Source organism: Pseudobutyrivibrio xylanivorans DSM 14809, from assembly GCF_900141825.1.
Lineage (GTDB): Bacteria > Bacillota > Clostridia > Lachnospirales > Lachnospiraceae > Pseudobutyrivibrio > Pseudobutyrivibrio xylanivorans.
In genome coordinates this window covers 1-57,671 of the sequence record NZ_FQYQ01000009.1, presented here as the reverse complement: position 1 = coordinate 57,671, position 57,671 = coordinate 1, and the positions used below count along the sequence as shown (strand labels likewise).

The 57,671-nt window shown below is 40.5% G+C and carries 43 protein-coding genes; 3 read left to right on the top strand and 40 right to left on the bottom strand.

All coding sequences use genetic code 11. The annotated features are described in order from the left end of the window. Positions 1-126: 126 nt before the first annotated feature. The 6 genes from BUA88_RS08480 to abc-f all read right to left on the bottom strand — a co-directional run bounded on the left by BUA88_RS08480 (position 127) and on the right by abc-f (position 4,983). The gene (locus BUA88_RS08480) at positions 127-543 is read right to left on the bottom strand and encodes a GNAT family N-acetyltransferase (protein WP_072916019.1); all 417 of its coding nucleotides are present in this window, start codon (positions 541-543) and stop codon (positions 127-129) included. 10 nt (positions 544-553) lie between these two features. Continuing rightward, entirely contained in the window at positions 554-1,066 is a 513-nt protein-coding gene (locus tag BUA88_RS08475; protein ID WP_242939600.1) for a GNAT family N-acetyltransferase, read from the bottom strand. Positions 1,067-1,079: 13 nt separating this feature from the next. Next, complete coding sequence (locus tag BUA88_RS08470) at positions 1,080-1,532, bottom strand: GNAT family N-acetyltransferase (RefSeq protein ID WP_072916015.1); 453 nt, start codon at positions 1,530-1,532, stop codon at positions 1,080-1,082. A gap of 12 nt (positions 1,533-1,544) precedes the next feature. Then, on the bottom strand, positions 1,545-2,606 hold the full coding sequence (locus BUA88_RS08465) for an alpha/beta fold hydrolase (protein ID WP_242939599.1): 1,062 nt from the start codon (positions 2,604-2,606) through the stop codon (positions 1,545-1,547). Between the two features lie 41 nt (positions 2,607-2,647). After that, positions 2,648-3,340, bottom strand: coding sequence for a flavodoxin family protein (locus BUA88_RS08460; RefSeq protein ID WP_072916005.1), 693 nt, complete (start codon positions 3,338-3,340; stop codon positions 2,648-2,650). 119 nt (positions 3,341-3,459) lie between these two features. Further along, positions 3,460-4,983: a ribosomal protection-like ABC-F family protein gene (gene abc-f, locus BUA88_RS08455; protein ID WP_072916000.1), complete on the bottom strand. Its 1,524-nt coding sequence runs from the start codon at positions 4,981-4,983 to the stop codon at positions 3,460-3,462. A 487-nt stretch (positions 4,984-5,470) separates the two neighbouring features. Between abc-f and BUA88_RS08450 the strand changes: the two genes are divergently transcribed. Next, positions 5,471-6,895 carry a class I adenylate-forming enzyme family protein gene (locus BUA88_RS08450; protein WP_072915995.1) on the top strand — a complete coding sequence of 475 codons (1,425 nt, stop codon included), beginning with the start codon at positions 5,471-5,473 and terminating at the stop codon, positions 6,893-6,895. Positions 6,896-7,081: 186 nt separating this feature from the next. Here the strand turns inward: BUA88_RS08450 and BUA88_RS08445 are convergent, their stop codons facing one another. From BUA88_RS08445 to BUA88_RS08355, 19 genes are all read right to left on the bottom strand, one after another. Next, positions 7,082-7,675, bottom strand: coding sequence for an LURP-one-related/scramblase family protein (locus tag BUA88_RS08445; RefSeq protein WP_072915991.1), 594 nt, complete (start codon positions 7,673-7,675; stop codon positions 7,082-7,084). Positions 7,676-8,300: 625 nt separating this feature from the next. Further along, positions 8,301-9,482, bottom strand: a complete 1,182-nt coding sequence (locus tag BUA88_RS08440) for an ABC transporter permease subunit (protein WP_278335520.1) — start codon at positions 9,480-9,482, stop codon at positions 8,301-8,303. 17 nt (positions 9,483-9,499) lie between these two features. Next, positions 9,500-10,669, bottom strand: coding sequence for a multiple monosaccharide ABC transporter permease (gene mmsB / locus BUA88_RS08435; protein ID WP_072916230.1), 1,170 nt, complete (start codon positions 10,667-10,669; stop codon positions 9,500-9,502). Between the two features lie 14 nt (positions 10,670-10,683). Then, on the bottom strand, positions 10,684-12,189 hold the full coding sequence (mmsA, locus tag BUA88_RS08430) for a multiple monosaccharide ABC transporter ATP-binding protein (protein ID WP_408633810.1): 1,506 nt from the start codon (positions 12,187-12,189) through the stop codon (positions 10,684-10,686). Positions 12,190-12,361: 172 nt separating this feature from the next. Next, positions 12,362-13,483 (bottom strand): substrate-binding domain-containing protein, encoded by a 1,122-nt coding sequence (locus BUA88_RS08425; RefSeq protein ID WP_072915981.1) that lies wholly within the window; start codon positions 13,481-13,483, stop codon positions 12,362-12,364. A 198-nt stretch (positions 13,484-13,681) separates the two neighbouring features. Further along, positions 13,682-14,725, bottom strand: a complete 1,044-nt coding sequence (locus BUA88_RS08420; RefSeq protein ID WP_072915976.1) for a substrate-binding domain-containing protein — start codon at positions 14,723-14,725, stop codon at positions 13,682-13,684. Positions 14,726-14,757: 32 nt separating this feature from the next. Next, positions 14,758-16,347: a response regulator gene (locus tag BUA88_RS08415; RefSeq protein ID WP_072915972.1), complete on the bottom strand. Its 1,590-nt coding sequence runs from the start codon at positions 16,345-16,347 to the stop codon at positions 14,758-14,760. Continuing rightward, positions 16,340-17,818 (bottom strand): histidine kinase, encoded by a 1,479-nt coding sequence (locus BUA88_RS08410; RefSeq protein WP_072915967.1) that lies wholly within the window; start codon positions 17,816-17,818, stop codon positions 16,340-16,342. The genes BUA88_RS08415 and BUA88_RS08410 overlap by 8 nt, the downstream gene beginning before the upstream one ends. Then, positions 17,805-18,857 carry a sugar ABC transporter substrate-binding protein gene (locus BUA88_RS08405; protein ID WP_159430883.1) on the bottom strand — a complete coding sequence of 351 codons (1,053 nt, stop codon included), beginning with the start codon at positions 18,855-18,857 and terminating at the stop codon, positions 17,805-17,807. Before BUA88_RS08405 ends, BUA88_RS08410 begins: the two co-directional genes overlap by 14 nt. A 181-nt stretch (positions 18,858-19,038) precedes the next feature. Then, positions 19,039-20,067 carry a hypothetical protein gene (locus tag BUA88_RS08400; RefSeq protein ID WP_072915959.1) on the bottom strand — a complete coding sequence of 343 codons (1,029 nt, stop codon included), beginning with the start codon at positions 20,065-20,067 and terminating at the stop codon, positions 19,039-19,041. Between the two features lie 162 nt (positions 20,068-20,229). Next, complete coding sequence (locus BUA88_RS08395; RefSeq protein WP_072915954.1) at positions 20,230-21,114, bottom strand: CPBP family intramembrane glutamic endopeptidase; 885 nt, start codon at positions 21,112-21,114, stop codon at positions 20,230-20,232. Positions 21,115-21,129: 15 nt separating this feature from the next. Further along, a complete protein-coding gene (locus tag BUA88_RS08390; protein WP_072915950.1) occupies positions 21,130-23,586 on the bottom strand; it encodes a glycogen/starch/alpha-glucan phosphorylase in 2,457 nt (818 codons plus the stop codon). A gap of 16 nt (positions 23,587-23,602) precedes the next feature. Next, on the bottom strand, positions 23,603-26,761 hold the full coding sequence (ileS, locus tag BUA88_RS08385) for an isoleucine--tRNA ligase (protein WP_072915946.1): 3,159 nt from the start codon (positions 26,759-26,761) through the stop codon (positions 23,603-23,605). A 104-nt stretch (positions 26,762-26,865) separates the two neighbouring features. Continuing rightward, positions 26,866-27,360, bottom strand: a complete 495-nt coding sequence (locus tag BUA88_RS08380) for a DUF4190 domain-containing protein (protein WP_072915943.1) — start codon at positions 27,358-27,360, stop codon at positions 26,866-26,868. Between the two features lie 124 nt (positions 27,361-27,484). Continuing rightward, positions 27,485-28,288 carry an enoyl-CoA hydratase-related protein gene (locus BUA88_RS08375; protein ID WP_028248017.1) on the bottom strand — a complete coding sequence of 268 codons (804 nt, stop codon included), beginning with the start codon at positions 28,286-28,288 and terminating at the stop codon, positions 27,485-27,487. A gap of 85 nt (positions 28,289-28,373) precedes the next feature. Beyond that, positions 28,374-30,950 (bottom strand): bifunctional diguanylate cyclase/phosphodiesterase, encoded by a 2,577-nt coding sequence (locus BUA88_RS08370; protein WP_072915939.1) that lies wholly within the window; start codon positions 30,948-30,950, stop codon positions 28,374-28,376. 45 nt (positions 30,951-30,995) lie between these two features. Beyond that, positions 30,996-31,664, bottom strand: coding sequence for a DUF6320 domain-containing protein (locus tag BUA88_RS08365; RefSeq protein WP_072915934.1), 669 nt, complete (start codon positions 31,662-31,664; stop codon positions 30,996-30,998). Then, positions 31,664-32,911 carry a hypothetical protein gene (locus tag BUA88_RS08360; RefSeq protein ID WP_072915929.1) on the bottom strand — a complete coding sequence of 416 codons (1,248 nt, stop codon included), beginning with the start codon at positions 32,909-32,911 and terminating at the stop codon, positions 31,664-31,666. Before BUA88_RS08360 ends, BUA88_RS08365 begins: the two co-directional genes overlap by 1 nt. A gap of 1 nt (position 32,912) precedes the next feature. Next, the gene (locus BUA88_RS08355) at positions 32,913-33,851 is read right to left on the bottom strand and encodes an alpha/beta hydrolase (RefSeq protein WP_072915925.1); all 939 of its coding nucleotides are present in this window, start codon (positions 33,849-33,851) and stop codon (positions 32,913-32,915) included. Positions 33,852-34,157: 306 nt separating this feature from the next. On the opposite strand from BUA88_RS08355, the gene BUA88_RS08350 reads away from it, so the two are divergent. Beyond that, complete coding sequence (locus BUA88_RS08350) at positions 34,158-34,355, top strand: YjfB family protein (RefSeq protein ID WP_072915921.1); 198 nt, start codon at positions 34,158-34,160, stop codon at positions 34,353-34,355. A 1,270-nt stretch (positions 34,356-35,625) separates the two neighbouring features. On the opposite strand, the gene BUA88_RS08345 is transcribed toward BUA88_RS08350, so the two are convergent. The 11 genes from BUA88_RS08345 to BUA88_RS08295 form a co-directional block, all read right to left on the bottom strand. Further along, on the bottom strand, positions 35,626-36,324 hold the full coding sequence (locus BUA88_RS08345) for an adaptor protein MecA (RefSeq protein WP_072915917.1): 699 nt from the start codon (positions 36,322-36,324) through the stop codon (positions 35,626-35,628). A gap of 270 nt (positions 36,325-36,594) precedes the next feature. Beyond that, complete coding sequence (locus BUA88_RS08340) at positions 36,595-37,503, bottom strand: dihydroorotate dehydrogenase (RefSeq protein ID WP_200798856.1); 909 nt, start codon at positions 37,501-37,503, stop codon at positions 36,595-36,597. After that, positions 37,503-38,267 carry a dihydroorotate dehydrogenase electron transfer subunit gene (locus BUA88_RS08335; RefSeq protein ID WP_072915911.1) on the bottom strand — a complete coding sequence of 255 codons (765 nt, stop codon included), beginning with the start codon at positions 38,265-38,267 and terminating at the stop codon, positions 37,503-37,505. Before BUA88_RS08335 ends, BUA88_RS08340 begins: the two co-directional genes overlap by 1 nt. Further along, the gene (pyrF, locus tag BUA88_RS08330; protein ID WP_072915908.1) at positions 38,267-39,187 is read right to left on the bottom strand and encodes an orotidine-5'-phosphate decarboxylase; all 921 of its coding nucleotides are present in this window, start codon (positions 39,185-39,187) and stop codon (positions 38,267-38,269) included. The genes BUA88_RS08335 and pyrF overlap by 1 nt, the downstream gene beginning before the upstream one ends. Continuing rightward, positions 39,168-40,454, bottom strand: a complete 1,287-nt coding sequence (locus tag BUA88_RS08325) for a dihydroorotase (RefSeq protein WP_072915905.1) — start codon at positions 40,452-40,454, stop codon at positions 39,168-39,170. The genes pyrF and BUA88_RS08325 overlap by 20 nt, the downstream gene beginning before the upstream one ends. An 86-nt stretch (positions 40,455-40,540) precedes the next feature. Further along, on the bottom strand, positions 40,541-41,425 hold the full coding sequence (locus BUA88_RS08320) for a hypothetical protein (RefSeq protein WP_072915901.1): 885 nt from the start codon (positions 41,423-41,425) through the stop codon (positions 40,541-40,543). 208 nt (positions 41,426-41,633) lie between these two features. Further along, positions 41,634-44,162, bottom strand: coding sequence for a hypothetical protein (locus tag BUA88_RS08315; protein ID WP_072915896.1), 2,529 nt, complete (start codon positions 44,160-44,162; stop codon positions 41,634-41,636). 376 nt (positions 44,163-44,538) lie between these two features. Further along, complete coding sequence (locus BUA88_RS08310) at positions 44,539-45,861, bottom strand: aspartate kinase (RefSeq protein WP_072915892.1); 1,323 nt, start codon at positions 45,859-45,861, stop codon at positions 44,539-44,541. 100 nt (positions 45,862-45,961) lie between these two features. Continuing rightward, positions 45,962-46,762 carry an ABC transporter ATP-binding protein gene (locus BUA88_RS08305; protein ID WP_072915887.1) on the bottom strand — a complete coding sequence of 267 codons (801 nt, stop codon included), beginning with the start codon at positions 46,760-46,762 and terminating at the stop codon, positions 45,962-45,964. Beyond that, positions 46,755-47,702 carry an ABC transporter permease gene (locus BUA88_RS08300; RefSeq protein WP_072915880.1) on the bottom strand — a complete coding sequence of 316 codons (948 nt, stop codon included), beginning with the start codon at positions 47,700-47,702 and terminating at the stop codon, positions 46,755-46,757. The genes BUA88_RS08305 and BUA88_RS08300 overlap by 8 nt, the downstream gene beginning before the upstream one ends. 20 nt (positions 47,703-47,722) lie before the next feature. Further along, entirely contained in the window at positions 47,723-48,775 is a 1,053-nt protein-coding gene (locus tag BUA88_RS08295; protein ID WP_072915874.1) for an ABC transporter substrate-binding protein, read from the bottom strand. A 290-nt stretch (positions 48,776-49,065) separates the two neighbouring features. Between BUA88_RS08295 and BUA88_RS16495 the strand changes: the two genes are divergently transcribed. Next, positions 49,066-51,405 carry a glycoside hydrolase family 11 protein gene (locus tag BUA88_RS16495; RefSeq protein WP_083572440.1) on the top strand — a complete coding sequence of 780 codons (2,340 nt, stop codon included), beginning with the start codon at positions 49,066-49,068 and terminating at the stop codon, positions 51,403-51,405. A gap of 75 nt (positions 51,406-51,480) precedes the next feature. Here BUA88_RS16495 and BUA88_RS08270 read toward each other — a convergent pair whose 3' ends face one another. From BUA88_RS08270 to BUA88_RS08255, 4 genes are all read right to left on the bottom strand, one after another. Further along, positions 51,481-51,726 carry a hypothetical protein gene (locus BUA88_RS08270; RefSeq protein ID WP_072915871.1) on the bottom strand — a complete coding sequence of 82 codons (246 nt, stop codon included), beginning with the start codon at positions 51,724-51,726 and terminating at the stop codon, positions 51,481-51,483. 11 nt (positions 51,727-51,737) lie between these two features. After that, the gene (gene essC, locus BUA88_RS08265) at positions 51,738-55,646 is read right to left on the bottom strand and encodes a type VII secretion protein EssC (RefSeq protein WP_072915862.1); all 3,909 of its coding nucleotides are present in this window, start codon (positions 55,644-55,646) and stop codon (positions 51,738-51,740) included. Between the two features lie 343 nt (positions 55,647-55,989). Next, the gene (locus BUA88_RS08260) at positions 55,990-56,514 is read right to left on the bottom strand and encodes an EbsA family protein (RefSeq protein ID WP_072915850.1); all 525 of its coding nucleotides are present in this window, start codon (positions 56,512-56,514) and stop codon (positions 55,990-55,992) included. Continuing rightward, positions 56,507-56,968 carry a hypothetical protein gene (locus BUA88_RS08255; protein WP_072915845.1) on the bottom strand — a complete coding sequence of 154 codons (462 nt, stop codon included), beginning with the start codon at positions 56,966-56,968 and terminating at the stop codon, positions 56,507-56,509. The genes BUA88_RS08260 and BUA88_RS08255 overlap by 8 nt, the downstream gene beginning before the upstream one ends. Positions 56,969-57,671: the final 703 nt, after the last annotated feature.

Sequence of the window (57,671 nt, the reverse complement as noted above, 5' to 3'; positions counted from 1 at the left end):
AACATGCAAAAAATCCTACGGAAAACAAGGACATAAACTCTTAATCTTCCGTAAAAGCAATGTTAACTACAAAAATGACTACGGTAAAAAAGGCTATAAACCATGTTTATTCCGTAAACTAGAGTTTCATGAAAAATTCTTGCGAACCATAGCTGAGTAGTTGTCATATTGTCTAAATCCATATTTCTCATAGAATGGAATTGTTTTAGGATCAGATGGAATGATTTTCACATACAAGAGATTCTCATAAAAGCTCATAATCTGTTTCATTAAATTATCTCCAATGTGATAGCCCTGATATGCTGGGTCTACCAAAAGATAATGGAGAAATGCTACAGTCTCTCCATCATCTAATGCACGAACCAACCCAATTAACTTATCTCCATCCCATGCAGATATAACTCTAGAAGAATTGAGCATTGCTCTGACTAATTTCTCTGGGTATTTTCCTGATTCCCAGTTGACCGAAAGAAATAATCTCTGCAATTGATCAGCTGTAAATTCTGTAGTCTGCTTATACTCAATCTTTTTCTTGAAAAACATGAGCCATCTCCTAGCGAAATAATACTGATACATGTGTAATCTTGTTTTCGGGATCTGTGTATTCCTTCTCAAAATGCATACCTATTGATTCCGCTGTCTTATATGAACCAACATTTGTGTATTTGCAATATGAATAGAGTGCTGGGTAATTCGTGCTAGAAAAAGCCCAATCTCTGACAGCTGCTGCCGCTTCCTTTGCATAGCCTTTGCGCTGATGATCTGCACGAATGTGATAACCAATCTCAGGTAACATCTCCCCATCAATATTCTGAAGTGTCAATCCACAGTCCCCAATCATCTCTCCAGTATCTTTCAAGCATACAGCCCAAAGACCAAAACCATCCTTATGGTAGCGATTCATATTTCTTTCAATCCAATCTCTGACTCTTTTCTCGTCAAAAGTATATGGATAATGCTGCATGATGTCTCTATCAGCGAGAACTTTGTATAATGCATCAAAGTCATCCATATTCATTTCACGAAGAAAAAGTCTTTCTGTTTGCAAAATAATTGTCTGTTCCATTTATGTCGCTCCTTTATTTTGCCAAAACCATACATTCTTCTGAATCTGTAAATCCTATTTTTTCATAGAGTGGTCTTCCCAATGTGGTTGCATCAAGACTGATTTCTGTGGCACCTTTTTCCCATGCTTTCTCAATTAACAACTCAACCATCTTTTGAGCTATCCCCTGTCGGCGATATTCTTCTCTTGTGTAGACATTCATAAGATGGGCTCTTTTGCCTGTTGGGTGATTAAATGTTGGCATTATCCTAATAAAACTCATGGATGCACAGCCAATAACCGTCTCCCCATCGATGGCAAAAACCGTCATCTGGTCTCCATTCAAAAAGTAATCGCGACTTTCATTTTTCAAGTCATCTGAATACACATAATCTTCTGGTAGATTATTCACGACCTTAAGCATCTCAAGTCGAATGCTCATCAAACTCTCAATATCATCTTTTGTAGCAATTCTTATATCAACCATTTTACTCACTTCCTACTTCTGTCTCTCTGCTATCTTATGTACTATCTCCGAGAATTCTTCTGAGCGTGATTCCAAAAGACCGTGAGTTGCATTTTTCATCACAAACATTTCTTTATATGGAGCGTTCACATTATCAAAGTATTCACAGGCAATCTGGTAGTTTGTCTGATAATCCATATCTCCATTTATATTGTAGTAGGCTACTTTGTATTCGTATTTACGAAGTAGAGATAGCTTTGACATTTCATCATTAGCCCAAAAAGCCAAATACGGTTCGAACTCCTTACTACCATTTGTCAGATATCTAACATAATCCTTTATCGAATAGTTTGGATTGAAAATCACTGTGGTATAGAGATTATAGTCAGAACCATCTTTCATCATGCCATAGCCATATCTTTCCAGAGTAGCGTTTCTTGCCTGTATAGCCTCTAAGGAATCTTCTTTGTCAGGAGACCATTTTGCAAGTATTGCCTTCCCTTCTTCGTCGCCCTCACTCCATTCCTGTGCAGCATCGTAAAGCCTTTGCTCATTCTCTTTAGGATCGATAAATTGTCCTGTGCCAATAAATGCTTCATAGTATTCAGGGTACTCCAGAGCTAAGTTGGCACCATACAAGGAACCCCACGAATGTCCTAGAAGAGTAATCTTATCTTTACCCATATAGTCAAGTAGGAACTCAGTAATCTCCTTGCCGTCCTGCATCAAAATATCTACTGTTATAGTTTCTGTTTTAGAAGTGTTGTAGCTTTTTCCACAGCCACGCTGATCCCAAGTGACTACCGTGTAAACATCACTCCATTTTCTTGTGAACACATAATCAAAAATACTCGTTGATGAACCTGGACCGCCGTGAAGATAAAGTAAAACTGGATTATCCTTATCCTGTCCATAGATATTTATCCATTGCTTTGTTCCATTAATATCTACATACATTGATTCATTTATCCCACCCTCAGGTGTTCTGTTATTAATTATTCTGCCTATGAAATGTGCCACTAGAATAATTGCTATGAAGGAAATGATAGCAATTATTATCACTTTAAAAATCTTTTTTATTCTTCGTATCATCATTAATTTCTACTACACGTTCTTGAACTGGTTTTTCACATTACTCATGCCTTCCAAGGACGATTTTCCTCTGTCCATCCTTTATACTTCCAATACTCCATGTCCTTAGGATTGTATCCATTCTTTTGTATGAAGCGACATAACATAAACCAAGCCTTTAATTTTATTCCTGGCTTCACGTTCCCATGACTGCTTTTGATATCAGCCGCAAGTCTATCCATGTCCTTATGTATCTTAGCCATTTTCTTTTCAGAAACGTCCTCCCAGCTTGTAGCTGCCACAGCCATTCCATATTTATAAATCTTTGCAATTCCCCAATTAAATAGACTGTCTGCCATATCCTTGTTAGTAGACTTCATTCCAGCCCCTGCTGCAGTACTTATGCAAACACCTTGCTTTTTAAACATCTTTTCCTCTGGCCTGTGCACCATCCAGCGATAGCCAAGATGATCCAAAAATGCTTTCATAGAACCGGTTGAATGCATAACATAAACAGGACTTGTAAGTATTACTACGTCAGCCTCATCAAGAGCATCTACAATAGGCTTCAGCTTTTCATAATGTAGGCAAGTTTCTTCGCCCTTTAAAAAGCAGTTTGTACATCCCAGGCAAAACTCTCCAAAATCTTTTGGAAGAAAAAACTCCTTTGTTTCGCCGCCAATTTTATCTGCCAACTCCTTGCCAATATGGTAAGTCGACCCTTGATGATTCTGCCCATTAATTATTATTGTTTTCATAACTTTGCCTCCACTCCTAAATTACGCTGAATTATATCTGATTGCAAGGTTTAAATCAACAAACCCTATAACATGGTAATCATTTAAATATCTAAAAATTAAAGCTCAACCCCATCCACCTATAGTGCTATCTCTTTTGTGGCAAGCTTTTCTCTAAATCTCACATCATGCTCCACCAAAAGCATAGTAGGCTGATACTCCTCTATCAGCTTTTCTATCTGCATACGTGAGAACACGTCGATGTAATTTAGTGGCTCATCCCAAATATACAAATGGGCTGAAGTAAGCAAACTTCCAGCTATAAGAACCTTCTTCTTTTGCCCCTCAGAATAGTCCTCTATATTCTTTTCAAACTGAACTCTGCTCATATCCAACTGGCTCAGAATAGAAAGAAAAAGGCTATAATCCAATCCATTTTTCAGGGCATAGTCTTTCAAGCTACCTTTAAGCCAGGAGGTATCCTGATTGATATATGAGATAACAAGATTTGGTGCCACATTCAGAGTTCCTTCAATGGCAAGGTTTGAGACATCGCCAGCACTGGCTTCCGCCAAAATCGCCTTAATTAATGTGGATTTTCCACATCCGTTCTCTCCACTTAAAAATACTCTCTCCCCTTGAAGCAAATCAAAGGACAAATTGCTAATAACAGGCTCTGTGCCATCCTGATATTTCAAAGTCAAATCCTTGCAATCAACCAGCACCTTCTTATAGTGCTCCATCGGCATTACCTTCAGGTCGATTGGTTCCTCCAAATCCTGAAGTAAGCCCTCTTTCTCAGCTATCTCACGGTCAATTCGCTTTTCGTAGGATTTCACTCTTGCCTGCATTTTCTTAGTCTTGGCTCCAATGTAGGATCTGGTTGCTATACTTCTATCATTTTCCTTAACTGGGTCAAAGCCAATCTTTCTTGCCTCACCTTTGTCTGCCCATCTAGAAGATCTGTCTGCTGTAGCTTTCAGCTTTCCAATTTCCTTTAAATGCTTTTCATTCTCATGCTTAGAAAATGCATCTGCTTTTGCTTTATTTTCCCACCAGCTTGAAAAGTTTCCTGCCTGAACCTCTATTGTTGCTCTGTTTAAAACCAATACATGGTCAATACAAGCATCAAGCAAATCTCTGTCATGAGAAACAAGGATAAATCCCTTCTTTGCTGCCAGGTAATTCTTTATAATTTCACGAGCCTCCATATCCAAATGATTCGTTGGCTCATCAATCAACAGAAAGTCATTTTCCCCAGAAAACAATACGGCAAGCATAACCTTAGTACGCTCTCCGAAGCTCAATGTCTTAAAAGGTCTGTAAAGCAGGTCAGCATCTATTGATAGCTGAGGCAGTTCACACATAACTCTCCAGCTTTCCACAGATGGCTTCCATTTTTCCATAAGCTCGTCTGCTGTCTTTTCCATATCCGTCCCACTGACCTTATATGGAAAATAATCGAAAACGACATTTGTAGAAATGCTTCCCTCATATTCATATCTTCCCAGAAGTAAATTTAAAAAGGTTGTCTTACCTTTACCATTTCTGCCGATAAATCCTAGCTTCCAATTAGTATCTATAGAAAAGGAAACATTCTCAAAAATATCGTCAAAGCTTCCCTCATAAGCAAAAGTTAAATTTGTAACATTAATTTGTGCCATAAAAACCTCCAGTGCAAAAAAAGAGTCTGTATTTGCATACGCAAAACAGACTCGCTAAAAAATCCTCTATAATCACCTATCAGTGCAAATAAGGATAAATAAAGCGATAATCTAATTTAAGCGTACACAAACTAGCCTGATTCTCAGGCCATAAAATCATATGTGCTTACTCAAATTAAACTATCTTGTTCTCATTTCCTCACCTACACACAAACGTGTACTTTCTTTCAATTTGCTTCAGTATAATACCTATAAGAACAAAATGCAACACATCAATGTTACCATTAATTAACTAATATTACTGTGAATAGTAACTAATTAATTACACTCTTCTTTTTAAAAGTTTTCACATATATCATCAATAGTTAGTATCCCCTAAAGCCTGTCACGAAAAGCACCAAATTGGCAACTTCTTCAAAAATCCCGACACCTATTCATGCTATAATTTTTAACGTTCGCAATAATTTTTGAACAAGGAGGTAGAATAATGTTCAAATATTTGGAAACATTGGAACAGGAAAAGCATGTTAATGCTTTCAGATTCTTGGACGGCGAAAATTCATACAACATTACATTTGAGACATACATACGCGACATAAAAGAATGCGCTACAAGACTTGAAAATCTTATGGGTCCATTAGAGGGCAAGCACATAGCCCTTATCGGCGGAAACAGCTATGAATACGTAATTATCGCAATTGCGCTCATGTTCAGCCGAGCAGTTTTCATCCCACTTAACTTCCGTGAGATGGAAGAAAATCTTAAGTTCGCAGTAAAGAATTCTGATGCAGAATATCTTATTGCTGACGATCTTGAAAAATTCAGCTTCTTATCAGATGTAAAGACTTACAGCTTTGACATCGCACTTAAAGGTGATGTAGAAGCAAAAGATCTTAAGGACTTCACAGAAGAAGAAGCTAACAACCTTATGATGATTGTCTACACATCAGGCACAACTAGCCTTTCAAAGGGTGTAATGCTTTCTGTTGGCAATATCTTCGGCGGTGAGAAGATTGCACTTCCAAAGGGATACTCAAACGGATTTGAGCCATATCCTGGAATGCCAATCTACACAAATTTCCCATTCTATCACATAGGTGGTCTGCTTGCTCTTATCACATGGTCAGAGCACGCTTGCACATTCTATCAGAGTGTTCATCCAGAAAACATTCTCGATGACCTTGTAGGTGAAGAGATTGATTATGCTTGTGTTCTTCCTGGCACTTTAAAGCTTTGGCTTAAGGCTATCAGAAGAGGTCACGTCGACAGACTTGGTAATGTTAAGATTCTTTGCACAGCAGGTGCTCCTGTAAGTGTCGAGGATGTTAAAGAAATCACTTCACACGGCATCGCTTTCGGGCAGTACTATGGTATGACTGAAACAGGCGGAAATGCTACATTCAACTTCGATATGGAACATCACATGGCTTCTGTAGGTCGCCCATATGATGATGCAGAGATTAAGATTATCGATGGCGAAATCGGTATCAACTACTGGGGTAACATGATGGGTTACTACAAAAATGATGAGGCTACCGAAGAAATCCTACGCGACGGTATGATTTTCACAGGTGATCTTGGTCATCTTGACGAGGATGGATACCTTTACATCACTGGTCGTAAGAAGAATCTTATCATCCTCTCAGGTGGTGAGAACGTCAGCCCTGAGGAGCTTGAGAACTACATGTACGCCAATTCCAACGTAAAGGAATGTATCGCCTTCGAAAAAAATGACAGAATTCATGTTTCCGTCTTCAGCGAAGAAGGTACTCAAGATGAAATCAAAGCACACGTAGAGGAGCTCAATAAAAAGCTTCCACTTTACAAAAGAATCTACGGTGTAGAATTCAGAGATACAGAATTCGAAAAGACTGGAACAGGTAAGATTAAAAGAACAGCTATTGCTATCTAATAATAATTTGTTTGTCTACACTATGAGCCATGGTCGTTAAAAATACCATAGATGGCACGCATTATAAATAACAAAAATATTAGGGCCTATAACTTCTAGGCCCTTTTATATTGTATTAAGAACAGACATGTTTTTTCTAATACTTATTCCATTTTCGTTATAAGTATTTTGTTATAATAATCAGCTTTATGAAGATGATGAAGCTGAAGCTGAAGCCGCCTCGGAATTTCTTCTGTCTGCCATCATGTGCTGTAGAGCTATAAGAATAGCCACTATTGTTTTCTCATGCTCAGACTTGTAAATGTCGATGCAGTACTTATCATGAAGAGAGATCATCTTTTGTGATATAACTGCAAGTATTTCATCATTAGCATCATATAACTCAAAATTAAGACCCACAAAATTTCCCTTAAGCCGCCAGCCTAATCCCTCGATATTTGTAACATCTTTGATTATATGGAAAATCTCATTTGATAACTGGAATTCAGTACCATCAGCCATAGTAACAAAACGTCTTTCATGAAAAGAAAAAATCTGCTTTTCAAGATGAGCTACCAGCTGTTCATTTGAATCCCAAATATCAGTCTTATCTTTTATTGTTGGAAATTGGGTACGGGCCACATAAACTACATTCTCATTATCATCTGTTATTGTAATTTCATGACGAAGTGTAATCACCTTAGTACTTGTAAACAATGAGCGCACTGGCGCACCAAATCGCTCTACATTATCATAGTTTACAGATTCCCCTGCTTCCCTATACTTTGAAAATAAACCCATCTCACTTACCTCCTATAATTTATATGGATTTTACCCTAATTCTCCATATATTACAATTTTTGTGGTTTAGTCTTTTCTTTTCAATCCAGCTTTAGACACTATATCTTTATCTGAGTTCCATCTCAACACCTTCCTACAGTTTTTTCTCAATTTTTCTTAAAAACACTGTATAAGTGTGAATTAACTACTCTTAGACCACTCCTCTTTACGGAATAATTCCCATTAACACCTTCCTTTTACGTAGTATAAAAAGGGCTTTCTATCAGCAAGTCCTCCATACTCCACAGTTAGTACTCTATCTCTAATTTATTGTTGCCTAAATAATACACACTGTCACATTGGGCTACGTAACAACCCTACAATTTCAAGCTTTTTTCCGTAATTGCCCCCAATACTATATTTATAACCCACCTAACTTCTAAATGGAACTTGTGGCTTCGCCACTGTCCCATTATCAAGCTGGCTTGATTACCTATTATCCACCTGATTTCCTGCTGTCAAGAGTGCGAAGCACCGCAGGCTTGCTCTTGACTGCAAGAAATGGTGGATATCATAGGTAAAGCCAGCTGATAAAAAAGCCCCAGGCTATACGCCTGAGGCAAGAGAATATAATGAAGAAAATAGACTACTTGGTAGCTGTTTTCTTATTATTGAGGATTTCGAATACTACAGCGCCGAGAAGAACGACACCCTTAACAACCTTCTGCCAGTTAGCATCAATACCCATAAGGGACATACCAAGGTTGATAACACCGATAAGTGTAGCACCGATAATCATACCAAATACAGAACCTGAACCACCGTAAGCAGATACACCACCTACTACGCAGGCAGAAATTGCATCCATTTCGTAGTTTGTACCAGCTGTAGAGTTTGCAGCCTGGAAACGAGCCATTGTAAGGAATGCAGATACAACAGTAAGAACTGCCATGTTAAGGTATGCGATGAACATGATACGCTTTGTATCAATACCTGAAAGTCTTGTAGCTTCCTTGTTACCACCGATTGTATAGAAGTAACGTCCAATATCTGTCTTAGATGTGATGAAGCTGTAGATTATAACGATTACAGCTACCCAGATAAGTGAATAAGGAACACCACCTGCAAGTGCAAACTTGTAACCAAAGAGCATAATTACAAAGCAGATAAGCACTGACTTTACAACAACCTTTACAAAGCTATCAGCAACATATCCCTTCTTAATTTTTGTCGCGCGTTCTCTAAAGAGAAGGAATACTACGATTACTGATGCGATAAGTGCGATTACAATACTTGTCATATTGTATTGTACGCCACCGATTCTTGGGCCTCCGAAAAGATCGTTCATCTTTCCTGAGAAGAGGCTACAGAAGGCTGGTGGAAGTGGGCTGATGTTTGAATTACCGTTAAGTAATGCAACACCCCATCCACGAAGTGCAAGGAAACCTGCAAGTGTAGCAATCCATGGTGGAATATTGATATACGCAATTACGTATCCAAGAATTGCTCCGTAAATAACACCTACAAGAAGCATTACAAGGATTCCAACGATAGTTGGAGCTCCCATATTTACCATAACCTTTGCGCCGATAACACCTACTAAACAAACGAATGAACCGCAGGAAAGATCGATGTTACCACCTGTTAACATACACATCAACATACCAGTTGCAAGAACATAAACGTATGCGTTCTGTGTGATAAGTGCATTGAACTGACTTGGCATTAACATAGTGCCGTGTGTTGTAGTGTTAAAGAAGAGAACAACCAGGACCAGTACAATGAGCATAGTGTTTTCTTTAACTATCTTTAAAATTTTGTCTTTCACTTTTCGCTCCTCCCTTCCTATTTCTTCTCTCTCTTAGACATAACATCAAAGATTACCGCTGCGAGAAGTACAAGGCCTTTTACAACCTTCTGATAGTTGGCATCAACACCCATGATTAACATACCCTGGTTGATAACACCCATTAAAAGAGCACCGACAATAGCTCCGAATACTGAACCTGTTCCGCCATATGCTGAAGCACCACCGATGAAGCAAGCACCGATAGCATCCATCTCGTAGAACTGACCGTATGTAGGCTGAGCTGATGCTGCACGAGCAACTGTAAGGATACCAGCAAATGCTGCCAAGAATCCCATATTCGTATATGCGAAGAAGTAAACCTTCTTAGTGTTGATACCAGAAAGCTGTGTAGCCTTCTCGTTACCACCTACTGCATATAAGTAACGACCGATTGTAGTCTTTGTTGTAACGTAGTTGTAAACAAGTACTATAAGGATGATCCAAAGAAGTGATGTAGGAATACCCTTATATCCTGCAAGCTTATAAGCAAGGAATATAATCACTGCTGAAATGATAGCAAGCTTAGCATAAAATCCTAATGCACTTGTTGTGTCATAGCCCTTCTTAGAAGCAAGCGCTCTCTTTCTGATTGAGAGGAATGCATATATAACAACTGTAATCACACCAGCTACTATACATGTGATATTAAGCTTAGGACCATGGAAGAAATCTGGAATGTAGCAATCAGCACCACCACCAAAAACATTAAGGAATGTCTTGTTTGAAATTGATACTGCATATCCGTTAAGAACTACATTTGAAAGTCCTCTAAAAGCATACATACCAGCAAGTGTTGCGATGAATGGTGGAACATTTACATATGCAACCCAGAAGGCTTGCCATGCACCAACAAGAATACCTACAAGTAACATAACGATTACTGCTACCCATACGTTTACTTTCTTGTCCATAAGCATTGCTCCGATACCGCCTACGAAGCAGACTACTGAACCAACAGAAAGATCGATGTTACCACCAGTTAAAATACAAAGTAACATACCAGTTCCAAGAACGAATACATAAGCGTTCTGTGAAAGAAGGTTGTTTACGTTCTGAGACAGAAGGATTGTTCCGCCTGTTCCAACGTAGAAAATTCCAATAACTATCACCAGGGCGATAACCATGGTGTACTTTTTTAATGTATTTCCAATATTATTTGAAACCATGTTTTCTCTCCCTTCTAATTCTTTAAGATGCAAGACATGATGCTCTCCTGAGATGCCTCAGAACCAGCCATTTCTCCAACTATCTTGCCCTCGTTCATAACATAAATTCTATCTGACATACCAAGTACCTCTGGAAGCTCTGAAGAAATCATGATAACTGACTTTCCAGCTGCTACAAGGTCATTGATGATGCAGTAAATTTCGTACTTAGCACCAACATCGATACCTCTTGTTGGCTCATCGAGGATAAGTACATCTGGATTTGCAAACATCCACTTAGCGAGAAGAACCTTCTGCTGGTTACCACCTGAAAGGTTACCAACGTTCTGCTCAACTGTAGGACACTTTGTCTTAAGCTTATCTCTGTAATCCTCTGCTACCTGATATTCCTTATCCTGATCGATTACACGCTTTGAGCAAATCTCTGAAAGATTTGAAAGTGTTGTGTTAATCTTGATTGGATTTGTAAGAACAAGTCCATTGCCCTTTCTATCCTCAGTAACGTATGCAATCTTGTGCTTGATAGCATCCTTAATATTCTTAAGGTGAACCTCTTCTCCGTTTAAGAAGAGCTGTCCTGAGATGTTTGTTCCATAAGCCTTACCAAAGATACTCATGGCAAGCTCTGTACGGCCAGCACCCATAAGTCCGGCAATACCAACAACCTCACCCTTACGAACGTTCATTGATACACCGTCAACAACCTTACGCTCTGCAAACTGTGGATGGAATACTGTCCAATCCTTAACTTCCATAGCGATGTCGCCGATTTTTACATCATGACGCTTTGGGAAACGGTCTGTCATTTCACGACCTACCATGCCCTTGATAATTCTGTCTTCAGAAATATCATCTGTTGTCTTATCAAGTGTTTCAATTGTAGAACCATCACGGATAACTGTGATTTTATCTGCTACGTAAGAAACCTCATTAAGCTTGTGGGAAATAATGATTGAAGTCATTCCCTGCTTTTTGAATTCAAGAAGTAAATCAAGAAGTGCCCTTGAGTCAGTCTCGTTAAGAGATGAAGTAGGCTCATCAAGAATAAGTAACTTTGCGTGCTTAGCAAGTGCCTTTGCAATTTCTACAAGCTGCTGCTTACCAACACCGATATCTTTTATAAGTACACGGCTGCTTTCTGAAAGACCTACCATCTTCAGATATTTATCAGCCTCTGCATATGTTTTGTCCCAATCAATAGCTGCTTTCTTTCCCTGCTCATTACCAAGGAACATGTTCTCACCAATTGACATGTAAGGAATAAGGGCTAATTCCTGATGGATAATTACGATTCCCTTTTCCTCTGAGTCCTTAATCTTCTGGAACTTACAAACCTCTCCATTGTATACAATGTCGCCTGTGTAAGAACCGAATGGGTAAATTCCACTTAATACATTCATCAGAGTAGACTTACCAGCACCATTCTCGCCTACAAGAGCGTGAATCTCACCTTCTTCTACCTTAAGATTAACGTTATCAAGGGCCTTTACGCCTGGGAACTCTTTGGTGATGTTGACCATCTCAAGTATTGTTTTTCCCACTTGTATTACCTCCCTATAAATAAAACTTCTATAAAAGAATAACCTTAGTGTATTCTCTTCAAAATATTCTCTGTGTTCAAACCTTTAAATAAGGGCGAGCTAAGCTCGCCCTATAAAACTGTTTTGGATTTTAGATGTGAAAGGCACCTAATTAATCAGCTAACTGATCCTCTGTGTAGTATCCAGAATCGATAAGGAGCTCCTTGTAGTTGTTAGCATCTGCGAATACTGGCTCGCAAAGGTAAGAAGGAATGATACCTGTTCCGTTGTCATATGTCTTCTCATCGTTAACATCTACTGTCTCACCATTAAGGATCTGACCTACCATCTTAACAACCTGTGAAGCAAGTGTACGTGTATCCTTGAATACTGACATAGACTGCTTTCCAGCGATCATGTTCTTTGTGTTCTCGATATCGCAATCCTGACCTGTGATGATTGGATATTTACCCTTGTAGTTTGCTGCAAGTGCGTTCTCAACACCAAGTGCTGTAGAATCGTTTGAGCAGAGGCAGATATCAAGGTCATCGCTAGCATAGTTAGAAGAAAGGATTGTCTCCATACGTGACTGAGCTGTCTCTGTAGCCCATGCTGGAGTTGCAACTTCTGCAAACTCTACCTGACCAGACTTAACTTCAAGTGTTCCTTTTTCAATGTATGGCTTAAGAAGGTCCATAGCACCGTTGTAGAAGAAACCAGCGTTGTTATCACCTGGATCACCAGCTGTGATTTCAAGTGTGAATGTATCAGATGTGTTCTCAAGGTCGAGCTGATCGATGATGTACTGACCCTGAACCTGACCTACCTTGTAGTTATCAAATGTAGCATAGTAAGAAACTGCATCTGAGTTCATGATAAGACGGTCATAAGCGATAACTGGGATGTTCTTCTCAGCTGCCATATCCATAGCCTCACCAAGTGAAGAGCCCTCGATAGCTGCAACTACGAGTACGTTACATCCTGAGTTAATCATGTTCTCAATCTGAGAAACCTGTGTCTGAACATCGTTTGAAGCGTACTGAAGGTCAACATCAAATCCAGCTGCCTTAAGCTCCTTCTCCATGTTAGCACCATCCTGGTTCCATCTCTGAAGGTCCTTTGTAGGCATTGCTACACCAACCTTTGTGCCACCAGCTGTTGTAGTAGACTCTGTAGCCTCACCTGCATCTGCTGCTGGAGCTGAATCTGTTGTCTCTGTGCTTGTTCCACAGCCTACTAACATAGAAGCTGCCATAGCGCCTGTTAAGAGTACACTTAATAATTTCTTTTTCATTTCCTAAAAAACCTCCCTTTCATTTTAGGTTTGATATTTTTGAAAACCTTAGCAGTTTTCCGTTCTGAAAATACTTTAACATTTACCTGTCTTTAAATGGTTGTCACTTTCTTCACATTTTTGTCTAATCCGTATTTACGTTAAAAAAAGGACTAGCACATTTTTGTGCTAGTCCCTATCTTAGATTACAATTTTATGCTACTGGCTATTTTCACTATCTAATGTATTTAAATACACGTCCTCACGGCTGTGGAAGCCTCCGTCGATGATTACTTCATCCAAATTATCCTTATTTACAGCCACTGGTTCGATGGCTACGTATGGAATAGTATTTTCACCATCGCTAATGCTATTCATTACAGAAAGATCCTGCCCCTGTGCCAGCTGTACTGAAAGCTTTGCAGCTTCCTCGGCAAGCTTACCTACAGGCTTATAAACTGTCATAAGCTGTGTACCCTGCACTATGTGCTGGCATGCTGGAAGATCTGCATCCTGCCCAACTACTGGGATTTCTCCTGCAAGCTGTGCAACAGCAAGAGCTTTGATTACAGAAGCTGCCACATCATCATTTCCGCACATGATAGCATCGGCAGTACGTACTAAATCCATGTGATCATATACATATGCTCCACCAAGCTCAGCTTTCCAACCCTCACAATTATATGTATCAAGGATATCTATGCTGTTTGCGTTCATTAATTTGATGAAGCCCTGATTTACCATAGGAACATTCATATCTGTATATGGTCCGCAAATCATAATAACTTTTTTAGCACCTGAACTAACTATGGCACTACCAAGCATACTTCCAACTTTTTCATTATCAAAGGAAATATATAAATCCGCATTTACGTTAGGAATAAGTCTGTCGTAACATACCACTGGAATCCCAGCTTTTTTAGCATCCTTTACCACACCAGTAAGAGCCTCTGCGTCTATGGCGATAATAACAATGCAATCTACCTTCTTATCTATTAAATACTGAATCTGTTCAATCTGCTTTTCAACATCCCCATTGGCATTTTGAACGTTTACTGTAGCTCCCATAGAAGAAGCTGTATCCACAAAAATGTCTCTGTCCTTTTCCCATCGCTCGATAACAAATGAGTCAAAGCACATACCTATTTCCAGCTCATCCTCCTCCGGCTGAGCAGTAGAATTCTCCTGAGCCCGGCTGCTGCATCCGCAAAGTAGACAGCCCGCCAACAGACAGACCGTCATCTTTTTCAAAAAACCCTTCATACCTATTATTCTCCTTACATCCTAAGTGGCAATTAACCGCGGGCATAGTCCGTAGGTGTCTTGCCTGTATACTTTTTGAAATTTCGTGAGAAGTAATTTGGATCTGAATAACCAACCTCTGCAGAAATCTCTTTCATAGACTTATTTGTAGTCTTAAGCAGTTTTTTGGCCGCCTCAATTCTAAGCTTTGTCAGGTAGTCAATGAAGTTTTCTCCCGTTTCTTCCTTGAACACCTTTGAGAAATAATATGAGCTGATGTTAACCACTCTCGAAACATCATCCAGAGTAAGCTCCTTCATATAATTCTCATCTATATACTGCTTTGCCTGATTTACAGCACTCATGGACTGTTCTTCATGCTTATTTGAAACCCAGAAGGCAGCATCCTTAATCTTTTCTGTGAACCAGATTTTCTCATCTGCGAGACCACTAAGACTCATAAGCTCTGAAAGATAGTTTGCCCTACTCTTAAATTCGTACATACGACCTGTCTTTTCATATGCAAGATGCTCTGCCCAAAGTACAAATTCCAAGCATTTCAAACGAACGCTATCATTGTCACTGGCATAGGTGCTTTCCATCCAGTCAAAGAAGGTCTGTGCTACTGATACTGACTCGCTGACATTTCCAAGAGTAATCTCGTCAAAAAGGCGTTTCTCCAAATCCATTGGATAGTTTTCCTCGTACTGGCAAGCAACAGGCATGTCATCCACATGAGCTACGTGACTAGTGTTACTTATCAACACTGAGTTAGCTTCTTCGTAAGATTCACACATTCTTTCAAGTGGCTTAACAGAACCAAATCCCACTCTAAAGTCCATGTCAAAGCGGTCTGCCAACTTTCTGCATAGGGCGCGAGCACTTTCCACAATCTCATTTCTCTCATTATATGAAAGTGTATCGTTTTGGCATGGAATGAGAATAGGAATCTTGTTGGACATAACATTTCCCATAATTCCCTTAATATAATCCTCTGTGATGGTGTGGATTTCCTTATAGGATTTCTGCGCCTGAATAGATGCAGCAACAGCGCTTGTCATGTAATTTCCTACAAGCTCTCGACCAAAGGTCATACATGCCATATATCCATAATCGCAATCGATGCCAAGAAGAGTCTTGTAGTTATCAATATCCTCCTGAAAGTACTCCTTAAATAACAAATCCTGAATAAGTCCATTTTCGATAATTGGTACTACAATTTCTAGCTTTTCTCGTACCTTTAAATCGTTGCTTCTTTTAGTACGCTCTCCATCGATTCTCCCCATGGCTTTTTGGAGAATATCGAGAATAGCCTCTCGGCTGACAGGCTTATTCAAATAGTCCAAAACCCCAAGAGAAATAGCTTCCTTGGCATAATCAAATTTATCGTAGGCTGTCATTACAATAAAAACCACATGCTTATTTGTACGACGAATCTCACGCATAGCCTCGATACCGTTTATGCCCGGCATCTGAATATCCATAAAAGCAATATCCGGCTGGAATTCCTCTGTAAGCTCGATAACCTGACGGCCTGTTTTGGCAACTCGGATATCACACTGGCTACCATACTCTTTTTCAATTATAAATTTGAGGGAGTCGATTACGATTCCTTCATCATCTGCTAACATTACCTTATACATTTTCTAACCCTGGCAGATACAGAATTGTCTCTGTACCTTTATTTTCTCCTTCTGAAATAATATCCAGTACATCATCACGCTCGTAAAAAATATTTAGGCGCTCGATGCAATTTGCAAGACCAACTCCGTTTGAATCAGACTTTTGAGAATTTTCCTCGTAGCTTCCCTCTAGAATCTTGGTGATGGTCTCATTTGTCATTCCAATTCCATTGTCCTTGATGCTAACACAGATATAATCACCTAATTCGTAGACAGAAAGGCGGATTTTCTTGGTCCATTCTATGTTTCTTACACCATAGTTGATACTGTTTTCAACAATAGGCTGAAGTATCATACTAGGTATTTTCACCCCTAGAAGTCTCTCATCTATGTCCTTGGCAAACTGAATCTCCCCTGCGAAACGAACATTGATGATGTAAATATATATATCTACCAGCTCAATCTCCTCTTTAAGAGTTACAGCATCTTTATTCTTTTTGATGTTGTATCGGAAGAAATTGGCTACATTATGCATGTATTCGCTGGTGCGGTCTGCACCCTCCATCATGGCAAGCTGGGCGCCAGCATTTAATGTGTTAAAAAGGAAATGAGGATTAATCTGAGACTGAAGATATTTCAGCTCCGCATCCTTAATATGATTTGCCATAATCAGCTCATTTTCCTTTAGCTTTCGCTCTGTCTCCATAGACTCGGTAAGCTTGGTGATATAGGCCTTCAGTGAAACTACCATCTTGTTGAAGGCACGAGTCACAACACCTACCTCATCGTTATTGATTACCGCTGGAAGTGCCACATCAAAATCACCATCGGACACTCTGTTTGCAGCCTGAGCCAGCTTTACAAGTGGACTGGTGATTGTTGATGCAATCAAAACTACGAAAGAAAGATTGGCAACTCCGATAATAATCAGTGTCAAAATATTCAGCTCTTCAAGTGTCTGTAATGCAGACATCATGGTACTGTAGGATTTTGAGTTGTTGATGAACTGCTGATTATTTAGGCTTGTAATATTTGAATCGATATATCCGTAGGTTCTGCTGGCTTCCTCATAGTAGCTCTTGTACTTCTCAACATTACCTCCACGCTTACTTTCAACCGCATGATTTGTAAGCTCCAGGTAATTAGCTGACATCTTAAGAATATTTCTCTCCAGCACTCTGCTGTCATTTACATCATTATTATCATCAAGATTTTTGAGAAGATCTCTGTAGTTCTGCTCTGCGATGTAGTATTCCTCAAGTGCGTTACTAGTCTTTGTTCCAAGATACACAGTAGTGGCTGTCTGAAGTCCATCCAACGCGCCTGTCAGTTCATTAAGAGAATTATTGCTGGCATATACCTCGTCTAAGGAAGTAAGCATTCTGTCGGTTCCCATGTACAAAACGATATTTACCATGAAGAGCAGAATGATTGGTAGACAGAATACGATAATCATCTTTTTTCTCAAGGAGAGTGATTTAATGGTTTGCATCTTCCACCTCCTTCAGATATGACTCAATGTTATCGCCGTCAATAATCTCCGGCTCAACATTGATATAATCGGAAACATGACCTGTCTGGTGATACTCAATAAACGCCTTTGCTGCGGCCTGTCCCATGCTTGAAGCGTTCATGGTAACTGTGCTTTTGATAACCCCCTGCTTAATTCCTGTATAAATAGACTGGGATTCATAGTTTCCGAAAAGAAGTATCTGACCAACCTTGTTGTAATCAATCATAGCCTGATAGAAGCCCGCTGTGGACAGCTCATCAAGGCAGATTACCACTGGCTGAATCTCATTCTTCTGGAACAGATTCTGAATGTATTCTTCTGTAGCGAAGGCATCATTACTTTCAATTCTTCTGACTTCAAACTCAAGAGGTCCATTTGGAAGTTCCTCTTCCGAAAAAGCCCCCTGAATGTTATTTACGAATGTATTAAGTGTGGCATCAGCATAGGTATTGTTGGCTATAACCATGACATGCTTTTGCTTAACAAGATTCTTCTTTATAGCATCAGCATAAAGATTGGCAATGGTGTAGTTATTTACACCTACAAAGCTGACGCGGCTTTCTGAAGCAATATCTGTTTCTAGTGTAATCACTGGGATGTGGGCAGAATATGCCTTTGTGAGAAGCTCCTGTGTCTCTGGTTGGTCATCCCCCTCAAGCATTATTCCATCGCAACCAGATTCGATGGCCATCTCCAAAAGCTCTGTCTTACTGTAATTAACATCCACGTTGTCGGATATCATATCCACATAGACGCCGTGCTCTTTTCCGTACTCGAAGGCTGACTGATAAACATTCTGCCAGAAATCACTTTTATCATTAGAGGCGATAAGTACCACATAGGAATCGTACTGGGTGTACTTTGCTTCCTTCAGAAGATTATTGGCTTCATGCATGCGCTGATTGTATAAAACGAAGCTAATAATTGTGGTTAAAAACATAAAAGCAACAGTGCAACCTGCCGCAATGACAAGTGCACTGTTGCTTTTGAATTTAATTTTCTTCCCGCCTAATTTCATAAACATTACTTCTCCCGCAAATAGCAATCTACTGCATCAAGCTCCCGCAAGGCATCCCCCATATCAGCACACGGGTCCCCCCGCCGGCGTAGGCCCCATCCCATGTGCTGTATGGTGCCCCCTTGCTTGCGCTTTCCAAGTCTTTCTAGCTATTTGCTAACTGAATGATATTATAATTAAATTAAGTCATAAAATCAACGTGTTGCACACCACTTGCATGTCCATCACTTTCGTGTAAAAACATGCCTGATTTGCGAGTGACCGCGTTTGCATCGTAGTTATCACTTCGATGGATGAACTGTGTGTCAAGCCTGCCAAGATATATCGCTCCCACATCAGATTCCTTCAGTCCAAACAGCTCCTGCTCCCCTTTCTCATTGATGGTCATGATTCTTAGCTTTGTAAATACTGGGTCGTTCTCGTCAATCCAGCCATTCTTGTCTGAATCATACTCCTCAAGCTCTCCAAAGCCATCTCCAGTTCTTGCACCAAACAGCTCCAGCCCATTTTTAATAAAACCATCATCATCCTTATCAAGTGCCAAAAAGCCTGAGCCTTTACCAAGATTGTGAATTTCATCCTCCTCTCCATCCCCGTCTAAATCGAAGAAGAAGGTCTGATCAGCAATTGATGTTGGGCAATCATCCAGATTGATTACCAGTGGATCCACACAGTTTCTCACTGCTGCATATACATTTTCATACTTCTCAGTGAAGGACTCCGACAAGGCGAAACTGTAATTAAAGCTTAGCTTTCGTCCGTCGGCTGTGATAGCTGTGCCTGTAGAAGAGTATTCCACACTCTGACTCTCCCAGTGCTCATAGGATACAGTGGTTGTCTGAAAGAACAATGCTCCATTATCAGTGGAGGACATATCTCCAAGCTCATCCATAGAACCAAAGGTTTCTCTCAGCATCTGCCCAAAGGCACTGTCCTCATCAAAGTATCTTCCAAGCATAAACATTTTAAGGAGATACTCAATGGTTCTCAAGCGCAGGGTATACTCGCTGGAAGGCTTGAGCTCTATAGCATTATCCACAGCTTCTGTCTTTTCCTCCTTTTCAGTTTCTTCTGCCTGAAGTCCATCCCCCAAAAGGGTAATCTCCTTCAGATCAAAAACGGGTTTTGTCTCTGACTGAACAGTCAGACGCATTCCACTAGTGTAGCTAGTGGTTGAGGCCATAGAAACCTCAGCATTGTTAATTACCATTCGCTTTCCTCCTTTGTGAAAACCAAATATCGTTAAAAGAAGAAAGTCCTTTTTCAGCCCTCATAGAAATCCTTATTTGAGGTGGCACTATTACCTCAAATAAAAGAAAAAACCAGGAAAACCTTAAGGCCTTCCTGGTCTCTATGATACTCGTCCGTGTAATTATATATCGGTTGATTCGCTGTTATTATTAACCACTGCTGATGCATTTTTCAGTACAAGGATGGCTCCGTAGGAAACCACAAGTGCCGCAAGACAGCAAAGGAAGAATGATACAACTGAATCTCCTCCCATCGGCAAATATTCTGAACCGATAGTACCGATAAAATTAAACAAAACATGAATAATAATTGTAATAACAAGGCTGTCGTAAAGATACATTATGTAGCCTAAACCTAAACCTAAAACAAAGGCATATACTCCCTGAAGCTTGTTCATATGGAAGGCGCCAAACATTATAGCCTGAACCAGAATAGCATAATAATATGGCATAACCTTTTTTGCTGCGTGGAAAGTAATTCCTCTGAATATAAGCTCCTCGCATATAGGTCCTAAAATGATTGCATAAACAATCATGACCGGTGTCATGCTACCGCTAATTCCTGCCGATTCCATAAGCTCCTCATATTCCTCCAACCAAGAAGGGAATGACGAAGCCAATGCATTCATAAGGTAAACAGTCACATACTGCATTCCAAATGAGAAAAGCAATATTCCGCAGATTGTAAGTGGTATATTATTGGACTTGCCTGAAAGCCATGAAAGCTTTCCTTCTCTGCAATATTTTTTGTACACCCAAAAGGCGATTACAGCTGTTGTGGCAGCATATATAACAGAAGTCCATGCTACACCTTCACCAGTTGAATAATCGTTAATCACCTGGACCATGAAGCTTGTGTAATCGTTACCTGTATAGGTGCTCATCTCTGCAACTATATAAAACTCAAGTGCCATAATAGATGCGGCTGTCTGAATTATAATTGCAAGAATAGTTGGCAGAAAAATCCATGGAATATAATTTCTTCTGTCAGTATTGTTCTGATTCATTATTTGTCTCCAATATTATTTAAGCTCAAGCTTGTCCAGATGCCAAATGTCATCTACATATTCCTGGATAGTTCTGTCTGATGAGAACTTACCAACATGTGCCACATTTGAAAGTGCCATTCTTGCCCACTTTTCTCTGTCCTTATAAGCCTCCTGAATCTTCTCATGAGCTTCGCAGTAAGATGCGAAATCCTTAAGAACGAAATAAGTATCAGCTCTTTCAGTACACTGAGTGTTCAAAAGTGAATTGTAGATAGGTCTGAAAAGCTCTGGATTATCTATGCTGTAGTTGCCATTAACGAGCTGAGACAGCACCTTCTGTATATGAGGATTTTTGTTCATCTCATCAACAGGGTTATAGTCGTGATTCTTCTCGTGAGCAATAACCTCATCAGAGCTCATACCGAAGATGAAAATATTCTCTCCGCCAAGCTCCTGGTACATCTCCACGTTGGCACCGTCCATGGTACCAATTGTAACGGCACCATTAAGCATAAATTTCATATTACCTGTACCTGAAGCCTCCTTTGAAGCTGTGGAAATCTGCTCAGAAACATCTGCTGCTGCAAAAATCCACTCTGCATTGGAAACTCGGTAATCCTCGATAAATACAACCTTAAGCTTATTATCTATAGATTTATCATTATTAATTACTGCACCTACATTGTTGATAAGCTTAATAATAAGCTTAGCGTTCTCATAACCTGCAGATGCCTTTGCGCCAAAGATAAATGTCGTTGGGTAGAAATCCATCTCTGGGTGCTCTTTAATCTGATTATACAGATACATTACATGCAAAATATTGAGAAGCTGACGCTTGTACTCATGAAGTCTCTTAACCTGAACATCAAAAATTGAGTTAGGGTCAACTGCTATACCATTATGGTCAAAGATATATTTTGCAAGTCGCTTCTTGTTCTCCAGCTTAATATCCATAAACTGCTGAAGTGATTTCTTATCATCAAGAAGCATAGTAAGCTTCTCCATCTGAGATAAATCAGTAATCCAACCACGACCAATTTTCTTAATTACCCAGTCAGAAAGCTTGTAATTGCCGTGCATAAGGAATCTACGCTGAGTAATACCGTTGGTCTTGTTGTTGAATTTTTCAGGATACATCTCATAGAAATCATGAAGAGAAACGTTCTTCAAGATTTCTGTATGAAGAGCAGCAACACCATTTACTGAGAAGCCGGCGCAAATAGCCATATGAGCCATCTTTACCTGACCGTCAGCAAGGATTGCCATGCGGTGAACCTTTTCATCATCACCAGGGAATTTAGCCTTAATTTCCTCGCAAAAACGACGGTTGATTTCCTCAACTATCATGTAGATACGAGGTAACAGACCTTTGAAAATATCCTCTGGCCACTTCTCAAGAGCTTCTGCCATGATGGTGTGATTTGTATAGGCTACACAATGAGTAGTAACCTCCCAGGCATCATCCCAACCGAGACCATGCTCATCCATCAAAAGTCGCATAAGCTCAGCAACTGTCAGTGTAGGGTGTGTATCATTCATCTGGAATACCACCTTCTCTGGCAGACGCATAATATCATTGTGATAACGCAAATATTTATCAATTGCTCGCTGAAGAGATGCAGATACAAAGAAGTACTGCTGCTTTAGACGAAGCTCCTTGCCCTGGATGTGATTATCATTAGGATAAAGAACCTCTGTAAGGTTGCGGGCCAAATTCATGTCCTCGACAGCCTTGTTGTAGTCGCCACGCTCAAAGGATGCAAGTCTGAATACTTCCTTTGGCTTGGCATCCCAAATCATAAGAGTGTTTACCATACCATTATCAAAGCCAGTGATTGGCATATCGTATGGTGTGGCAATTACTGAGTTGTAGCCCTCATGAATATATTTAGTAGAGCCATCAGGCTGATTTTCATAGCGCACCCAACCGCCAAACTTTACCTCAAATTCATACTCTGAGCGCTGAAGCTCAAATGGATAACGGGTCTGAAGCCAATCATCTGGAACTTCTTCCTGGAATCCATCATTTATCTTTTGCTTGAACATACCGTAGTGGTATCTAATACCGCAGCCATAGGCAGGGTACTGCAAGGTAGCAAGAGAATCGAGAAAACATGCTGCCAATCTGCCAAGACCACCATTTCCAAGAGCAGGATCTGGCTCCTGATCCTCGATAAGGTTAATGTCTACTCCTAAATTTGCAAGAGCATCCATTACTTCGGTGTAGCCTCGCATATTTATCATATTATTGCCGAGAAGTCGTCCAATCAGGAACTCCATTGACATGTAATAAACACATTTTGGATCCTGCTTTACAAACTCCTTTTGAGTAGTTAGCCAGTTATCAATAACCACGTCATTTACAACTTCGGCGCAGGCTCTGTAAATCTCCTCCTCAGTTGCATCTTCAAAATCCTTACGAAACATGGACTTTACGCGGTCTTTGATTTCTCGCTCCAATTCTTTGGTGCTTGGCATCTGTCTCTTCATAATCTCAAAACCCCTCCTAGTTTTTAGATACTCCTAACGTTACCTTTTCCCCATTGATATTCCATTCTTTTACGTGAGAGCCGGTTGCACCTACGTTAATTGCATCAGCTAAAACTTCATTTGCAATGAAGTCCTTGTTGTTCTCAAATACGCTCTTTATTTTATCAGATGATTCGTAAGAAACTGTGATTCTATCCATAACCTCGAAATCTGCTTCCTTACGCATTGTCTGAATCTTAGATACGATTTCACGTACAAAACCTTCCTCAAGGAGCTCCTCTGTAAGGTTTGTATCAAGAACTACTGTAACGTAGTTGTCGCCGTCTGCTACGAAGCCCTCTGTCTGAGCCATAGAAATAAGTAAATCTTCCTCTGCAAGCTCGATAGATTCATCAACCTCAGGCAATCTTAATACCCCATTTGCCTTAAGCTCTGCATAAGCTGCGTTTCCATCAAGGCTAGAAAGTGCCTTCTGGATGCCACCAAGGAACTTACCATACTTAGGTCCTACTGTACGAAGCTGTGGCTTGAAGCTGTATGATGTGAAGTTTGAAACATCATCTGTGAATGTAGCCTTCTTAACGTTAAGCTCATCCTCGATGATTGATACATACATCTCATCAAGCTCATGCTCAGCCTTGATGTACATCTGACCGATTGGCTGACGGTTCTTGATGTTAGCTGTGTTACGGCAAGCACGTCCGTGAACTACAATCTTAAGAAGCTCATCCATATCTTCCTCAAGCTTCTTGTCGATGAACTGCTCATTTACAACTGGGAAGTCGCAAAGGTGGATAGACTCTGGAGCTGTCTTATCTACTGAGCGTACCATGTTCTGGTAGATTTCCTCTGTCATGAAAGGAATCATTGGCGCTGCTGCAAGTGCAATATCCTTAAGGCATGTGTAAAGAGTCATGTAAGCATTAATCTTATCCTGCTCCATTCCCTTTGCCCAGAATCTGTCACGACAACGACGAACATACCAGTTTGACATGTCATCTACGAACTCATCAAGAGCACGTGCTGCCTCTGGAATCTTGTATGAACCAAGGTTCTCATCAACAGCCTTGATTGCTGAATTAAGACGAGAAAGAATCCACTTATCCATAACTGCAAGCTTGCTGAAATCAAGCTCGTACTTTGTAGGATCAAACTCATCAATATTTGCATATAAGATATAGAAAGCATATGTATTCCAAAGAGTTCCAAGGAACTTTCTCTGGCCTTCCATAACTGCATTTTCACCAAATCTCTTTGGAATCCATGGTGCTGAAGAGGTATAGAAGTACCATCTGATAGCATCTGCACCCATCTTCTCAAGTGCGTCGAATGGATCAACAGCGTTGCCCTTAGACTTAGACATCTTCTGACCATTCTCATCCTGAACGTGACCAAGTACGATAACGTTCTCATAAGGAGCCTTGTTGAAAAGTAGTGTTGATTCAGCCATCAACGAATAGAACCAACCACGTGTCTGGTCAACAGCCTCTGAAATGAACTTAGCAGGGAACTGCTGCTCAAATACTTCCTTATTTTCGAATGGATAGTGATGCTGAGCGAATGGCATAGCACCTGAATCGAACCAGCAGTCGATAACTTCTGGCACACGCTTCATTGTGCCCTTACAATCAGGACATGTGCATGTAACCTCATCGATGTATGGACGGTGAAGCTCGATATTCTCTGCATCAGCACGTCCTGAAAGCTCTGCCAATTCCTTGCGGCTTCCGATTGAAATCTGCTTTCCACAGTCTGGGCACTCCCAGATATTAAGTGGAGTTCCCCAGTAACGGTTACGTGAGATACCCCAGTCCTGAACGTTCTCAAGCCAATCGCCAAAACGTCCCTTACCGATTGAATCTGGAATCCAGTTTACAGTGTTATTATTCTTAATCAGGTCATCCTTAACCTCAGTCATCTTGATGAACCATGATTCTCTAGCGTAGTAGATAAGTGGAGTGTCGCATCTCCAGCAGTGTGGATACTCGTGCTCGAACTTAGGTGCTTCGAAGAGCTGTCCCTTAGCATCAAGGTCCTTCAGTACGTTTGGATCTGCATCCTTAACGAACTGACCAGCGTATGGTGTCTCCTCTGTAAGCTCACCCTTGCCATCTACGAACTGAACGAATGGAAGGTCGTACTTACGGCCAACCTTAGCATCGTCCTCACCAAATGCAGGAGCGATATGAACGATACCAGTACCATCTGACATAGTAACGTAATCATCGCATACTACAAAGTGTGCCTTCTTGTGCTGCTTCTCAGCTGCAATGCCAGCGCACTCGAAAAGTGGCTCGTATTCCTTGTACTCAAGGTCTGTTCCCTTGTAAGTCTCAAGAACTTCGTAAGCCTTCTCGCCTTCTTCCTTAGCAAGCTTGCCAAGTACCTTATCAGCAAGTGCCTCTGCGAGAATATATGTATAGCCATCTGCTGCCTTTACTCTGATGTAAGTCTCAACTGGATTTACGCAAAGTGCAAGGTTTGATGGAAGTGTCCATGGTGTTGTTGTCCATGCGAGGAAGAATGCATCCTCTCCCTTAATCTTGAAACGTGCGATTGCTGAGCGCTCCTTAACTGTCTTGTAGCCCTGAGCAACCTCCTGTGCTGAAAGTGGAGTACCACAACGAGGGCAATAAGGAACGATTTTGAATCCCTTGTAAAGGAGCTTCTTGTCCCAAATTGTCTTAAGTGCCCACCACTCAGACTCGATGAAATTGTCATCATATGTGATGTAAGGATTGTCCATATCTGCCCAGAAACCAACTGTTCCAGAGAAATCCTCCCACATACCCTTGTATTTCCATACGGATTCCTTACACTGCTTAATGAAAGGCTCCATACCGTATTCTTCAATCTGCTCTTTTCCGTTAAGACCAAGAAGCTTCTCAACTTCAAGCTCTACTGGAAGACCATGTGTATCCCAACCAGCCTTACGAGGAACGAACTTGCCCTTCATTGTCTGGTATCTAGGAATCATGTCCTTAATGGCACGAGTCTCAACATGACCGATGTGAGGCTTGCCGTTTGCTGTTGGAGGGCCATCATAGAATGTGTATGTCTCTCCCTCTTTTCTTGAATCCATTGACTTCTGGAAGATGTCATTCTCGTTCCAGAACTTGAGCACCTGCTTTTCGCGCTCAACGAAATTTAAACTTGCGTCTACTTTGTTGTACATATAAAGTAATTCCTTTCTGTGAGGCTAGGCTTTCTCGTCACCTAACCCTTATTTTTATATGCAAAAATCCGAAGGGTGGTTAGTCCCCCAGACTTTCATCCAAATTAAAGTGTGTCATCCTTATCATTATCATTAAGGAAGTCTTCAAAATCATCTGGGTTCTCATAGAACTTATAAAAATCTTCTATGTCATCGAAGTCCTTAAATGGATCTTCCCCGTCAGATTCGTAGTAATGGAACTGAGAGTTATTGCTCTTAAACTCATTTTCCATCATCTTAGTGATGTTACTAGCATTCTGGAAAATCAACACATAGCTTCCTATACATAAAACAATAGAAAGAATAGATGTGATGATGCCGACCTTTGCAAGACCTCTGCCTTTTTGACCAGCCTTAGTACCACCAATAAAAACAAAGCCTAATATAATGGCAATAATAGCTGAAATAATATTTAAAAGAAATAAGAAAAATACCAATGAGACTATACCCATTATGAGTGAAGCAATAGCTAAGCCATAGTTTGATGGGTTGCCATTTTCATTCTGAAGATTCTTGATTTCTCTTTCTACATCATCAGTATAATAATAGTCGTAACTCATAGACTCTCCTTTAAAAAATTATATTTCACCTAATTTTAAATATTCTAACTGTTTATGGATAATTTATCAAGGTAAAGTGGCATAAAAAAAGACCCCTCTTACGAGGGGTCAAAATTGCGATAAATTAGAAATCTGTAAGGTTTGCAGCTCTTCTCTCAAGGAAAGCACCCATTCCTTCAGCCTTATCATGTGTAGAACATGTAATACCGAAGAGGTTAGCCTCCATCTCAACTGCATTCTTGATGTCCATGTCGTATCCGTTGTTGATAGCTGCCTTAGCGATAGATACTGCATAGCTTCCCTTAGAAGCAATCTTCTTAGCCATAGCCTTAGCTGTATCCATAAGCTCCTCGCAAGGAACAACCTTGTTTACAAGACCGATTCTGTATGCTTCGTTTGCATCGATAGAATCGCATGTAAAGATAAGCTCCTTAGCACGTCCCATACCTACAAGACGAGCAAGTCTCTGTGTACCACCGAAACCAGGGATGATACCAAGACCACACTCTGGCTGACCAAATGTAGCGTTCTCAGAAGCGATACGGATATCACAAGCCATAGAAATCTCACAACCGCCACCAAGAGCAAATCCGTTAACTGCACAGATTGTAACCTGTCTCATGTTCATAAGCTTGAAGAAAGGAACTGATGCTCTCATACCAAAAGCACGTGCCTCTGCTGCTGTAAAGTTAACCATCTCAGATATATCTGCACCAGCAACAAATGACTTGAATGCGTTATCCTTCTTATCTGGACCACCTGTAAGGATAAGAACCTTTACGTCATCTCTAGCCTCGATCTCTGTAAGTGCAACGTTTAACTCGTCAAGAGTCTCGCTGTTAAGTGCATTAAGTGCTGCTGGACGTGAAATTGTAAGTACGGCAATCTCGTCTGCAACCTCAAGCTTTAAATTGTTGAATTCGCTCATCACAAAATCCTCCTATGCTGGGTTCACCCCAATTATTTTCTACTGTTTACTATCATAGTGCATTGTTAAAACTTTGTCAATCACTTTAGTGATGTGTCGGCTCACCTTTTTTCATACGCTTTTTATTAAGGTACATCTCAGCGTCAGCAGCATCAAAAATCTCACTCATCTCTCTTTGCCCATCAAACTTGGCAACGCCAACAGCTATGGTAACCTCTTTTTTCTTTTTATTACGAGCGTTAACACTTTCGATGTTTTCAAGAAGCTTATCTATATTTTCATAATCAACGCCCTGAGCTATTACCACAAACTCATCGCCCCCGACTCGGTATACAGGACTATGGGCAAATACCGTACAAATAATCTTACAGCCTGCTCTAATAAATTCATCACCGGTCTGGTGACCATAGCGGTCGTTAACATCCTTCAGACCATTCAAATCACAAACTACAATAGCAAACTCAGATACCCTTCCTGCGTTAATTTTTACATTGAATTCTTCCTCGACGATTGCATAAGCATGCTTATTCTTTACACCTGTCAGTTCATCTCGAATAGCCTTATCTTCGGCTTCTAAAACCTTTTCAGCGTATTCTTTTTCCTTTCGAACCCGCTCATCAACATTAATAAGACCAAAAATAAGCTGTGGACCATCCAACTCTTCTACAAGGGCAGTTTTCATGGTTACATATCTTAAACCACCATTTATCCTCTTAATTCTGCAAGTGTATGTAAATAATCCACGTTGTTTGATAGACTCCAAAATATGTTCCTTAGTGAACACTTTCATAAGAGCATCAACATCTTCTTCGTAAACAATTTCCTTAAGTCTATCTCTACTTTCTTTGAAGAAATCCTTACCTTCTGGCTCCAACTCATATTGCATATTTTCAGGATTCATCTTAAAAATTTCATAGAATCCCGTCTCAGGATCAACACTATAGATATTAATGAAATCACTGGAAAGAGCTGCTATTCTATTGAAGGTTATACGCTCTTCTTTAATTCTCTGGAAAGCCTCCTGCTCACGTGTCTGAGCATCAACATTACTAATACCTATGATAATATGCCTGTTATCAGTTCTTACACGAACAGCCTTCAAGTTTACATAAGTAGGCTTTCCATCCATAACTGTTCTGTAAGTAAGTGTGTACTTGCCGTACTGATTTAAGTCACGTATAACATTTTCCTTTGTAAAGGAATCTATAAATCGTGGTCTGTCTTCCTTGTAAACGAATTTGTATTTCTCTAGTTCAGGCTGGTCAAAATAGTTAGTACCACGGTCTACAACTGATACATCTCGATTCTTTCCATCAGAAACATACTCTGTGAACTCGTCCTTCTCCATATCCACAAAGAAAAGCTTCAAGTAATCTTCCGCCAGAGCTCTTGCGATATAGTTGTAGGTCAAATCGTCAGTCGTATCTGGCGTATCTGTAACGGAAAGGATTACAACAGCCACCGCAGACATTCCTGTAACTGGATTTTCCGAAATCTTATCGATAAGCAGCTGAACCATTTTTCCGTTTTTTGTACGCTCGTCAATAATAGCACGTTTTCCATCTATTCCGCACTGACGGACTGCTGTCATAGCGTAGAAACCTATATGCTTTGATGAATCTTTGAAATAATATGTAGAAACACCGCTCTGCTCAGTAAAGTTCGCATAAAAGAATTTTCTAAAATTACCATTACATCGAAGCAGAGATATTTCCTCAGAATTTACCTGCAAAATTGCCATAGGTAGGGTGTCGAAATAATCTACCACACCAGCATCATCTCTGTTCGTAAATGCAAGGTCATATAAGCTGACATGTCCAACTGTTGTATAATAATCGCGCTCATCTGGATTCTCGAAGCCTATCTGAGTACCTGTTTTATATCTTGTCAAAATATCTGATAATGACACAGGTTTGCAATAGTAAAATCCCTGAAGCTTAATACATCCAATCTCAGTTAAGAATTCAACCTCTTCATCATCCTCAACCCCCTCAGCTGCCACCTCAATACCAAGAGCCATAGCCATTCTAACAAGCTCTGTTATAATAATTCTGGCTTCTTTGCTTACACGTAGCTGACCAACAAGCCCCATGTTGATTTTAAGCAAATCAAAATGAATCTGCTGAAGAAGAACAGGCGCAAAATTACCATTTCCATAATCATCCATCCAAACCTGGAAACCCAGCTCGTGGAATTCTTTTAATTTTGATAATACGGCCTCATCTCTTGTACTGCATGCGCTTTCAATAACATCAATGGCTATAAGCGAAGGAGGGACCGATGAAACATCCACTCGCTGTTTTACCTCTGACACAATATCTGAAGAGAAAAAGTCTATCTGGGAGAAATTTACAGAATGAACCACCCTGTATAGTCCCATTTCCTCGAACTTTTCAAGCTTTGCAATAACCTGTTCTAGAACGTAAAGGTCCAATCTGTCAATCAGATTGACAGACTCTAAGATTGGAATAAATTCTGCAGGGTTAAGCACACCCAAAATTGGGTCATCCCAACGCACAAGGGCTTCCTCACCACATACTCTTCCACTAGAGCCACGGATGATAGGCTGATAATACACCTCCAGCCAGCCTTCCTGCATTGCCCTTCCAAAGTTCTCTAATAAATATTTTCTCTTATCAGGTATTCTGTCTCCGGTATTCATGCAAATAACCTCCGTAAGGTAGCACTACCACTGCTGCAAAACCTGCTATACGCTCAGCCTGCGCTGAATCTCGCCAACAACTTCTCTCCCTTTGAAAATTATTGCTCCCACAAAAATAATGAAACTAACAAGTAAGCAAATCATCCACTCGATTGGACAATCCTTCTTTAATGTTATGTAAACAAAGTATGGAACAATTCCCACAAGTAAATCTGTCAACAGATATACCATCGCGTTACCACTTTTATCCACCATGCACAGCACAAAATTTGCAATGATTGTACACATCACCATGATAGGAATAACCCATTGCAAAACGAAAAGCAGGTAACCAAAGTAATAAGCAGTAACACTCACCATAGCCATTACAATTACCACTACTATGGACATAATTCTGGAGGCATCCATTCCCTTTTTAAATACATGGATGATACTGAACTCGAAGGCAAATAACCACATCAGCACCAGAAGGCTCCAATGGAATCCACCATATTTTCCGAATGGAAGCTTGAATATGTAATCCAGCCAAAGCGCTGATATAATCACTATCCAAACAATGAACAGTTGCAGCTTGAAGAAAAATGACTGGAACTTTAACTTTAACTGTGTTGGGAAATATTTTTCCTCATCCTCGCCTACCAGACGGCTCTGGCACAATGGACATTTCTTTAAATTTCCTCCAACATCAATCTTACAATATGGACAATTCTTCATTAGCGAATCACCTCCGTCGCATAAGCAGTAACCTTCATGCCATCCTCACTGAGGCCTCTAACGAAGCTTTTTACTACCTTTGTATTTGAATATGGTGAACTGATTCCAAGGGTCATCTTACCGTTGTAGCTGCTCATAACTACAAAGAGATTTGATGAGCTACAGAAACCATTATAGTTTCTAATCTTTGGAATAATCTCCTCTGGTGGACGCTGCACTCTAAGATTTGAAAGAACAACTGACACCTTTTTATCCATAATCTTTGAGCCATAGCGAACAACCATCTGCTTAATGAACAGTGGCACCGCTCTAACTGGAATAAAGTATTCCATAGTCTCAAAGTTATCCATCTGTTTTTTAATGTTTTCCTCTGTAAGGTTTTCCTTAAGCTTGGCATCAAATTCCTTTGCCAAATCCTCAAAGGAAATCTCCTCATCGAAAACATGGGCAACATTTACATTGTTGAAGAAATTACGTGAAGTCTGACTTGGATAGTAATTTCTTAGATTTACAGGCATAGACACATTGATTGGCATATGCTTTTTACGTGGAGGCATATCATCCTTGATAGCAAGCATAAGCTTTGCGCCAATATAGCTGGTCATTCCAACTCCAATATTTTTAGCCTTTGGAAGGATATCATCTGTTGGCACCTGAATCTCAAAAAACTGAAGTTGATCATATGGCAATTTCAATCCGCTTGGGTGATAAGCCACCTTTAATGCTGATGATTTCAAGGACAAGTTTCCAAAAAACTGTCTATAACTGTCCTGATTCAAATCATCATATGAAGCGCCTGAATGAATATTTAGCTCTTCAAGCTCATCAGGATATTTAAGCTTCAAATAATCAAAAACAATAATGTTTAAAAACTCTAATGCACCTGTTCCATCTGAAATAGCATGGAACAAATCAAGATTAATTCTCTTGTGATAGTAAGTCACCTTATAGTGCAGCATCATTCTGCCTGGGTGATAAAGAGATGGGCAAACACGTCCATGTTCCTTTTCTACTACTGGCTGAAGGTCTGTGTCCTCCATGTAGTGCCAAAAAATACCTCGGCGAACTCGCACATTAAACTGTGGTCGAAGCTGAATAGCTGACTCCACCGCCTGCTGTAATAGTTCAGGATCTACGTCTTCCCAAAGAGTACAGCTGACTCTCAGGGTTCGCGTATCTCTCTTTGCCGCCGTGGCTAAGAAAACCTTTGCGACATTATCTACTTTATACCAATTTTCTCTTGCCATTCTATATATCCTTAATCCGCTGATTATTATAAATTTCATCTGAAACGTAGTCTGCGAGTCTACGCATTGCACGTGACGCTACGGGAAGGGGCATCTGCTGATACACATGCCATCCATCCTTTTCTACGTCCAGCTTCGCTTTGCCTCCAGCCTTCTGAATCTGCTTCACAAGTGAGGCACTGTCCTCGTAGAGGATTTCAGTCTTTCCCACCTGCACAAAAGTAGGTGGAAAATGCTTAAACTCACCAAACAATGGTGAATATATAGGGTCTGCGGCTTCCACATCCGTTCCAATCACTGCATCTCTCACTGATTCAACATAGTGCTTTGTGAGGATTGGATCCTTGCCGTCATACTGTTGATATGATTTTGATTTTGCTGTCATATCAGTCCATGGACTAAACAATAACAACATCCTTGGTGGCTCTTTGCCCTCCTGCAAAATTCTTTGAGTGAGACAAACCGTCAAATTGCCACCGGCAGAATCACCTGCCAAAATAACTTTATCGTTCTTATAGCCTTGCTCTATCAAATAATCCCACACCTGATTTCCATCATCCAATGCTGCGGGAAACTTATTCTCCGGAGCAAGTCTATACTCAAAGGAAACCACTGAAAAACCTGTGGACACTGCAAGCTTAGCTGCCAATATTCTGGCATATGCCAAACCTCCGCAGGTGTATCCACCGCCATGGGCATATAGAATCACGTACTGTGGATTATGTGCCAAATCAGGCTTTACCCACTCGCATGGAATCTCACCAACTTGAAATGATTCCAGGCTCACACCTCCTGTCGGTGCCGCCAGCTTTCCAGCCAGTTCCATTGCCGAACGCTGCTTGCGCAAATCTTCTTCCGTCAATGATTTTCCAGCTATTGAATTTACTGCTTTCAGCGCCTTCATAAGAGGGTCACTAAGATTCAAGTTTAATAAGGCCATACCATCTCCATGAAATCATACTGATATAAGTCTATTATAGTAATTCTAGACTGATTTTTAAATATGTAAAATATGAAACAAGAATGAAAAAAATATGAATATTTCAATATCCATCAGGGTTATCTAATCTAATTATCAACACGTCATACAATACCAAAGGGCTTTTTCTATCTAAAGTGCCAAAATATCCATAATTCACAGTTTGTTCACAATTTAGACACAGTTTGGCACCAATTTGTGAACAAGTAATGGTAGAATTTTAGAGTAGTTGAAAAAGCATAGTCTTTTTTAGGGGAGGCGCTAATTATGGATATATCAGAGCTTTCTATGAGTTTAAGTCAGAACAAGCTACTTACAGCTGTGGGGACAGCGATGCTTGGTAAGACATTAGATGTCATGGAGGGACAGGCGCAACTTTTAACTGAAGGCATCGATATGAATGCACCATCACTTGAAAGTCTGGTCTATCCTACTTCTGGTACCATGATTGATATGCGCATATGAGTTATAAATGTATTTGGGTTTTACGATATGAAAAGGGCCTACCGTTTAGGTCCTTTTTTCATGCCCAAAAGTTATATTTTTTATCCTATTTCCTCTAGAAATAATAGTGGTAAGCAATTCACAAATAATCTTTTTCTTTTACAATTTTATTCACATATTTTCCATTGTTCCTTCAAACTAACTTAGTATTATAATTACATCGCAAGACAGAAGCGATGAACCATTTTTTTCATAACATTATTCTCCCTTTTTGAAGAGGACGCCCCGCCGGCGTCCTCTTTACTTTATATAAATTTTTTTATTTATGTGTCCTTGGCGGAATGTAAGCTTCGCTTACTAGGACTCAAAAGTTCCTTGCTTTACAAGGATGCCTTTTGGTCCCTTCGCCGGCGTCCTCTTTACTTTGTGTCGAAAATCTTTGTTATTTTCCTTTTTTATTTTCCTTTGCTTTTTTCCTTTGCTTTTTCCTTTGTTATTTTCTTGGCTAGACCTTTATTTTGTCTTTGAACTTTGCTTATTTTATCTGCCAAGAGTCCCTGTCAAGGGAATGCCTGACGGCTCGACTCCGCCGCCCCTTGACAGAGCCTCTTTTGGCAGATAGTTGGCAAACAAGCTCAAATAAAAATGGGACTGTGGCAAGGCCCATTGCATTTACTACCTGAGACATACAAACTTGAAAAGGTAGTAAATTTGGTGAAATTTTCTACTACCTGTAATAAGGAAATGAATGCAGGTAGTAAATTTTTACTACCGGACGAGGAAATATCTAAATAGGTAGTATTAATTTATTCAAAAACTACTACCTGTGGCTTACTAATTTGAAAAGGTAGTAAATTTGGTGGAATTTTCTACTACCTGTAATAAGGAAATGAATACAGGTAGTAAATTTTTACTACCTTAAGAACAAATATCAATATAGGTAGTATTAATTTATTCAAAAACTACTACCGCAAATTGAATCTTTCACCCGTAAAGTAACACTTTTTCTAAAATGCATCCAAATCCCACTTTTGTTGTTATGGGATGGATAGTGACAAATGTGGCCTTGCCACAGCCCCATTTTCACCCCTGCTTGATTACCTCATATCAGCACAAGGGCGAGGAGTCAATAACGCGAAGCGCCGAAGGGAATCATTGACGCCGCGACCGGGCTGATATGCTGTAGCAAGCAGGAGTGAAAATCATAAATATGATAAACACCTCATCACTTCATGCAAATAGAATAAAAAAAGAGCCACCTCAGCAAGGTGGCTCGATATTTTCTATTTAATTAAATCTGTGACAATACATTGACGCAGTCTTCGCAGATTACATCACCATGCTCTAAAAGGAATGCTCCATCGAAGCTTTCCGTAAACATCTGGCTGGCGTACTCGGCAATAACAAGAATCACTGCCGATATCTGGCGGCGAGTAAGCTCGAAATTAAGCTTTACATAATAGTCGTCGCCGTAGCGATATAGTACACTCTGGATTCCATCAAACTTTGGAATATGTTTACAGAGCTCAATAGATGCATCTAGGTTCGGAAGGATAGCCCAAAGTGGGGTCTCCAAATACTGGGTCGTCACCTCATCCTTATCATCTCGGAGTTTATTAACAGGCTGCACGGGAACATCTGCTGTGCTACCTGAGACAACCTGCTCCTTTTTAGTAGTAGATAATGTTTCTTGTAAACCTGTAAGGTGTTTCTTTAATTCTTCAATAGCCGTTGCAAGTCCTGAACTTGAATCTGGGGATATGAGTAATGCTACATCACCCTGAGGCATAACTGTCATCTGTACGCTATATGCTTTAGCATGAGTCTCAATTCCGAGGGTCTCACACGCTTCTGCTAATATATCCCTGATAAAGCTTTGGGTCTTTTCCTGGTCACTGACGAAATCTCCAAGTTCCATGCCGTTCTGTTCCATTTCTTCTTTGGTGATGACGCAACGAATTTTGTCCTCACCTATCTTCTTGAACTTCATCAGCTCCCCTCCTTTCAAAATCTAAGTAAAACCGTTATATATAAGATAATTTTTGTGTGAGTGTATCTAAAGTGTAGCAAATAGATTTTAATGTGTCACGGATAATTCTGAGTATATTGTCTGAACATTCGGTGAATTACAACACAATCCGTGAACTACGACACAATTATCTATATATTGTACATTACCAAAATTTTCACAAGCAGACCCCTATGTTTAATTTACCATTTTTCACAGACAGATTATAGCTGGACTTTCTGACTTACCTCCCTACTTAACAATACCTATGATTGAATTGATGTCTTCAATATTCTTGCGAACCATGTAGTCTTCAATGCCTGAAAGAATATCCAAAGTAGCTGTTGGGTTGAAGAAATTTGCTGTGCCTACAGAGACAGCTGTGGCACCTGCCAGCATCATTTCTACTGCATCTTCCCATGTGGTGATTCCACCCATTCCGATGATTGGAATTGATACTGCGTTTGCACATTCATAAACCATTCTAACTGCAATTGGATGAACTGCCGGGCCTGACATACCACCGGTCTTATTCGCGAGAACAAAGTTCTGACGTTCTACATCGATTTTCATTCCTGTAAGAGTATTGATAAGTGAAATGGCATCTGCACCACCAGCCTCTGCCGCCTTTGCCATAACCTTAATGTCGGTAACGTTTGGCGAAAGCTTCATAACGATTGGCTGTTTAGCGCGAGTCTTGACTAAACGAGTGATTTCCTCAACGGCTTTAGGGTCCTGTCCAAAGGCGATACCGCCCTCTTTTACGTTCGGACAAGAGATGTTGATTTCCAACATATCAACCCTTGACTCATCTGCCAATCTCTCAACCACTTCAATATATTCTTCGGCGGAATGACCGCAAACATTAACCACAACTTTTGTGTTTTTATATTGTTCAAGAAATTTTAAATCTCTCTCACAGAAAACCTCTACGCCAGGATTCTGAAGTCCGATGGCATTAAGCATCCCTGAGCGAACCTCAGTGATACGAGGTGTTGGATTTCCTGGCCATGGCACATTTGCCACGCCCTTTGTGACAACTGCACCAAGCTTATTCAAATCAACAAATTCTGAGTACTCCATGCCTGAACCGAAGGTACCTGAAGCCTCCATAATAGGGTTTTGGAACTCCACGCCCGCGATGTTAACCTTAGTGTTCATTATAGTACCACCTCCGTTGACAAGAATACTGGGCCGTCTTTACAAACCCTCTTATTATTTACATGACTGTGCTCGTCAGTTTCCTTTGACTTGCAAACACAGCCAAGGCATGCGCCAACTCCACATGCCATGCGCTCTTCCATAGAAACGTAGCACTTAATCTGATTCTCTAAAGCGAAATCTGCCACTGCGCGAAGCATTGGCTTTGGACCGCAGGCATAGATTACATCTGCCACCAAATCGTTTTCTCTCATGGCATCAACAACTGTACCGCGAACTCCAACTGAACCATCATCTGTGGCAATGTAAAGATTTGCCACTGCCTTTTCAAATTCCTCTGTAAGAAACAGATCATTGTTACGATAGCCCATAACAGCTGTAACCTTACCCGGTAACTGCTTAGCAAGCTCAAGCATTGGTGGCACACCGATACCGCCGCCAACGACAATTGCATTTCTGCCTTCAAGTGGGAATCCGTTTCCGAGAGGTCCCATAACCTCTACCTTATCGCCCATTTTAAGCTGAGAAAATTCCTCTGTTCCTGCACCAACCACACGGTAAACTACGCGAAGTGTTCCGTAGTCCTTATTGATTTCGCAAATACTGATTGGACGTGGCAAAAGCTTGCTGCCATCATTTGAAAAGATGCTGATAAACTGCCCTGGGACAGCATAATCCACGATGTTTGTCTCAAGTGTAAGGCTGTAAACACCCTCTGCCAATTTCTCCTGCCATAAAACTACCGCTTTTTCTTTTATCTTCATTACTTAAGTGCTCCTCTAATATCTTCAAGCATATCCTCTACTGCCGCACGGCTGGCACCTGCGAAATTTGCCTCGCCGAATGATGCGTACTTTTCCTGCTGATATGCTGCAATGATTCCACGGCTGGAATTAACGATTGCACCGAGACCATCTTCATTGAAGAAATGTACAAGATCTTTTCCTCTTCCACCCTGTGCACCGTAGCCTGGAACAAGGATGTATGCGTGAGGCATGAGCTTACGAAGCTTTGCACCCTGCTCTGGATATGTGGCACCAACAACTGCACCAACTTTTGAATAGTAACCTTCTCTTGTCTCCATTCCCCAGTCCTCAATCTTCTCAGCCATGTGCTCGTAAAGAGGTCTGCCGTCAATGAGTCTGTCCTGGAACTCGCCAGATGATGGATTAGATGTCTTGCAAAGTACGAAGATTCCCTTATCCTCTTCCTTACAAACGTCAACGAATGGCTGAACACCATCTGAACCAAGATATGGGTTAACCGTAGCCATATCAGCATCGAAACCCTGGTACTTGTAATCGCCTACCTGAACTGAGCCAAGGTGACCAAGAGCGTATGCTGTAGATGTTGAACCGATGTCACCACGCTTGATATCGGCGATAACGATAAGGCCAAGCTCCTTAGCGTAATCAACTGTCTTCTTATATGCAATCATGCCAGGGATGCCGTAGCTTTCGTACATGGCAATCTGTGGCTTTACTGCTGGAATCAAATCTGCGCAGGCATCCATAATCTGACGGTTGTAGTCAAACATGGCTTCTCCCACTGCCTCTAAGGTCTGACCGTACTCGTTGATGTACTTATCAACTAAACTCTTTGGCATTAATTTCATTGTAGGATCGAGACCTACAACGATTGGCGCATTTTTCTCTTTGATTTGGTTAATTAGCTTCTGAATCATATACAACATTACCTCCATATATTGTCTTTAAAACCTTACCCTGAACCTGACGGCCTTCGTAAGGCATATTTTTAGATTTACCAACAAAATCAGCGGCATGAATCTCATACTCTGTACGAGGGTCGAAAATTGTGATATCGGCTGCCTTGCCAACTGACAAATCTCCTATGTCTTCGCGACCTAAGATACGAGCTGGATTGCTGCTCATGTAAGCTGCCATTGTAAGTGGTGTGATTAGACCTGATAAAACAAGCTCGGTGTATGCAAGACTTGCTGATGTCTCAAGACCTACAATTCCAAATGGGGATGCAAACCCCTTAGCTTTCTCCTCAGCTGTGTGAGGTGCGTGATCTGTAGATATTACTTCAAAAACTCCTTCTGCTAATCCGCGTCTAAGAGCTTCTCTGTCTTCGAAAGTACGAACTGGAGGATTCATTTTGTAATTGCCATCTCCTGGCACAATGTCATCCTCAGTGAGTGTGAAATGATGTGGGCAAACCTCACCAGACACCTTAATGCCTGCTTCCTTTGCCTCTTTTAAAATCTGGTAGCTCTCCTTTGTAGAGCAGTGACATAGATGTAGTGTGGCACCAGTCTCCTCTGCCAACATAATGTCACGGGCTTCAATAATGTTTTCCACAGCATTGCTGATGCCCTTTTCTCCCATAGCATCAGATTTGGTACCCATGTTCATGACGCCACCCTGCACCAGATTAATATCCTCGCAGTGAGCAAGCACTGGAACATCCGCAGCTACGGCAATCTTCATAGCTTCGCGATACAAACCAGAATCCATAACAGATTTGCCATCCTCGGAGATGGCAGGGATTCCCGCATCAAACATTCCCTGTAAATCTGAAAGCTCCTTGCCTTCCATGCCCTTGGTAACAGAACCAACCTGAAGAACTCTTGTAAGTCCAACTTGGGCACCCTTATCGTGAACGTAATTCACAAGCTCAGGGTTATCCACAACAGGCTTTGTGTTTGGCATACAAAGAACTGTGGTCACTCCACCTCTTGCTGCTGCCTTGGAACCTGTCTCGATATCTTCCTTTGCAGTCTGTCCTGGATCCCTGAAATGCACATGCATATCGATGAAGCCTGGCATGACGTAGCAGCCTGCCGCATCAATTACTTCATCAAAAGAGACGGGAACAATCTCAGCCTCAACAGCTGAGATAATGTTCCCGTCTATCTTAATATCCAATATTTCGTCTGTGTCTGTAGGTGGGTTCAAAACCCTACCATTTTTGATTATAAGGCTCATGCTATACCTCTCTTGACTTAAACTGTCAATAGTATAGCAAACTCCCCCTATGCTAACAAGCTGTTTATAATCTAATTTTCCCCCTTTTACAGCATAGACTTATACTTTTCGTACTCATCTTCTAAAATTCCAAGAGCTGCCATGGCTTTTTCTGCGGTTAAGGATAAGTTCTTCATTAGATTACGAATATCTTCCACTAGACGTTCTTCGCGTCCTTCCTCACGTCCTTCTTCTCGTCCTTCTTCTCGTCCCTCTGCACGCATATCTTCAGCAAAAGCTTTTTCATCAAATTCAGTGATAACCATACCGCATACCTCCGCTTTGTGCTTCTCCAAAAATTCTTTAAGAATTCCATCTTCAATGCATGAATCAACCGCAATATCTACAGCTTTCTCAATATCATAATCAAGTGAAACTGTCCTGATTCTGTTGATTAGCTCCATATAATCTCTTAATGGCTGGCACTTTTCCAAAAGCCTGTCATTTTTACCCTTATTGAGATTATACCCTGTTGCGGTCCACTCAAAATCACCACTCTTATCTTCATTGATAAAAGCATCTGAAAGTCTGAGCTTTTCAACTGCTGGTCTATCTGTTGTACCATTATAAAAAACGATATACCTTGGAGTTGGTATTTTCTTCAAACCACTGGAATAAATATTTATTCCATGTGTCTTAATGTACTGATCATATAACTTTCCAAAATACATTAAGCCTCTTACAGGCATGTTAGAATTGAAGCTACTCTGCTGCTCCCATACAGATAGATAGCTGTCAAATAAGAATGAAACATCATTCTTCATACTGATGTATATTACATCCTCAATAGTTGTGAGTTCTAGCTCACTTGCATCCTCATAGCTAGTGCCATTCAATGCATTGTAAAGTTGAAGGATATTATCCTTCATTTCTTCAGTACCAAATAGTATTCTAAATAATCTATCCTTGTACTCTCTATTAACTTTTGCCATTTCTATTCTCCTTAAATTATAGCATGAAATAGGATTTCGGAAAGAAAAAAGACAAAAACTTTCCAAATGAATTCGTTATAGAAATGAACAAGTATGAATGCCTACGGCAGGAATATAATACATTGCAGAATTAGAGTTGTCTAGTGATATTTTACATAAAAATGGCCCTTGCCTTAGCAAGAGCCATTTTTTAGAAGCTTATATTCAATTAATTTACCTTAAAATCTGCTTCTTCTGCAGCGAAGCCTGCAGCTACAAGAGCCTCCTTCTCTTCTACAGATGTAGTGAGAACACTCTTTCCATACTTAGTATTGGTTACCTTGTATACAGTTCTACCATTAGCAGCCTGACCATACCAAGCAACACCTTCATCAACACATCCCTTAGCTATAAGCTCAGCCTTAAGAGCTTCATTTGCTGTATAGTAATGCTCACCGCTTCCAGCTGCATCAAATAGACGATATACAGGTGTAGCTGTGTTAGCAACTACCTGCCATGCAATACCTTCATCTGCCCAGCCATTAGCTACAAGAATATCCTTCTCCTCTGCATTAGTTGTAAACAGATGGTTTCCATTTACCTTATTGAAAAGTCTGTATACAGGAATGGTCTTTGGCGCACTACTAGTACTTGATGAGCCACCTGCATTTGGATCAATAACTGTTCTATTCTGAGCATTGCCCTCTACTGTTGAGTAAGAGATTACAAAATCAGAGTAATCTTTTGAGTAAATATAGAATTTATCATTCTCTGTATCAGCGAAGAAAGAGCTATTTATATAATTACCTGCTGTTGGTCTAGCTGTTAAGGTTGCAAATGTTCTTACTTCATCACCGTGCTTACTTACAAGTGAAGGGTCATACTTACCAGTAAAATTATAGCCTACTCCGATTTCAAGAACAGAATTTGTATTTGTTAATGTTGCTGCAAATACACCTGCTACAAGTTTTCTAACATTAATATGTAAAACATCAACCTTTATTGTGCTTTCGTCCTTGAACTGCCCCTTAACCTCTTCCTTAACTTCTGGTTCGTTATTTAAAGTTGGATTAGTAGCAAATGTAGTTTCTGGGTCAGCAGTTATCTGCATATCAAGTGTAACATCATCACCCTGACTTGCTGCTTCTGAATTAAGATTAGGAACTATAGGATTTTCGCCTTTAACTGCAGTTTCACCTGAAACAGCGATTGTTGCTGTTGATTTATTTGTATCACTCTGTGGTTCAATAATTGACTCTGCACTTCCCGCTGCCAGTATAGCTGTTCTTGTGACTGTTGAATTTGCTGGCACCTCAACAGACCATGACCATGCCACGCCACTATCAGAGGTAAATGTTTCAGAATCTGTTCTGTTATTAAATACATTACCAGAACGTTCTCCACAACTTCCATACCATCTCGTTGTAAAATCTGCATTGCCTGGATTTACTACAAATGCATACTTACCGTCTTTAGAAATCATTTGTATTCCTTTGTTTGTAAATGAAACTGGCGCATCGTCATCATCACCTATCTGCGTATCTGCATAAGAGCCTATTTTTACGGATTTTGTTTCGTTAGTAGTATTTTTCAATGTATAAACTATAGCTACACTATTACCATTAAGGCTAGCTGTAACATTGCCTTCTATTCCTTCGTATGAATATTTTTTTCCGTATGCAAAGTCTGAAAAGTCCGTGGAATTACTTCCTACTTGCATTCGGGTCACATAACCTCTATTCGAAAAAGTAGTTTGTATATTCTTGTTTCCATCCTTGCCCTGAATATCAAAACCATAATCACCAACTGCAAAAAGTATAGAATCATTAGAGCCTTCTTGCTGGGCATCTGAGCTGTTTCCGGAGTCACCACCAGCGCCTCCTTCATCGCTTGCGCCGCTACCTGGGTTTCCTGCATCTGATGAGCCACTACCAGGGTCTCCTTCATTTCCTGAGCCACCACTCGTGCTTGATGCAGAGATTGTGTAGATTAAACTTACATATATTGTCTGATTATTATTCTTTGGATGAGGTGCTGATGCAGCAGCAATATATTCGCCTGCTGTAGTTGGTGCAGAATCACAATGCTCACCATTAGCAAAATTTGCGTAATTAATTGTAAAATTTGTAGGTAAATTATTATCTGTCCAAAGTTGATCTGGTAATAAAGTAGCGTTTGGACTACCAGAACCTAATCTTGAAAGATCTGGGGCTACAATGGTGAGGGTAGGTCTCACTTCACATGTACATTCAGCCCGCAATACTCCATTTCCTAAATCTCTATAATCCCAATCATGAATATGTGTTTCTGGGGTACTAGAGCCTCCTGCATCTGATGAGCCACTACCAGGGTCTCCTGCATCTGATGAGCCACCACCTGACCCTGTGTCACCTGAGATATCTTCGTATACCACTGATAAAGTATGTACTGAATCTGCATAACTATAAGCCTTAACTTTAGCATCCCTTATAAGTTTTACTTTGGGTCCGTGATCGCCTCCAGTCTTCTTTATGTCAACAACCTCTCTAGGCGCGTCCTCATTCCCTATAAAAGTACTAAGTGTTAAAGTCACACCTTCTGACAACACCTCAAGCCAAGTTTCAGCAGGTATAATATTACCTGCACTGTATCCTAGGTTCTCGGCTGTTACAGTTACAGTAGATTCAGCCTTTACCACCATACTCATCCCCGGTAGCATAGCAATAACCATTGCCGCCGAAAGAATCATGCTTAACAGTGCTTTCCTTGTTTTCTTCATGTACTCATACCTCCTCATTCAATTGCCAAACTCTTTTCCCCAATATAAAAAACCGTCATAACAAACCAAGAGAATCCTCTCTTAGTCTGTTATGACGGCTAATCATCAAAATATATAATAATAGAATTCTGCATAGTTATGCCAGACAGATTGATTGATTGATTGATTGATTGATGCTAGCTCGTCTTGGCATACTTGTCAACCCCTTTTTTCCACAAATTGTGACATTCAATCCAACTGGTTACAATGTGTATTGTACCAAAATTCATCTCGAGGGGTGTGTTTTATCCATGAACTTTTCATCCACTCTGTCATATTTGTCTCCACAATAAAAAACAGCCCTCGGAATCCCGAGGGCCATACTACTAATCAAATATTAAAGTTTTGTAAGTACAAAGATATCGTAAATTGCTTTCACAGCAGCCTCGAAATCTTCGTTCTGAACTCCGATGATGATATTCAACTCGGAAGAACCCTGGTCAATCATGCGTACATTTACATGTGCATGGCTGAGGGCTGAGAAGATACGACCAGCAGTACCACGTGTGCTCTTCATACCACGACCTACAACTGCAATAAGTGCAAGATCTGACTCAATCTCAATAGAATCTGGTGAGCAATTACGGTGGATAGCAGAAACTACTGCCTGCTCCTTGTTGATGAACTCATCCTCGTGAACAACAACTGTCATTGTGTCGATACCTGAAGGCATGTGCTCGATGCTGATTCCGTTGTCCTCGAATGCCTGAAGAGCCTTTCGGCAGAAACCAACCTCTGAGTTCATAAGAGACTTTGTGATAAGTACTGTACAGAAGCCCTTCTTACCAGCAATACCAGTGATAACGTACTCATTTCTCTGAGCTGTAGATTCTACAATCCAAGTACCATCATCCTCTGGCCTGTTTGTATTTTTGATATTGATAGGAATACCTGCTGAACGAACTGGGAAAATAGCATCCTCGTGAAGAACGCCTGCGCCCATGTATGAAAGCTCGCGAAGCTCACGGTATGTGATTGTCTGCATTCCTACTGGATTCTTAACGATACGTGGGTCGCAAATCAAGAATCCTGAAACGTCTGTCCAGTTCTCGTAAACATCAACCTTTGCAGCACCTGCAACGATTGAACCAGTAACATCAGAACCACCACGTGAGAATGTCTTTACCTTGCCGTCCTTACCACAGCCATAGAAACCTGGGATGACTGCACGTGGATGCTCCTCAAGAGCCTTTGCCATTGTCTTTTCAGTCTTGTATGAATTGAGCATTCCCTCTTCATTGAAGAAGATAACGTCCTTTGCATCGATGAAATCATAGCCTAAGTACTTAGCCATAATCTTTCCGTTGAGATATTCTCCACGGCTTGCAAGATAATCAAGTGATAAATCCTCTTTAATCTGGGCTGCAATTTCTTTGAAATCCTCATCAAGTGAGAAATCTTTTAACTCAAGACCTGTAATAATCTCATCATAGCGAGCCTTGATAGCCTTAAGATTTTCCTTAACATCCTTGCCTGCCTTAGCAGCCTCATAGGTGCCAATAAGCATGTCTGTAACCTTTGTGTCCTTGCTGTTGCGCTTACCTGGTGCCGATGGAACTACAAACACGCGATTCTCATCAGCGCGGATGATATCGCCAACCTTCTTAAACTGGCCGGCGTCCGCAAGTGAGCTACCGCCGAATTTAACTACCTTCTTCATAATAATCAAAACCTCATTGTTCTAATATTTTCGTATGAAATAACTTTTAACAGTGTACACTAATACTTTATCGAATTAAAGTGCTAAATTGCCCAAAAAACTACGATAAAAGTACTCTGTCATTATCTAATTCTTCTCCAGCGCCCACCTTAAACTTCTCTAAAAGGTCATTTACAGTGAGCCCTGCTCTCTCTTCCCCTGAAGTATCGAAAACGATTTGTCCAGCATTCATCATAAGGGTTCTGTTACCTACGTCAAGTGCCTGGTGCATATTGTGGGTAACCATAAGGCAGGTGATTCCACGTTCTGCAACGATACTCTTTGTAAGCTCCAGGACTTTTTCTGCTGTGGCTGGATCAAGAGCTGCTGTATGCTCATCCAAAAGCAAAAGCTTAGGTGTAACAAATGTAGCCATCAAAAGTGTGAGGGCCTGACGCTGACCACCTGATAATAAGCCAACTGGCTGCTTCATTCTATCCTCAAGTCCCATGCCAAGAAGTGAAAGCTGCTCTCTGAACTTTGCCTTGTCCTTGCCACTGATTCGTGAGAAGTACTGGCTTGAAGCATGGCTGGCACGTAAGTAAGCAAGTGCCATATTTTCCTCAATGGTCATGTTTGGAGCAGTGCCCTTCAAAGGATCCTGGAAAAGATGTCCTATCACCTTGCTTCGAACATGCTCCTTCTTGAATGTAATGTCCTCACCATCAAGATAAATGTTTCCCTCATCAACTATGAAGGTACCTGCGATGGCATTGAACATGGTAGATTTGCCCGCTCCGTTAGAACCAACGATAGTGGCAAAATCTCCATCCTTTAAATCTAAAGAAAGATTGGTAAGTGCCGCCTTTTCATTGACGGTGCCGGGATTGAAGGTCTTTGAGATGTTGTCGATTTTAAGCATTGTCCTTCACCTCCCTGTTACCTCTATAGTTAGCAAACTCTCTCTTTTTGAGGGCTGCCTTCTTTCTAACATAAGGCATTGCGATTGCAACTGCAACAATTATTGCAGAAACAAGCTTTAAGGCCTCTGCTGGCACACTCATTCTAAGAGCGATTGCCACAATAAATCTGTAAAGAACAGAACCAAGAATAGTTCCAAGGATTCTTCTGATTGTGCTTCCTTTGTTGCCAATAAGAGTCTGTCCAATGATAAGTGAAGCCAGCGCGATTGTAACCATACCTGTACCAATATTGATATCTGCAGATTTCTGATATTGGGCAATGAGACAACCTGAAAGACCAGTAAGTGAATTGGCAAGACAAAGACCTACAGTGATTGTAAATGTAGGATTGATAGATGATGATTTTACCATCTCGGCATTATCACCTGTTGCACGGATAGACATACCAAGTGTAGTACCAAGAAACCACCAGAGAGCCAAAGCGATTAACACAACAATAAGTGCTACTGTAACCACCTTGTACCAGTCACCAAATATCGCATTTACGAATCCATCTTTTCCCAAAGAGAAAAGTGTATCGCATCCAAACAGGTTGATAAGAGATGAGAATCCCATTACGGCAATGTTGATAGTATACAATGCCGTATTTACGATAATACCTGCAAGGATAGATTCCACCCCAAGTCTTGTCTGTAAGAATGCAGTGACAAAACCTGCCATTGCTCCAGATACCATTGCCGCAATAAGTGCAAGGAATGGGTGACCAGCGAGTGTAACCACAGCACCTACCGCACAACCTAATGTGAAGCAGCCATCTGTGGTCAAATCTGCGATGTTAAGAATTGTAAATGAAATAAAAAGTGCTAAAGCAACTAGGGCGTATATACACCCTAGTTCTAAAGCACTCTGAAAAATCGAAATTGTAAATATAGACGACATAACATTAAACCCCTAATTATTTATTCGAACTCCTTTGAAGTCTGGATTTCTACAAATCCATCGCACATATCGCGAAGCTTTTCGTAATCCAAATCAAGTGCTGCAGCTGTCTCTGTGTTAACAGTAGCTGTACCATTATCAAGAGTCTTAACTGCAAGTGAAGCTGGCTCCTTGCCATCCACTAAAACCTCTGCAACCATCTTTGCTGTCTCAACACCAAGTGTTGCGTAGTTTACACCATATCCAAGGTATGCACCGTTAAGTGCGAATGAATCTGCACCACAGTAGTGAGGAATTCCTGCATCGATAAACTTCTCATAGATAGCAAGCTCAGCTGTCATGATTGTGTTGTCAGTTGGTGTGAATACTGCTCCAACCTTCTCTGCACAAAGAGCATCTGCTGCAAGCATAACCTCATCATTTGTTGTACCAGTCTTCTCAACAACCTCGATACCTGCATTCTCAAGGTATGCCTTAGCTGCCTTGATTGGAGCTGTTGAAGCATCCTGTGACTTATCATAAAGAAGACCAACCTTCTGTAAATCTCTATCCTGCTCCATCATCAAATCAAGAATAGCCTCTGTATTAAGAGCATCTGATGTACCTGTGATGTTGGCACCTGGTGCATCATTTGAAGCTACAAGACCTGCGCCCTCTGGATCAGATACTGCTGCAAAAATAACTGGAATCTGATTGTCCTCTGTAGCTGACTGGCAAATCATTGCTGTAGGTGTTGCGATTGGAACAAGCACATCTACCTCATCATTTATAAGCTCTGTAACAATCTGGTTGATTGTAGTGGAATCAGCCTGACCATTGTAGTAGTAATCCTTGTAGTTAAAGGTAACACCCTTCTCCTCTGCGATGGCATCAAGCTCCTTCTCAAGATTGTCTACAATCTGATTAAGGGATGCGTCATCAACATACTGGATAATCCCCACCTTATATATCTTTCCATCAGCAGCTGTGTCGGCACCTGCTCCATTATCTACTGCTTTCTTGCCGCCACAACCAGCAAAGCATGCTGCTGCCATGGTCATGATCATAAGCATTGAAATTATTTTCTTTTTCATAAGTTGTCCTCCTCAATACTGCGTTCGACTAATAGCAATATTGTAGCATATCACTTTAGCGAGTTAAAGTATAAATGTGATTTAATTTTGCATAAATAATTCTGATTATTCTTTAGTTTTTCCTAAACTATTTTATGCAGACGTAATATTGTCGTAACTTCTTCGAAATATTTATATAATTTTTCCGGTTAAATATATAATTTGTCCTGTTTTTACCCTTTTATTCCACAATTACAATATTTATGTGGTTATAACATATTAATGTATATGAAAAAGTGAGGAGGTTATTAGTGAAAAACAAATTAACAGCGGCGTTGTTGGCGATTGTTATGTCTGCTACACTCTTGGTTCCATCCATGACAGTAAAAGCAGCTGATACAATCTACAACAATAAGACAGGTAACCAGGATGGTTACGACTACGAGTTATGGAAAGATACCGGAAACACTAGCATGACATTGAACGCTGGGGGAACGTTCGATTGTTCATGGAGCAACATCAACAATGCTCTTTTCCGTAAAGGTAAGAAATTCGATAGTACACAGACTTATCAGCAGATAGGAAATATTACCTTTGATTACGGCTGTGACTACAGACCTAACGGTAATTCTTATCTTTGCGTCTATGGCTGGACCGTAGATCCGCTTGTTGAGTATTACATCGTAGACAGCTGGGGAACATGGCGTCCACCAGGAGGAACACCAAAGGGTCAGATCCAGGTAGATGGTGGCACATATGATGTCTATGAAACCACAAGATACAATGCACCTTCTATTCAGGGTGACACAACATTTAAACAGTACTTTAGCGTTCGTACCTCTAAGAGAACTAGCGGTACAATTAGCGTTTCTGAGCACTTTAAGGCTTGGGAAAGAATGGGTATGAGATGCGGTAAACTTTATGAAGCCGCATTAAATATCGAGGGATATCAGAGTAGCGGTTCTGCCAGCGTTTATAAGAACAACATGACAATCGGTGGTTCTTCTAGCAGTTCTGGCAACCAGGGCGGAAACCAGGGTGGAAACACTGGAAATGAAAACGCTGGTAACAATCTTGTAACAGTAGCAGATGCTGACAAGATTCAGTGCGAAACCATGACAAAGGGTGGCCAGTATACTGGCGGTATCTCTTCTCCTTTCAGCGGCGTAGCTCTCTATGGAAACAACGACACAGTTAAGTTCACACAGAACTTTACAAAGGGAACTCATGATTTCACACTTCGCGGTTGCTCAAACAATGACAACATGGCTCGTGTAGATCTTAAGATTGGCGGTCAGAATAAGGGTACATTCTATTTTGGCGATGCTAACCCTGCAGAGTACACAATCAAAAACGTTAGCCATGGCACAGGCAATCAGACAGTTGAGCTTGTAGTTACAGCTGATGATGGTCAGTGGGATGCTTATCTTGACTGGCTCGGAATTGGCGGTATCAGCTCTGAAGGTAAATCAGGCAGCGGCTCTTCTTCACAGGGCGGCAACACTGGAAACACAGGAAACACTGGCAGCCAGACAGGTAACACAGGCTCTACAGAGCAGCAGTCTGGAAACACAGGTGCTTCTACAGAGACTTCAGGCTCTACAAAGATTGAATGCGAAAAGATGACAAAGAGTGGCCAGTACACTGGCAACATCTCTTCTCCTTTCAACGGAGTAGCCCTCTATGCTAATAATGACGCAGTTAAATATACACAGTACTTTGCTTCAGGCACACACGATTTCACACTTCGCGGATGCTCTAACAATAACAAGATGGCTCGCGTTGATTTGAAGATTGGTGGCCAGAACAAGGGAACCTTCTACTATGGAGATTCTTATCCTGCAGAGTACACAATCAAAAACGTAAGTCACGGCACAGGCAATCAGACAATCGAGCTTGTTGTTACAGCTGATGATGGTCAGTGGGATGCTTACCTTGATTACTTAACAATTAGTGGAGCAGGTGCAGCTGGTGCCGGAGCAGGCGCTGGTGCTGGAAGCTCTTCTAACACAGGCAATAACTCAGGTACAAACACACAGAACCAGAAGCTTATTGCTCTTACATTTGACGATGGTCCTTCAAGCACAACAAGCCAGGTACTTGATATTCTCGAGAAGTACAATGTTAAGGCTACATTCTTCCTTATTGGACAGAACGTAAACTCTAACACAGCTTCTATCGTACAGAGACAGGTAAAGATGGGTTGTGAGCTTGCTTGCCACTCATACACACATGAGGACATGACAAAAATGAATGCTTCACAGATTAGAAACCAGATTGACTGGACAGCTTCTGCTATTAAGAACACAGCTGGTGTTGACGTGAAGTTCTTCAGACCACCTTACATTTCTGTAAACAACACAATGTACCAGAACATCGACCTTCCTTTCATTCAGGGAAGTATGCACAACGACTGGGAGTCAAGCACATCAGCTTCTCAGAGAGTAAACTCTGTTCTTAGCTCAGCTAAGGATGGTGACATTATTCTCCTTCACGACTTCCAGGGCAACAGCCAGACTGTATCAGCTCTTCCACAGATCATCGAAGGTCTTAAGAACCAGGGTTACACATTCGTAACTGTAAGTGAGTTATTCGAAATGAAGGGTGTAAATCCTAACGTAGAATACAAAATCTGGTCAAATGTAAAATAATGGATTGAATGATTATAAGTTTATAACCACGTAAAAAATGGGAACCTCTCATACGGGAGGTTCCCTTCTTATTTGTTATTCCACCAGTCTCACTACAGCGCCATCCATAAGCCCGACATCCTCCAGTGATTTCTCACCTCTAATCTCACCTTTGGCTATGTCACAGCTGAATGAAAAGCTGTCTGGATTATTCACATCAAGTCCAAGTCCGATGCCCTCATTCAGAGAATAGATTAACTCATCACAGGTAAGGGATCTTGGCACCTCGATATCCTGCCTGCTGTCACCCCAGCAAAATTCAATTATCATCTTATCCTTCATAAGCCCATCTCCTATTCCACCGTCTTGACTCTCATAATCTTTCCATCGCTGATAAAGAATGCATCACCCTTGGCATTAGCCTTTTTAACCTGACGCTTGATATTAATATTGATATCAACGAACTTAATATCAGCCATATCCTCGAAGCAAAGCACATTCATGCAATTTCGAATTACGATTAAGACTGGGTTTGATAGTGCGGTCAACGTAACATTTTCAATGTTTGTAAAGATGATTGAAACTCTGCAGTTTGCATACTTGGTAATCAGACTCTTGAACTTTTCATATACTTCGCCGCTTTCCTTCAGCACATCTGGAATCTGAGGGCTGGCAAGCACAATAACCTGAAGAGGCTCGCCGGAAATAGATTCGCCTGTCATCTTCTTGTTGAAGCGACCCTTGGCGATGTTATAAGCATCCTCGATGACATCGATTATCTCCATCTGATCCTCAGTATAATGTTTCAATGCTGGATTATCCTTACAATATGAAAGGCTACCCTTCTCATCATCAATAACTGTAAGCTCCACAGGGAAATCGCCTACACTGTCTCCGAATTTATCCATGGTGTAACGGATAAAATCACTGCGTCCCAAGTCATCCCTGCCAAGGATGGCAAGTAGCGGCTTCTTAAGCAAATCGTTGTACTCAGGATTTGCCTTGGCATAGCCCAAGCCTACTAACATCTTGTAATCCGTCATCTTGGCACTGCCGAATCGGGTAATGAGATATTCGTCATTCAATACATTCGGAACATAATCCACCTGCTCAACAGTGGTGGTAACGTATTTGCTGTTGACGCTCTCAATATATTCCTTAATCTTTGAAATTCGCTCAACCTCCTTGCCCATAGAGAATGCAAGATAGGTCTGGAATTCCATAACCTCATTATCGATTGTGATAAGACCGCGGCCTGGCATTTCATCTGGCTGAGTTCTGCACTTGTCGATAAGCATCGAATACTGTGAACGGTCGTTACAGTTCATTGCAATCTTCGTAGAGAAGTTTGTAATGAGCCTGTAGCCAATTCCGCTCATCTGCTGATTCGTAATTACGATAGAGATACCAAGTGCCACACCATCTCTACAAATCTTTATAAACTGACTCTCGTAATTAGCATAAACATCCTTAAAGGCTGTGTAGTTTTCAAGGAAGATTACAATCTGCGGAATATCAGTGTTTCCAGCATCCCTGTATGCTCCAAATGAGCTAAGACCTGCGTTGGCAAGAATCTCTCTTCGCTCATCAATCTTCTTTTGAATCATATCAAGGAAATGCTTCAGCTTATCCTCATCTGCCAGACTGATAACTGAGCCCACATGCTTCAGCTGCTCAAATGCCTTCATAACCATTGAAGCAAAATCAAGGATGTAGATATTTACCTCTTCTGGTGTGTATTTCTGGGTAAGACCATAAATCATGTTTTGAACAAGATAAGTCTTTCCAGAAAGTGATGAGCCAAGAATAAATACATGGTTCTGGGTAAAGTTTACCTGAAGCTCTCTTTGTGCCTGACGGGATGGATCATCGTAAATACCTACAGGCACAACAATATCCGTACCCTCTTTTGCAAGCTTCTCAGGATATGGGATTACATCCCCCAGTGGAGGTAGGCATATCTCCTGAAGCTTATTAATTCCAGCCTTCTTACAATACTGATCTATATACTCAACAATAGCATCAAGCTCTGTAACTGTATTGTCGTTCTTCTGAGGCTTCTGGGCAAACAGCACTTTCCTGCGTCCAGCCAAATCCATTGAAGAAATCTCAAACTTCTTCACTGCTCTCACGTTGGCATCTGAAATGTACGCGCCACTATATGCCGACTGGAACAGCTCGAAAATCTCGTTATTGCCCACCTGCAAATATGCTCGACCTGGCTCTCTGATTTCCGCTGCAAGTGGCGATTTCAGTACCTCGTTACTATCTGATTTATCCTGTACCTTCAAACACAGCTTGAACTTTGAATTACTCCAAATCTGGTCATTTACAACACCCGCTGGCTTCTGTGTGGCAAGAATCAAATGAACACCAAGACTTCGACCAATACGTGCAGCACTAATAAGCTCCTTCATGAACTCAGGCTGCTCACTTTTCAGCTCCGCAAACTCATCAACGATAACAATGAGATGTGGAAGCGGTGTAGGTGTAGTGCCGTTCTTATAGAGCTTGATATAATCATCAATCTTATTTACATCATACTTGGCGAAAAGCTCCTGACGCTTAATCAGCTCAGCCTTAATAGACATCAGTGAACGATTTATCTGCTTGCCGTCGATGTTTGTAATGGCACCATTCAAATGTGGCAGATCCTTAAACTGGTTTGCCATACCACCGCCCTTGAAATCGATGATGATAAATCCCACCTCGTATGGATGGAACAATGTGGCAAGTGACAGGATGTAGCTCTGGAGAATTTCTGATTTACCAGAACCTGTAGTACCTGCAACAAGACCATGTGGTCCATGGAACTTCTCATGTATATCAAGGGATACCACATCTCCACCACTCTTTAGACCAAGAGGTGCAGCCATTGTCTCGTAGATTCTGGAATTTCTCCATCTTTCTTCCAATGAAAGCTCAGAAATATTTCTTATTCCAAGAAGCTCGAAAAGTGTGATGCTCTTCACCAGATCATTTTCCAGTGATGGCTCTTTAATAAATACAGGAGCCAGCTTTCTGGCACACTGCTCTGCCACTTCCTTGCTGACATGAGGATAGGTAAACTCCTGAACCTCTGTGGCATCCTTCAAATCCTTTACCCAGCCTATGTTATCGCTATCGCTGAGTGTAACTCCGATTTCGCATGCCTTGTGCAACAGCGCCTCTGTCTCCTCAAAGAAGATAAAGGTGAATCCATATTTTCTGGCAGTATCAAAATACTTACTTACTGGATGCTCCGACAAACGCTCCGAACGGAAGGCAAATACGATATAATCTGGAAGCTCTTTTACAGCTTCTGGCTTCATGCCTTCACGCTTTGAAATCTCTGCATAAATATTTCCCAGCACAAGCTTGCTGGTCTCATCATCATACATGATATTTCTGGCGCCAGTCTCCTCATCATAAGTATTCTTCAGCCAGCGAACCCACTGCATGTATGGCGCATAGACCTCATCAAGAAGAAATACCATCTTCACATCTGTAAAAGATTCCTGACCTGCAATTGTAAGCACCAGGTTCTTCATGATGTGATAAAGCTTTGTTCTGTTTCCAACAAAGCCTACAGCGTTTACCTTGCCAAGAGGAAGTACCACTGGCATCTGCGGAATATATTCATACTGGTTATGGATGCGCTCTGGCACATTAATCAAATCATCATAAACATGAACATACTCCTGCTTGTGATATTCCACCTGAAGAAGAGATTTTACATTTCCAGTGCCCAGACGAACATCAAGATAATCCTCGTGTTCCTTGCGCTTTTCAAAAAGCTCCGGAGAAAACTTAAGAATCCTGTCAACTGTAGTTTCAAGTGATGGATTCCTTCGGGTAATAATATCTTTTTCTTCTTTTCTAAGCTTGTTAATCTCCTCAACCTTAGTGTTGATATATTCGCCGTATTTTTCTTCGCGCTCTGCTACCTTCTTCTTATAATCCTTGCCATTATCGATATAGGTCCACACCGACATAGCCGCACCAATCATCATAGATGCAGCAAAGTACAACACGTACATAATGCCGCCACTCATCATGCGGCTTCGCACAAACACCATAAGAATAAGCATCAAAAAAACAGGTGTTAGCGTCATCAACAGATTCTTCTTTGGCTCCTGAGGTGGATTCTCAGGATTAAGAACCTCTATCTTATCATCCGGCAGCTCATAAAGCTCCCTGGCCTTTAAGAAGAATTCTGGGTATTCCAATGCTTTCCCCTGTTTCTTATTTTGATTATTCGAATTAAAATCCTGTGTAATCATATTTTCCATCCTTTGTTATAAGGCTGTCCACAATCTGTGGAACAATTATAAATCAAAGATATGAAAAAACTGCAAAGACCGTAGTTGGCTTTGCAGCTTATGTTAATATTTATGTTCCTATAAAGTTTGATTGGAACGTATAAAACGCTTACTTATGAGGTCTAGCTAATAGCATAAACATAATACTGAGAAGTAAAAAAAAGCTGAATATACCTCTTACAAGAGGATGTGCCCCGTCAATAATTGCCCAAACAAGAAGCACACTGAACAAAATCATTCCAAAGACACTTCTGATAAACAATCCTTTTGCTATGTCCTTACCAATTTCGAATTCATACCATACCTAACACAAGTAAATTCCATTACCACGCAATTCTTTCTTTAAAGATTCTTGGTTATCAAACATATAGTCTATAAAAATCTTCCTTTGATTCTTCAAATATATTTTTATACCATCAGATTTTTGTTCTATCTTATCAATTTCTTTTAAGCTGATTTCTCTTTTAAAAATAAACATTTTATAGATGACAATTTTATCGTCTTCCAGTACATATGTATAAAAATTATTGAGCCGTATTAATACTAAAAAGGCACCAAAAATAATTATAAATATACCTAACCCTGCTAGCATATATACATCAACCTCATTTTTACAGCTATCAGCGACGATATAGCATGTCCAAATTGCAAAAACAGACATAAACATTCCTATTAATGCTGATGTTTTTCTAGGACGTAATCTTACTACCTCTCTTAATCCCTGCGAATAAGCATTGTCTATTAGAAATGCTATTAACTCTATTACAAACATAACCAAACCAGCTAATTGAACTTTCTCAATTAAGGATATTTGAAGTAAATTATTCATAAACAACCTTTCCATACTTTGAATGTTTAAAATATCTAACTTTTATATATTCGTCTTTATGTAAGCTATATCCATAAACGTTAAGATGTAATTCCGCATTTTCCTCATCTATAATAGAAATACGCCTTAATTTATTTGTATTTTCTTGAGTAATATCCCATCTAACTACATAACCCGATGTTTCCATGTATTCATCGTTCATTGCTGCTGGAAAATCCATTATTACTGGAATGCATAACTCAATCAGAATAAACAAAGATAATCCATAAATTAAAAAATGACATATTGCATTTGCTAACAAACTATGATTCTTAAAGAAATTCTCTCCATAGCTTCCAAATGGATTTTTTCCAAGAATATTTCCATGCTTTTTAATTGTATAAAAAACATATATCCCTATTCCGAGTAAAATAATTAATACTTCAATCAAAGTTACTATGTATATTCTCTTCACGCTCTACCTCTCCTTTACTCATCATATTCCTCTTTTTCCGTAGAAATTATTCTTTCATTAATTAATTCTGTAGGCTTATATTTATCTTCATTTTGAGTAGCTTCTTTTGTTTTATCTTCCTTTTGATTTATATTACCCTTTATGTTCTCCCACCATTTTTGACCTGTGGCTACAATTGTATCTAACCCAAATGGTATTCCTTCATTTACCGCATAATATGTTAAATACTTACTTCCATGTCTTCTTAACGTTTCACCAAGGCATCCTCCTGGTAGCCTGTGAATGCAAATGGTTGGATGATGTTGCCATCAGTTGTGTAGCCATGCTTATGCTCTTTGATTTTAATTTATAACTATGAAAAAACTGCAAAGCCCAACATTGGTGTTGATTTACACTTAAAACTGACCCAGGATTTACGCTCAGAATTGAGCCACCAGATATAACAAGTAAATCCTGTTGTCATATATTATAATTGTTGTTCCTTGAAAATTTAATACTTAGAATTGACCCCCCTCTTTAAGAAAAATACAATACTTTTCGTATATCAATTCGTATATACGGAAAGGAGAAAAAAGAGGTGAAAGACTTGGAAGATTGGGCAGCTGTACAGAAAGTGTACAAGCAAACGAAGTCGAAACGCGCTACAGCTCAACTCCTTGGTATCTCACGCAACACAGTGAAAAGGCTTCTTGCAATGGATAAG

Bases quoted from the DNA above. Each gene is read 5' to 3' on its own strand.
- BUA88_RS08480 (WP_072916019.1), bottom strand. From the start codon at position 543: ATGTTTTTCAAGAAAAAGATTGAGTATAAGCAGACTACAGAATTTACA.
- BUA88_RS08475 (WP_242939600.1), bottom strand. From the start codon at position 1,066: ATGGAACAGACAATTATTTTGCAAACAGAAAGACTTTTTCTTCGTGAA.
- BUA88_RS08470 (WP_072916015.1), bottom strand. From the start codon at position 1,532: ATGGTTGATATAAGAATTGCTACAAAAGATGATATTGAGAGTTTGATG.
- BUA88_RS08465 (WP_242939599.1), bottom strand. From the start codon at position 2,606: ATGATGATACGAAGAATAAAAAAGATTTTTAAAGTGATAATAATTGCT.
- BUA88_RS08460 (WP_072916005.1), bottom strand. From the start codon at position 3,340: ATGAAAACAATAATAATTAATGGGCAGAATCATCAAGGGTCGACTTAC.
- abc-f (WP_072916000.1), bottom strand. From the start codon at position 4,983: ATGGCACAAATTAATGTTACAAATTTAACTTTTGCTTATGAGGGAAGC.
- BUA88_RS08450 (WP_072915995.1), top strand. From the start codon at position 5,471: ATGTTCAAATATTTGGAAACATTGGAACAGGAAAAGCATGTTAATGCT.
- BUA88_RS08445 (WP_072915991.1), bottom strand. From the start codon at position 7,675: ATGGGTTTATTTTCAAAGTATAGGGAAGCAGGGGAATCTGTAAACTAT.
- mmsB (WP_072916230.1), bottom strand. From the start codon at position 10,669: ATGGTTTCAAATAATATTGGAAATACATTAAAAAAGTACACCATGGTT.
- mmsA (WP_408633810.1), bottom strand. From the start codon at position 12,189: ATGGTCAACATCACCAAAGAGTTCCCAGGCGTAAAGGCCCTTGATAAC.
- BUA88_RS08425 (WP_072915981.1), bottom strand. From the start codon at position 13,483: ATGAAAAAGAAATTATTAAGTGTACTCTTAACAGGCGCTATGGCAGCT.
- BUA88_RS08420 (WP_072915976.1), bottom strand. From the start codon at position 14,725: ATGAAGGGTTTTTTGAAAAAGATGACGGTCTGTCTGTTGGCGGGCTGT.
- BUA88_RS08415 (WP_072915972.1), bottom strand. From the start codon at position 16,347: ATGTATAAGGTAATGTTAGCAGATGATGAAGGAATCGTAATCGACTCC.
- BUA88_RS08410 (WP_072915967.1), bottom strand. From the start codon at position 17,818: ATGCAAACCATTAAATCACTCTCCTTGAGAAAAAAGATGATTATCGTA.
- BUA88_RS08405 (WP_159430883.1), bottom strand. From the start codon at position 18,857: ATGAAATTAGGCGGGAAGAAAATTAAATTCAAAAGCAACAGTGCACTT.
- BUA88_RS08400 (WP_072915959.1), bottom strand. From the start codon at position 20,067: ATGGTAATTAACAATGCTGAGGTTTCTATGGCCTCAACCACTAGCTAC.
- BUA88_RS08395 (WP_072915954.1), bottom strand. From the start codon at position 21,114: ATGAATCAGAACAATACTGACAGAAGAAATTATATTCCATGGATTTTT.
- BUA88_RS08390 (WP_072915950.1), bottom strand. From the start codon at position 23,586: ATGAAGAGACAGATGCCAAGCACCAAAGAATTGGAGCGAGAAATCAAA.
- ileS (WP_072915946.1), bottom strand. From the start codon at position 26,761: ATGTACAACAAAGTAGACGCAAGTTTAAATTTCGTTGAGCGCGAAAAG.
- BUA88_RS08380 (WP_072915943.1), bottom strand. From the start codon at position 27,360: ATGAGTTACGACTATTATTATACTGATGATGTAGAAAGAGAAATCAAG.
- BUA88_RS08375 (WP_028248017.1), bottom strand. From the start codon at position 28,288: ATGAGCGAATTCAACAATTTAAAGCTTGAGGTTGCAGACGAGATTGCC.
- BUA88_RS08370 (WP_072915939.1), bottom strand. From the start codon at position 30,950: ATGAATACCGGAGACAGAATACCTGATAAGAGAAAATATTTATTAGAG.
- BUA88_RS08365 (WP_072915934.1), bottom strand. From the start codon at position 31,664: ATGAAGAATTGTCCATATTGTAAGATTGATGTTGGAGGAAATTTAAAG.
- BUA88_RS08360 (WP_072915929.1), bottom strand. From the start codon at position 32,911: ATGGCAAGAGAAAATTGGTATAAAGTAGATAATGTCGCAAAGGTTTTC.
- BUA88_RS08355 (WP_072915925.1), bottom strand. From the start codon at position 33,851: ATGGCCTTATTAAACTTGAATCTTAGTGACCCTCTTATGAAGGCGCTG.
- BUA88_RS08350 (WP_072915921.1), top strand. From the start codon at position 34,158: ATGGATATATCAGAGCTTTCTATGAGTTTAAGTCAGAACAAGCTACTT.
- BUA88_RS08345 (WP_072915917.1), bottom strand. From the start codon at position 36,324: ATGAAGTTCAAGAAGATAGGTGAGGACAAAATTCGTTGCGTCATCACC.
- BUA88_RS08340 (WP_200798856.1), bottom strand. From the start codon at position 37,503: ATGAACACTAAGGTTAACATCGCGGGCGTGGAGTTCCAAAACCCTATT.
- BUA88_RS08335 (WP_072915911.1), bottom strand. From the start codon at position 38,267: ATGAAGATAAAAGAAAAAGCGGTAGTTTTATGGCAGGAGAAATTGGCA.
- pyrF (WP_072915908.1), bottom strand. From the start codon at position 39,187: ATGATTCAGAAGCTAATTAACCAAATCAAAGAGAAAAATGCGCCAATC.
- BUA88_RS08325 (WP_072915905.1), bottom strand. From the start codon at position 40,454: ATGAGCCTTATAATCAAAAATGGTAGGGTTTTGAACCCACCTACAGAC.
- BUA88_RS08320 (WP_072915901.1), bottom strand. From the start codon at position 41,425: ATGGCAAAAGTTAATAGAGAGTACAAGGATAGATTATTTAGAATACTA.
- BUA88_RS08315 (WP_072915896.1), bottom strand. From the start codon at position 44,162: ATGAAGAAAACAAGGAAAGCACTGTTAAGCATGATTCTTTCGGCGGCA.
- BUA88_RS08310 (WP_072915892.1), bottom strand. From the start codon at position 45,861: ATGAAGAAGGTAGTTAAATTCGGCGGTAGCTCACTTGCGGACGCCGGC.
- BUA88_RS08305 (WP_072915887.1), bottom strand. From the start codon at position 46,762: ATGCTTAAAATCGACAACATCTCAAAGACCTTCAATCCCGGCACCGTC.
- BUA88_RS08300 (WP_072915880.1), bottom strand. From the start codon at position 47,702: ATGTCGTCTATATTTACAATTTCGATTTTTCAGAGTGCTTTAGAACTA.
- BUA88_RS08295 (WP_072915874.1), bottom strand. From the start codon at position 48,775: ATGAAAAAGAAAATAATTTCAATGCTTATGATCATGACCATGGCAGCA.
- BUA88_RS08270 (WP_072915871.1), bottom strand. From the start codon at position 51,726: ATGAAGGATAAGATGATAATTGAATTTTGCTGGGGTGACAGCAGGCAG.
- essC (WP_072915862.1), bottom strand. From the start codon at position 55,646: ATGATTACACAGGATTTTAATTCGAATAATCAAAATAAGAAACAGGGG.
- BUA88_RS08260 (WP_072915850.1), bottom strand. From the start codon at position 56,514: ATGAATAATTTACTTCAAATATCCTTAATTGAGAAAGTTCAATTAGCT.